The organism is Winslowiella sp. 2C04 (genome assembly GCF_050037805.1).
Classification (GTDB): domain Bacteria; phylum Pseudomonadota; class Gammaproteobacteria; order Enterobacterales; family Enterobacteriaceae; genus Erwinia; species Erwinia toletana_A.
The window spans coordinates 230,687-288,357 of the sequence record NZ_CP188300.1; the positions used below are offsets into that span (position 1 = coordinate 230,687).

The 57,671-nt window shown below is 53.0% G+C and carries 49 protein-coding genes (1 of these 49 cut by a window edge); 26 read left to right on the plus strand and 23 right to left on the minus strand.

The annotated features are described in order from the left end of the window. Together ACP3TC_RS01055 and ACP3TC_RS01060 are read left to right on the plus strand one after the other, a co-directional pair. Positions 1 to 14: the end of an AraC family ligand binding domain-containing protein gene (locus tag ACP3TC_RS01055; protein ID WP_426817345.1), read on the plus strand. Its footprint begins 811 nt before the window's first position; only the last 14 of its 825 coding nucleotides appear in the window; its start codon lies beyond the left edge, outside the window; it ends in the stop codon at positions 12 to 14. 75 nt (positions 15 to 89) lie between these two features. After that, the gene (locus tag ACP3TC_RS01060) at positions 90 to 1,055 is read left to right on the plus strand and encodes a DMT family transporter (RefSeq protein WP_426817346.1); all 966 of its coding nucleotides are present in this window, start codon (positions 90 to 92) and stop codon (positions 1,053 to 1,055) included. A gap of 5 nt (positions 1,056 to 1,060) precedes the next feature. Here ACP3TC_RS01060 and ACP3TC_RS01065 read toward each other — a convergent pair whose 3' ends face one another. Beyond that, positions 1,061 to 1,342, minus strand: a complete 282-nt coding sequence (locus tag ACP3TC_RS01065; protein WP_313854204.1) for a YjcB family protein — start codon at positions 1,340 to 1,342, stop codon at positions 1,061 to 1,063. 259 nt (positions 1,343 to 1,601) lie between these two features. Further along, positions 1,602 to 2,003: a superoxide response transcriptional regulator SoxS gene (gene soxS, locus ACP3TC_RS01070; RefSeq protein ID WP_313854203.1), complete on the minus strand. Its 402-nt coding sequence runs from the start codon at positions 2,001 to 2,003 to the stop codon at positions 1,602 to 1,604. A gap of 89 nt (positions 2,004 to 2,092) precedes the next feature. Between soxS and soxR the strand changes: the two genes are divergently transcribed. The 4 genes from soxR (at position 2,093) to ACP3TC_RS01090 (ending at position 6,868) form a co-directional block, all read left to right on the plus strand. Further along, positions 2,093 to 2,578 (plus strand): redox-sensitive transcriptional activator SoxR, encoded by a 486-nt coding sequence (soxR, locus tag ACP3TC_RS01075; RefSeq protein WP_313854201.1) that lies wholly within the window; start codon positions 2,093 to 2,095, stop codon positions 2,576 to 2,578. Positions 2,579 to 2,607: 29 nt separating this feature from the next. Beyond that, a complete protein-coding gene (locus tag ACP3TC_RS01080) occupies positions 2,608 to 3,270 on the plus strand; it encodes a glutathione S-transferase family protein (protein ID WP_426817347.1) in 663 nt (220 codons plus the stop codon). A gap of 376 nt (positions 3,271 to 3,646) precedes the next feature. Continuing rightward, positions 3,647 to 4,996, plus strand: a complete 1,350-nt coding sequence (locus tag ACP3TC_RS01085; RefSeq protein WP_313854198.1) for an NCS2 family permease — start codon at positions 3,647 to 3,649, stop codon at positions 4,994 to 4,996. A gap of 222 nt (positions 4,997 to 5,218) precedes the next feature. Further along, positions 5,219 to 6,868, plus strand: a complete 1,650-nt coding sequence (locus ACP3TC_RS01090; RefSeq protein ID WP_313854196.1) for a Na+/H+ antiporter — start codon at positions 5,219 to 5,221, stop codon at positions 6,866 to 6,868. A gap of 37 nt (positions 6,869 to 6,905) precedes the next feature. On the opposite strand, the gene ACP3TC_RS01095 is transcribed toward ACP3TC_RS01090, so the two are convergent. Then, positions 6,906 to 7,808 carry a LysR family transcriptional regulator gene (locus ACP3TC_RS01095; RefSeq protein WP_313854195.1) on the minus strand — a complete coding sequence of 301 codons (903 nt, stop codon included), beginning with the start codon at positions 7,806 to 7,808 and terminating at the stop codon, positions 6,906 to 6,908. A 104-nt stretch (positions 7,809 to 7,912) separates the two neighbouring features. Here ACP3TC_RS01095 and ACP3TC_RS01100 point away from each other — a divergent pair, with 104 nt between their 5' ends. The 3 genes from ACP3TC_RS01100 to ACP3TC_RS01110 all read left to right on the plus strand — a co-directional run bounded on the left by ACP3TC_RS01100 (position 7,913) and on the right by ACP3TC_RS01110 (position 9,695). After that, complete coding sequence (locus ACP3TC_RS01100) at positions 7,913 to 8,338, plus strand: CidA/LrgA family protein (protein WP_313854193.1); 426 nt, start codon at positions 7,913 to 7,915, stop codon at positions 8,336 to 8,338. Continuing rightward, positions 8,331 to 9,029 (plus strand): LrgB family protein, encoded by a 699-nt coding sequence (locus ACP3TC_RS01105; RefSeq protein WP_426817348.1) that lies wholly within the window; start codon positions 8,331 to 8,333, stop codon positions 9,027 to 9,029. The genes ACP3TC_RS01100 and ACP3TC_RS01105 overlap by 8 nt, the downstream gene beginning before the upstream one ends. Before the next feature lie 123 nt (positions 9,030 to 9,152). Further along, positions 9,153 to 9,695: a YfaZ family outer membrane protein gene (locus ACP3TC_RS01110; protein ID WP_426817349.1), complete on the plus strand. Its 543-nt coding sequence runs from the start codon at positions 9,153 to 9,155 to the stop codon at positions 9,693 to 9,695. 59 nt (positions 9,696 to 9,754) lie between these two features. On the opposite strand, the gene ACP3TC_RS01115 is transcribed toward ACP3TC_RS01110, so the two are convergent. The 3 genes from ACP3TC_RS01115 to acs all read right to left on the minus strand — a co-directional run bounded on the left by ACP3TC_RS01115 (position 9,755) and on the right by acs (position 13,852). Continuing rightward, the gene (locus tag ACP3TC_RS01115) at positions 9,755 to 11,416 is read right to left on the minus strand and encodes a cation acetate symporter (RefSeq protein WP_426817350.1); all 1,662 of its coding nucleotides are present in this window, start codon (positions 11,414 to 11,416) and stop codon (positions 9,755 to 9,757) included. After that, positions 11,413 to 11,724 carry a DUF485 domain-containing protein gene (locus ACP3TC_RS01120; RefSeq protein WP_313854188.1) on the minus strand — a complete coding sequence of 104 codons (312 nt, stop codon included), beginning with the start codon at positions 11,722 to 11,724 and terminating at the stop codon, positions 11,413 to 11,415. The genes ACP3TC_RS01115 and ACP3TC_RS01120 overlap by 4 nt, the downstream gene beginning before the upstream one ends. A 172-nt stretch (positions 11,725 to 11,896) precedes the next feature. Next, on the minus strand, positions 11,897 to 13,852 hold the full coding sequence (gene acs, locus ACP3TC_RS01125; RefSeq protein ID WP_313854187.1) for an acetate--CoA ligase: 1,956 nt from the start codon (positions 13,850 to 13,852) through the stop codon (positions 11,897 to 11,899). Between the two features lie 524 nt (positions 13,853 to 14,376). Between acs and gltP the strand changes: the two genes are divergently transcribed. The 6 genes from gltP to ACP3TC_RS01155 all read left to right on the plus strand — a co-directional run bounded on the left by gltP (position 14,377) and on the right by ACP3TC_RS01155 (position 21,718). Continuing rightward, positions 14,377 to 15,675: a glutamate/aspartate:proton symporter GltP gene (gene gltP / locus ACP3TC_RS01130; protein ID WP_313854186.1), complete on the plus strand. Its 1,299-nt coding sequence runs from the start codon at positions 14,377 to 14,379 to the stop codon at positions 15,673 to 15,675. Positions 15,676 to 15,844: 169 nt separating this feature from the next. Continuing rightward, positions 15,845 to 16,753: an N-acetylmuramic acid 6-phosphate etherase gene (gene murQ / locus ACP3TC_RS01135; RefSeq protein WP_313854185.1), complete on the plus strand. Its 909-nt coding sequence runs from the start codon at positions 15,845 to 15,847 to the stop codon at positions 16,751 to 16,753. Positions 16,754 to 16,755: 2 nt separating this feature from the next. Then, on the plus strand, positions 16,756 to 18,195 hold the full coding sequence (murP, locus tag ACP3TC_RS01140) for a PTS N-acetylmuramic acid transporter subunit IIBC (RefSeq protein WP_426817351.1): 1,440 nt from the start codon (positions 16,756 to 16,758) through the stop codon (positions 18,193 to 18,195). Positions 18,196 to 18,463: 268 nt separating this feature from the next. Continuing rightward, positions 18,464 to 20,008 (plus strand): methyl-accepting chemotaxis protein, encoded by a 1,545-nt coding sequence (locus tag ACP3TC_RS01145; RefSeq protein WP_426817352.1) that lies wholly within the window; start codon positions 18,464 to 18,466, stop codon positions 20,006 to 20,008. A gap of 174 nt (positions 20,009 to 20,182) precedes the next feature. Beyond that, positions 20,183 to 20,830 carry a Qnr family pentapeptide repeat protein gene (locus tag ACP3TC_RS01150; protein ID WP_313854182.1) on the plus strand — a complete coding sequence of 216 codons (648 nt, stop codon included), beginning with the start codon at positions 20,183 to 20,185 and terminating at the stop codon, positions 20,828 to 20,830. Between the two features lie 123 nt (positions 20,831 to 20,953). Beyond that, positions 20,954 to 21,718: an AraC family transcriptional regulator gene (locus ACP3TC_RS01155; RefSeq protein WP_426817353.1), complete on the plus strand. Its 765-nt coding sequence runs from the start codon at positions 20,954 to 20,956 to the stop codon at positions 21,716 to 21,718. Here ACP3TC_RS01155 and leuA read toward each other — a convergent pair. Beyond that, positions 21,710 to 23,392, minus strand: a complete 1,683-nt coding sequence (gene leuA / locus ACP3TC_RS01160) for a 2-isopropylmalate synthase (RefSeq protein ID WP_426817354.1) — start codon at positions 23,390 to 23,392, stop codon at positions 21,710 to 21,712. The genes ACP3TC_RS01155 and leuA overlap by 9 nt on opposite strands. Positions 23,393 to 23,543: 151 nt before the next feature. On the opposite strand from leuA, the gene ACP3TC_RS01165 reads away from it, so the two are divergent. After that, the gene (locus ACP3TC_RS01165) at positions 23,544 to 25,187 is read left to right on the plus strand and encodes a dihydroxyacetone kinase subunit DhaK (protein WP_426817355.1); all 1,644 of its coding nucleotides are present in this window, start codon (positions 23,544 to 23,546) and stop codon (positions 25,185 to 25,187) included. A 12-nt stretch (positions 25,188 to 25,199) separates the two neighbouring features. Here ACP3TC_RS01165 and sbmA read toward each other — a convergent pair whose 3' ends face one another. Then, entirely contained in the window at positions 25,200 to 26,435 is a 1,236-nt protein-coding gene (sbmA, locus tag ACP3TC_RS01170; RefSeq protein ID WP_313854178.1) for a peptide antibiotic transporter SbmA, read from the minus strand. A gap of 326 nt (positions 26,436 to 26,761) precedes the next feature. Here sbmA and ACP3TC_RS01175 point away from each other — a divergent pair, with 326 nt between their 5' ends. Genes ACP3TC_RS01175 through ACP3TC_RS01185 form a run of 3 tightly spaced genes read left to right on the plus strand, consistent with a single transcriptional unit; the run spans position 26,762 to position 30,614 of the window. Further along, positions 26,762 to 27,502, plus strand: a complete 741-nt coding sequence (locus ACP3TC_RS01175) for a gluconate 2-dehydrogenase subunit 3 family protein (RefSeq protein ID WP_313854177.1) — start codon at positions 26,762 to 26,764, stop codon at positions 27,500 to 27,502. A 2-nt stretch (positions 27,503 to 27,504) separates the two neighbouring features. Further along, the gene (locus tag ACP3TC_RS01180; protein WP_426817356.1) at positions 27,505 to 29,289 is read left to right on the plus strand and encodes a GMC family oxidoreductase; all 1,785 of its coding nucleotides are present in this window, start codon (positions 27,505 to 27,507) and stop codon (positions 29,287 to 29,289) included. An 11-nt stretch (positions 29,290 to 29,300) separates the two neighbouring features. Then, complete coding sequence (locus ACP3TC_RS01185) at positions 29,301 to 30,614, plus strand: c-type cytochrome (RefSeq protein WP_426817357.1); 1,314 nt, start codon at positions 29,301 to 29,303, stop codon at positions 30,612 to 30,614. A gap of 83 nt (positions 30,615 to 30,697) precedes the next feature. Here the strand turns inward: ACP3TC_RS01185 and ACP3TC_RS01190 are convergent, their stop codons facing one another. Together ACP3TC_RS01190 and ACP3TC_RS01195 are read right to left on the minus strand one after the other, a co-directional pair. Continuing rightward, positions 30,698 to 31,021 (minus strand): cupin domain-containing protein, encoded by a 324-nt coding sequence (locus tag ACP3TC_RS01190; RefSeq protein WP_313854173.1) that lies wholly within the window; start codon positions 31,019 to 31,021, stop codon positions 30,698 to 30,700. Positions 31,022 to 31,045: 24 nt separating this feature from the next. Beyond that, complete coding sequence (locus tag ACP3TC_RS01195) at positions 31,046 to 32,212, minus strand: oligogalacturonate lyase family protein (RefSeq protein WP_426817358.1); 1,167 nt, start codon at positions 32,210 to 32,212, stop codon at positions 31,046 to 31,048. Positions 32,213 to 32,583: 371 nt separating this feature from the next. On the opposite strand from ACP3TC_RS01195, the gene ACP3TC_RS01200 reads away from it, so the two are divergent. Continuing rightward, positions 32,584 to 33,222, plus strand: coding sequence for an RpiB/LacA/LacB family sugar-phosphate isomerase (locus ACP3TC_RS01200; protein WP_313854170.1), 639 nt, complete (start codon positions 32,584 to 32,586; stop codon positions 33,220 to 33,222). Between the two features lie 37 nt (positions 33,223 to 33,259). Here the strand turns inward: ACP3TC_RS01200 and ACP3TC_RS01205 are convergent, their stop codons facing one another. The 4 genes from ACP3TC_RS01205 to ACP3TC_RS01220 form a co-directional block, all read right to left on the minus strand. Further along, entirely contained in the window at positions 33,260 to 34,648 is a 1,389-nt protein-coding gene (locus tag ACP3TC_RS01205) for an MFS transporter (RefSeq protein WP_313854168.1), read from the minus strand. A 220-nt stretch (positions 34,649 to 34,868) separates the two neighbouring features. Next, positions 34,869 to 36,398 carry a p-aminobenzoyl-glutamate transporter gene (abgT, locus tag ACP3TC_RS01210; RefSeq protein WP_313854163.1) on the minus strand — a complete coding sequence of 510 codons (1,530 nt, stop codon included), beginning with the start codon at positions 36,396 to 36,398 and terminating at the stop codon, positions 34,869 to 34,871. Positions 36,399 to 36,482: 84 nt separating this feature from the next. Next, complete coding sequence (locus tag ACP3TC_RS01215; protein ID WP_426817359.1) at positions 36,483 to 37,931, minus strand: M20 family metallopeptidase; 1,449 nt, start codon at positions 37,929 to 37,931, stop codon at positions 36,483 to 36,485. Continuing rightward, on the minus strand, positions 37,928 to 39,241 hold the full coding sequence (locus ACP3TC_RS01220) for a M20 family metallo-hydrolase (protein WP_426817360.1): 1,314 nt from the start codon (positions 39,239 to 39,241) through the stop codon (positions 37,928 to 37,930). Before ACP3TC_RS01220 ends, ACP3TC_RS01215 begins: the two co-directional genes overlap by 4 nt. Before the next feature lie 504 nt (positions 39,242 to 39,745). On the opposite strand from ACP3TC_RS01220, the gene ACP3TC_RS01225 reads away from it, so the two are divergent. The 4 genes from ACP3TC_RS01225 to yjdN all read left to right on the plus strand — a co-directional run bounded on the left by ACP3TC_RS01225 (position 39,746) and on the right by yjdN (position 42,631). Further along, positions 39,746 to 40,645: a LysR family transcriptional regulator gene (locus ACP3TC_RS01225; RefSeq protein ID WP_313854160.1), complete on the plus strand. Its 900-nt coding sequence runs from the start codon at positions 39,746 to 39,748 to the stop codon at positions 40,643 to 40,645. Positions 40,646 to 40,742: 97 nt separating this feature from the next. Further along, a complete protein-coding gene (locus ACP3TC_RS01230; protein ID WP_426817361.1) occupies positions 40,743 to 41,435 on the plus strand; it encodes a GntR family transcriptional regulator in 693 nt (230 codons plus the stop codon). A gap of 202 nt (positions 41,436 to 41,637) precedes the next feature. Next, positions 41,638 to 42,039, plus strand: a complete 402-nt coding sequence (locus ACP3TC_RS01235) for a nuclear transport factor 2 family protein (RefSeq protein WP_426817362.1) — start codon at positions 41,638 to 41,640, stop codon at positions 42,037 to 42,039. Positions 42,040 to 42,193: 154 nt separating this feature from the next. Continuing rightward, on the plus strand, positions 42,194 to 42,631 hold the full coding sequence (gene yjdN / locus ACP3TC_RS01240) for a VOC family metalloprotein YjdN (RefSeq protein WP_313854155.1): 438 nt from the start codon (positions 42,194 to 42,196) through the stop codon (positions 42,629 to 42,631). A gap of 62 nt (positions 42,632 to 42,693) precedes the next feature. Here yjdN and ACP3TC_RS01245 read toward each other — a convergent pair whose 3' ends face one another. The 8 genes from ACP3TC_RS01245 to ACP3TC_RS01280 form a co-directional block, all read right to left on the minus strand. Continuing rightward, positions 42,694 to 43,560: a nucleoside-specific channel-forming protein Tsx gene (locus ACP3TC_RS01245; protein WP_313854153.1), complete on the minus strand. Its 867-nt coding sequence runs from the start codon at positions 43,558 to 43,560 to the stop codon at positions 42,694 to 42,696. 429 nt (positions 43,561 to 43,989) lie between these two features. After that, positions 43,990 to 44,760 (minus strand): ABC transporter ATP-binding protein, encoded by a 771-nt coding sequence (locus ACP3TC_RS01250; RefSeq protein WP_313857824.1) that lies wholly within the window; start codon positions 44,758 to 44,760, stop codon positions 43,990 to 43,992. A gap of 25 nt (positions 44,761 to 44,785) precedes the next feature. Continuing rightward, positions 44,786 to 45,652: an ABC transporter ATP-binding protein gene (locus ACP3TC_RS01255; protein ID WP_426817363.1), complete on the minus strand. Its 867-nt coding sequence runs from the start codon at positions 45,650 to 45,652 to the stop codon at positions 44,786 to 44,788. Continuing rightward, positions 45,624 to 46,529 (minus strand): ABC transporter permease, encoded by a 906-nt coding sequence (locus tag ACP3TC_RS01260; RefSeq protein ID WP_313854151.1) that lies wholly within the window; start codon positions 46,527 to 46,529, stop codon positions 45,624 to 45,626. The genes ACP3TC_RS01255 and ACP3TC_RS01260 overlap by 29 nt, the downstream gene beginning before the upstream one ends. Beyond that, entirely contained in the window at positions 46,526 to 47,563 is a 1,038-nt protein-coding gene (locus tag ACP3TC_RS01265; protein WP_313854150.1) for an ABC transporter permease, read from the minus strand. Before ACP3TC_RS01265 ends, ACP3TC_RS01260 begins: the two co-directional genes overlap by 4 nt. Next, on the minus strand, positions 47,560 to 49,191 hold the full coding sequence (locus ACP3TC_RS01270; RefSeq protein WP_426817364.1) for an ABC transporter substrate-binding protein: 1,632 nt from the start codon (positions 49,189 to 49,191) through the stop codon (positions 47,560 to 47,562). Before ACP3TC_RS01270 ends, ACP3TC_RS01265 begins: the two co-directional genes overlap by 4 nt. 126 nt (positions 49,192 to 49,317) lie before the next feature. Beyond that, positions 49,318 to 50,472 carry a mandelate racemase family protein gene (locus ACP3TC_RS01275; protein WP_313854148.1) on the minus strand — a complete coding sequence of 385 codons (1,155 nt, stop codon included), beginning with the start codon at positions 50,470 to 50,472 and terminating at the stop codon, positions 49,318 to 49,320. A gap of 321 nt (positions 50,473 to 50,793) precedes the next feature. Then, on the minus strand, positions 50,794 to 51,558 hold the full coding sequence (locus ACP3TC_RS01280) for a DUF1835 domain-containing protein (RefSeq protein WP_313854145.1): 765 nt from the start codon (positions 51,556 to 51,558) through the stop codon (positions 50,794 to 50,796). Positions 51,559 to 52,290: 732 nt separating this feature from the next. Here ACP3TC_RS01280 and ACP3TC_RS01285 point away from each other — a divergent pair. Further along, a complete protein-coding gene (locus ACP3TC_RS01285; RefSeq protein ID WP_426817365.1) occupies positions 52,291 to 55,881 on the plus strand; it encodes a response regulator in 3,591 nt (1,196 codons plus the stop codon). Positions 55,882 to 55,904: 23 nt separating this feature from the next. Here ACP3TC_RS01285 and ACP3TC_RS01290 read toward each other — a convergent pair whose 3' ends face one another. After that, complete coding sequence (locus tag ACP3TC_RS01290; RefSeq protein ID WP_313854140.1) at positions 55,905 to 56,720, minus strand: LuxR C-terminal-related transcriptional regulator; 816 nt, start codon at positions 56,718 to 56,720, stop codon at positions 55,905 to 55,907. Positions 56,721 to 56,989: 269 nt separating this feature from the next. Between ACP3TC_RS01290 and ACP3TC_RS01295 the strand changes: the two genes are divergently transcribed. Then, positions 56,990 to 57,622 carry a response regulator gene (locus ACP3TC_RS01295; protein WP_313854138.1) on the plus strand — a complete coding sequence of 211 codons (633 nt, stop codon included), beginning with the start codon at positions 56,990 to 56,992 and terminating at the stop codon, positions 57,620 to 57,622. The last annotated feature ends 49 nt before the right edge of the window (positions 57,623 to 57,671 follow it).

Genomic DNA, 57,671 nt, shown 5'->3' on the forward strand with positions numbered 1-57,671 from the left:
CGCCACGGCGTTAACCGCAATCTCATACAATATTTCTGCCGTAATTCACGCCAGACTGATGGCTGTTTTTACTGTTTAGCAGGCTAATCATGTTCTCTGGCGTATTATTTGCTCTCTCCGCAGGCTTAATGTGGGGATTAATTTTTGTTGGCCCGCTGTTGGTGCCGGAATATCCGGGAGCGTTGCAGTCGGTCGGGCGTTACGTGGCGTTTGGTCTGCTGGCGCTGCCGCTGGCGTGGCATGCGCGTCAACGTTTACGCCAGCTGTCGCGTGCCGACTGGATTGAGGCGCTAAAACTGACGGTGATTGGCAATATTCTCTATTACACCTGCCTCGCCAATGCTATCCAGCGCACCGGTGCGCCTGTCTCGACCATGATTATCGGCACGCTGCCGGTGGTGATCTCGGTAACCGCCAACCTGGTCTATGGGCATCATGACGGCCGATTATCGTGGCGCAAACTGACGCCTGCCTTGCTGCTTATTGCGCTGGGGCTGGTATGCGTTAATGCGGCGGAATTGCAAAGTGGAGCGGTGGATTTTGATCTCTGGCGCTATCTCAGTGGCATTGCGCTGGCGCTGATTGCCGTTGCCTGCTGGACCTGGTATCCGCTACGCAACTCTCGCTGGCTGCGGGAGAATCCGGATAAAAAACCGGGCACCTGGGCGACCGCGCAGGGGCTGGTGACATTGCCGGTCGCGTTGATTGCCGGTGTGGTGGTAACAGCGAACCTGGCGCTGACTCAGCCAGCCTTTGCGCTACCGTTTGGCCCGCGTCCGGAAGTGTTTATTCCACTGATGCTGGTCATTGGCCTGTTTTGCTCGTGGCTGGGCGCGTTATGCTGGAATGAAGCCAGCCAGCGTCTGCCGACGGTACTGGTTGGCCCATTGATTGTCTTCGAGATTCTGGCAGGATTGGGATATACCTTTCTGCTGCGCCAGCAGTGGCCGCCGTTAATGACGCTGTGCGGGATTATTTGCCTGATCGCCGGAGTGATCTACGCGATGCGGATTAAACCCGAACCGGTGATTAAACCGCTGTCGTCATCCCGCTAAGGCTTTTACGGCATCGGCCAGTTGGCCGGTGCCTGGCTCATCACGTCAACAAACACGTCTTTCGATACATCCCAGAAGTGGTTAACGTTCTCCATACTCAGGGTGATGCCGAACAGACCAGTAACAAACCAGCATGACATACCAATACCAATGCCACTAAAGATAAACGCCATGGCATTGCGGCTTTTCTGACGGCATTTAATTTTGAACGTGCTGGCGAAAAACATCATCACTGCGCTCAGCAGTTCCCAACGCATAAGTAGCACACTGGCGGTTAAAGTGCCCATCGAACAAACCTCTTGAGATGAAAGCCCTGACCTGAAAAAGCGGCATCATCAAAGGGGCGGAAGAAATGTCAGGAAGATTTCTCAGCGCGCTGATACCGGGATATATTTGTGACGTGGATCACATTATATCACCGGATTTTAAATATTGAACGATTTTTATACCTGGTATGGTAGTTTTTTGCGCAGTACTGAAGGAGAAATAACAGGGCAGCCCCTGATGCCTGTGACATCAGGGGAAGGGAGAGCGAGGTCAGTGAAATTAGTTACTCTGGCCGCAGCCCGCAAAGCGCGCGGCGCAGTCGAACGGATAAGGACGTTGACGCTGCAAACTCTGACGACGCATGGTGTGACGATAAGCGGTCGGCGTCTGGGAGAACTGACGGCGAAATACGCGAGAAAAGGTCTGCTGCGAGTCATAGCCATACTGCATAGCAATATCAAACACCGGGCGCTGGGTTTTTGACAGTGCTTCCGCAGCCAGTGTCAGGCGACGCTCACGAATGTATCCACCCAACGTCTGTTTCGTGACGGTACGGAACATACGTTGCAGGTGCCACTTCGAATAACCTGATTTCGCTGCCACTTCATCAATCGATAACGTTTTATCTAAATTCTGTTCAATCCAGCCAGTCAGTGTATGAATAATTTCGTTATGCATCATGACCTCATCCTTCATTTATAGATTTTGATTTCGCTGTTCTGTTGGTGGAGGAGTATAATTCCTCAAGTTAACTTGAGGTAAAGGGCTAAATGAAAAAAGATCGCAATCGCCAGAAAACCGTTCTGACGCCCGGCGAAGTGGCGAAGCGCTGTGGCGTCGCCGTCTCCGCACTGCATTTTTATGAATCCAAAGGATTAATTTCCAGCACTCGCAATGCCGGCAATCAGCGTCGTTATCAGCGTGATGTATTGCGCCGGGTGGCAATCATCAAAATTGCCCAGCGCATTGGCATTCCGCTGGCGACACTCAGTGACAACCTGATGAATGTGCCGGTCGATAAAAAGATTTCGGTAAAGGCCTGGTCTGAGTTGACGCAGCAGTGGCGTTCAGAGCTGGATAAGCGTATTGAAACCCTGACGCGCCTGCGCGATCAGCTGGATGGTTGTATTGGCTGTGGCTGTTTATCGATGAGTGACTGTCCGCTGCGTAACCCGGACGACCGTCTTTCCACCCAAGGAACCGGGGCGATATTGCTCAATCCGGAAATTGAAAGTGAGGATGAAGGTCTATACTGATTAATCGCCGTTAAACACAAGGTTACGCCATGATCACTGTTCATCATCTCGATAATTCGCGCTCGCAGCGTGTGCTGTGGCTGCTGGAAGAGCTGGAAGTGCCTTACCAGATCAAACGCTATCAGCGTGAAAACAGCATGCTGGCTCCTGCCGAGTTAAAAAAAGTTCATCCGCTGGGTAAATCACCGGTGATTACCGATGATAACCGCGTAATTGCCGAATCTGGCGCAATTCTCGAGTACCTCGCCGAACGCTATGACTCTGAATATCGGCTAAAACTGTCTGATGAAGAGGAGATGCTGCAGTCTCGTTACTGGCTGCACTACGCGGAAGGTTCGCTGATGCCGCTATTGGTGATGAAGCTGATCTTTAGCCGGATGGGTAAACCGCCGGTGCCGTGGCTGATGCGCCCGATTGGTGCCGCATTCGGTAAAGGAGTACAGAAGGCGTATCTCGATAAGCAAATTGTTACCCATCAACAATTTATTGAGCAGCATCTGGCTAAAAATCCGTGGTTTGCCGGGCAAAATTTCAGTATCGCCGATGTTCAGATGAGTTTTCCACTTCAGGCGTTGACCACGCGCGGCAGTCTTACCAATACGCCTCATACCAAAGCCTGGCTGGATAAAATTCAGACCCGCGCCGCCTGGCAGCGTGCGATTCAACAGGGTGGCGAGCTGAAGCTGGGGTAGTTTCTTCATTCCAAAGCTATCACCCTGATGTGGCTGCGGATTGTTGATAAGAAAACCCTATTACGCAGTGTCGCCGCCGCCAGGTACAGTCTGATCGGCGGTTAGCGAGCGCATTTTACTGCTGAAATATCGCTAAATGTCGTCATTTAACCGTAAACAGCAGTTGAAAATCCGTCATTAAAGGCAGGATAATCGTTTGCCTTTTAAATCGGCGCACTCAGTGCGCCTTTTATCTGGCCGGCGAAGTAAACGTTTGCTTATTCGCTTATAGGGTAATAACAGCTTTTATGTCGGGAAGTGTGTTTCCCGCCACCAGGGTGCGACTGATACGCGCCATGCATGAATACATCATAAGAAATCTCAGGGGATATTCTCTATGTCGACTCCTTCACGTCAGGCCAGCGGTTCTTTCGACGCCTGGTTTAAAATCTCTGCGCGCAACAGCAGCGTGCGTCAGGAGGTTTTAGCTGGCCTCACGACCTTCCTTGCCATGGTTTATTCGGTGATTGTGGTGCCGGGTATGCTGGGCAAGGCAGGCTTTCCGCCAACCGCAGTGTTTGTTTCAACCTGTCTGGTTGCCGCTTTTGGCTCCATTATTATGGGCTTATGGGCTAATTTGCCGATGGCGATTGGCTGTGCAATTTCACTGACCGCTTTTACTGCTTTCAGCCTGGTGCTGGGCCAGCAGATCAGTGTGCCAGTGGCGCTGGGCGCGGTATTCCTGATGGGGGTGCTGTTTACCATTATCTCGGCGACCGGTATCCGCTCCTGGATATTGCGTAATATGCCGATGGGCGTAGCGCATGGAACCGGAGTCGGTATCGGCCTGTTTCTGCTGCTGATTGCTGCCGACAGCGTGGGTCTGGTGGTGAAAAATCCCGCGCCGGGTCTGCCGGTGGCATTGGGTGACTTCGCCTCATTTCCGGTTTTGCTGTCACTGATCGGCCTCGCGGCAATCTTTGGTCTGGAAAAACTGCGTGTACCGGGCGGAATTCTGCTGACGATTATTGCGATATCAATCATCGGGTTGATCTTCGATCCAGCGGTGAAATATCAGGGGCTGTTTGCGATGCCAAGCCTGAGCGATGCCGAAGGCAACTCGCTGGTGTTCAGCCTTGATATTCTCGGCGCACTGAAACCGGCGGTATTACCTACGGTACTGGCACTGGTGATGACCGCGGTGTTTGACGCCACCGGCACCATCCGTGCGGTAGCGGGCCAGGCTAATCTGCTGGATAAAGACAACCAAATTATTAACGGTGGAAAAGCGCTGACGACTGACTCGGTCAGCAGCATCTTTGCCGGTCTGGTTGGTTCATCGCCTGCGGCGGTGTATATCGAGTCCGCAGCCGGCACCGCGGCGGGGGGTAAAACCGGCCTGACGGCGATTGTCGTTGGCCTGCTGTTTATGCTGATTCTGTTTATGTCGCCGCTGGCCTACCTGGTTCCGGCTTATGCCACCGCACCGGCGCTGATGTATGTTGGTCTGCTGATGCTGAGCAATGTCTCAAAGATCGATTTCGGCGACTATGTTGATGCCATGTCCGGCTTGCTGTGCGCGGTATTTATCGTACTGACCTGCAATATCGTTACCGGCATCATGCTGGGCTTTGGTGCGCTGGTGATTGGCCGTATCTTTGCCGGTGAGTGGCGCAAGCTGAATATCGGTACTGTGGTAATTGCCGTAGCGCTGATTGCTTTTTATGCAGGCGGCTGGGCGATTTAATCAGTGATGAGGTATGGGGAACGGATGCCCCAGCGAAATATTCTCTTTTCCGCTACATCACGCCATATTTCGGCGTTTTTACGCCAGAATCGTCTCTAATTTCCCTGACCGCACGTCCTGTTTTTAAACGGTTTGCCTTTTTGTTTTACAATTCCTTCAGGCATGTTGTTCCCCATGCCTGTATTTATCACGCCTGTTGGAAGAAGAGGCTTCAAGGAAAGCATGGAAATATTCTTTACAATACTGATTATGACGCTGGTGGTTTCACTATCCGGTGTCGCTGCACGCATAATTCCGTTTCAGATCCCCTTACCGCTGGTGCAAATCGCCGCCGGTGCACTGTTAGCCTGGCCAAATTTTGGCCTGCATGTGGACTTCGATCCTGAACTGTTTTTAGTCCTGTTTATTCCGCCGCTACTGTTTGCTGACGGCTGGAAAACGCCGACCAGTGAATTCCTGCATCATGGCCGCGAAATAATCGGCCTGGCGCTGGTGCTGGTGTTGATCACCGTGGTCGGAATCGGCTATCTGATTTACTGGATGGTGCCTGGCATTCCACTGATTCCGGCATTTGCGCTGGCGGCGGTGCTGTCGCCGACCGATGCGGTGGCGCTTTCCGGCATTGTCGGAGAAGGGCGAATACCGAAGAAGATCATGTCGATTCTGCAGGGCGAGGCGCTGATGAACGATGCCTCTGGCCTGGTCTCGCTTAAGTTTGCCGTCGCAGTGGCGATGGGCACCATGGTGTTTACCGTTTCAGGTGCCAGCGTCGAATTCCTGAAAGTAGCGATTGGCGGCCTGCTGGCGGGTATTGCCGTCTGCTGGTTGTTTGGTAAATCATTGCGCCTGTTCAGCCGTCTGAGCGGTGACGATCCGGCAACGCAAACCGTTTTGCTGCTGCTGCTGCCGTTTGCCTCTTATCTGATTGCAGAACACCTTGGGGTTTCCGGCATTTTGGCGGCAGTGGCTGCCGGTATGACCATCACCCGCTCTGGCATTATGCGTCAGGCACCGTTAGCGATGCGACTGCGTGCCAACAGCGTCTGGCAGATGCTGGAGTTTGTGTTTAACGGCATGGTGTTCCTGATGCTTGGTCTGCAGTTACCGGGCATTCTGGAAACCTCGGTGGCAGAGGCTCAGGCCGATCCGAACGTCCAGCTGTGGATGCTGTTTACCGATATCGTGTTGATCTACGCGGCGCTGATGATTGTGCGTTTCGGCTGGTTGTGGATTATGCAGCGTCTGAGCCGTCGGTTTATGACCAAACGCCCAATGGAGTTCGGCAACTACTCAACGCGTGAGTTATTGATCGCGTCGTTTGCCGGCGTGCGTGGTGCAATTACCCTCGCGGGTGTGCTGTCGATTCCACTGCTGCTGACCAACGGTGATGATTTTCCGGCGCGTTATGAGCTGATTTTCCTCGCTACCGGCGTGATTCTGTTCTCGCTGTTTGTCGGGGTGATTTTGCTGCCGATTCTGCTGCGTGGTGTCGAGGGCATTGATAAGTCAGCCCATCGCCATGAGATGCAGAATGCCCGTGCCGCGATGGCGGGGGTGGCGATCGAAAGCCTGCGTAAAATGGAAGAGCGACTGGCCGTTGATACCGAAGAGAATATTGATACCGAGCTGCTGAAAGAGACCAGTGCGCGGGTTGTCGGCAATTTGCGTCGGCGTATCGACGGTAAAGAGGATGCAGAACGCGCACTGTTTGCGGAAAACCTTGAGCGTCGCTTCCGCTTAACCGCGCTGCGTGCCGAGCGTGGCGAGGTTTACCACCTGCGTGCGACGCAGCAAATCACTAATGAAACCATGATGAAGTTGCTGCACGATCTCGATTTGCTGGAAGCATTGCTGATTGAGAAAGAGGAGTAACCGGCATCCTTCCACAGGGGAGGCGAGAACGCCTCCCCTATACCGATAATCTCGGTGCTTCACCCGGCCAAAACTCACGGCAACAGTGAATCCACGCCTGCGCACTGCGCGACAGATAGCTGCCTTCTCGCCAGATTAACCCCAGTTTCCACTCCATATCCGACTCCAGCGGCAACCACAGTAGCGATTGCTTATCCAGCCGCTGACAAATTGGCTCCGGTAACACCGCCACGCCCATGCCCGCCTGCACCATTGCTGCCAGAAAATCCCACTGACCACTGCGCACCGCAATTTTCGGTGTGAATCCGCTGCGCTGAAAAGCCTGCATCAGCTGACGGTTAAGTGAAAACTCCTCGTTAAAAATCAGAATCTGATGTTCGGCCAGTTCAGCCAGCGCAATGCTGCTGCGGTTCAGCCACGGTGCGCTGCGCGGCACCAGCACGCAGAGTGGATGACTCATTAGCGGCAGAGTGTTTAACGGCAGATCCTCTGCCAGCGGCAGCGCGGTCAGCGCTAAGTCGAGACTGCCGGACAGCACCGCTTGCTGCACGGTAAGCCCACCGAACTCTGAAATTTTCAGTTCAATGCCCGGATAACGCTGACGAAAGGCGGAAATCGACCCCACGATCTGCATACCAACCATTGGCGGAATGCCGAGACGCAGCTCGCCGGTTTTCAATTCATTAATATCGCCAATCTCGGTTTCCAGCTGTTTAAATTCCTGCAGGATGGTCAGACCGCGCTGATACACCGCTTGTCCGGTATTGGTCAGATGCAGTTTGCGGCCTTCGCGTACCAGCAGGGTGCAGTCCAGCTCCTCTTCCAGTTGACGCAGCATTTTACTGATGGTCGGCTGGGTCACATACAGCTGCTCTGCTGCACGGGTAAAGCTTTGCTGACGCACCACTTCGACGAAATAGCGTAGGGCTCTGACATCCATGATGTATTCCTTTTGTGCATAGTTTCGATAATTTTAATTCATTTCTTTCACCCTTTGTCAGAGATTTATACTGACTGCATTAACTACCTGAAGGGGAAAGAATCATGGCGTTGGCACTACACCCGCACACGGCGGGGCGGCTGCAACGTTTACAGGTGCCGCTGCAGGTGGCGCTGTATGCCGGGATGTTTATCGCCTCAGAACGGCTGGTAGAGTGGCTGCATCTGCCGTTACCGGCCAATATCGTCGGCATGCTGCTGCTGTTGGCGCTGATTATGCTGCGGGTGCTGCCGCTGAACTGGGTAAAAGCCGGTGCAACCTGGCTGCTGGCGGAAATGTTGTTGTTCTTTGTGCCTGCGGTCGTGGCGGTGGTTAATTACTCACAGTTGCTGCGCGTCGAAGGCTGGCGCATCTTTCTGGTGATTGCCATCAGCACCACGCTGGTGCTGGCTGCCACCGCGCTGGTGGTCGACCGCGTTTACCGCTTCGAAATCTGGTTGGCACAGCGTAGGCAGGCACGTCATGAATGATTTTATTCTCAGTATGATTTGCCTGATCGCGACGCTGTTGATCTATTTCCTCAACAAACGCCTGTACCGGCGCTGGCACAAACTGCTGCTGATGCCGCTGGTGATGACGCCGATGCTGCTGGTGACACTGCTGATTATTACGCATATTTCGTGGCAGAATTATATCGGCGAGAGCCGCTGGTTGCTGTGGCTGTTGGGCCCGGCAACGCTGGCATTTGCCGTGCCGGTTTACGAAAATATGGCGATTATCCGCCGTCACTGGATGTCGCTGACTGCCGGCGTGATTACCGCTACTACTGTTGCGGTGTTTAGTTCGGTATGGCTGGCGCGTTTGCTGACGCTGCCAGAAGAGATCCAGCGCAGTCTGGCGGTGCGCTCCATTACCACGCCTTTTGCACTGGCAGCAGCGAAACAGCTGGGTGGCCAGCCTGACCTGGTGGCGCTGTTTGTGGTGATCACCGGCGTATTTGGGATGGCGATTGGAGACATCCTGTTTTTACGTCTGTCCGTGAAGCAGGGGCTGGCGAAAGGCGCAGGTTTAGGGGCTGCATCACACGGTGCCGGAACAGCAAAAGCCTATGAACTGGGTCAGCAGGAAGGCGTGGTTTCCAGCCTGGTGATGATGCTTTCAGGGGTGGTGACGGTGATTATCGCACCGGCAATTGGTCATTTGATGTGGGCAACGTTGTAACGTTAGTAAGTAGTCGCTTACCTTTAATACTTTAAAAGTAGTGTATATCTGCTTGTTAAAGCGTTTTTTTTTCGTTTACCATCCATAATCTGAAAGTAAGCCAGTTGAAAATGGAGTCTGGTAGTGAAAAAAATTATTTTAGGCAGTGGCGTTGCAATGTTGATGTTAGCCGGTTCAGCACAGGCTATTGAGGGCTCTGTTCAGGTTGGTGAGCGCTTCACTAACATGAGTGTTGGACTGGGAACCACCACGCCAGGCCTGAGCCTGTCCGGTAACTGGTTGCGCAGTGATCATGACGGTAATGTATCCGGACTTGGCCTTGGTTATAACATCGGAATTGGCTCGGTATTTCTGTCACCTGGCGTGAAAGCGATGTATATCAGCCCGAAAGATACGAAAGACGGTTATTCAGTGGCGGTCGGTGGTGGCGTGCAGGTGCCGGTAACCAATATGCTGGGCGTATATGGCGAATACTATTACTCACCAGAGTCCTTCTCCAGCCGTATCGATCGCTATCAGGAAGCTTCCGCTGGCGTCAGCTTTAGCCCAATCACTCTGCTGGATGTGCGCGTAGGTTATAAATACCTGGCGATGGACGGCAAAAATGGTCGTAAAGACAATGTGTTGGCAAATGGCCCGTATATGGGTGCCTCCCTGCGTTTCTAATCACTCGGATGTGATTAACAGATTTAAGGCCGGGCAAATTGCCCGGCCTTTTTTATCACTTAATGTGACTTGCTGCTCTGCTCAATGCCAACACCGGTCTGTGAACGAACAAACTGATCGCGGAAACGCAGGCGCTCCTGCGCCCCCCCTGCTGACTTATCGGTTACCGAGAACAACCAGCATCCGATAAATGCCGCCAGCATGGAGAACAGCGCCGGGTATTCATAGGGATAAATCGGTTTTGCGTTGCCCAGCACCTGGACCCAAATGGTTGGGCCGAGAATCATCAGAATGACCGCCGTCAGCAATCCTGCCCAGCCACCAATCATCGCGCCGCGCGTGGTCAGCTTAGACCAGTACATCGACAGCAAAATAATCGGGAAATTACAGCTGGCTGCAATGGAGAACGCCAGACCGACCATAAAGGCGATGTTCTGCTTTTCGAACATAATGCCCAGCAGAATGGCGACAATCCCCAGAACCAGGACGGTAATTTTAGAAACTCTCAGCTCCTGACGTTCCGAAGCCTGTCCTTTACGGAACACGCTGGCATACAGGTCATGAGAGACCGCAGAAGCACCAGCCAGCGTCAGGCCAGCAACCACCGCCAGAATGGTGGCGAAGGCAACCGCTGAGATAAAGCCAAGGAACAGACTGCCGCCGACCGCATCGGCCAGATGCACCGCGGCCATATTATTACCGCCAATCAGCACACCAGAAGCATCTTTAAAGTCCGGATTAGCGCCGACCAACAGAATCGCGCCAAAGCCGATAATAAAGGTCAGGAAGTAGAAATAGCCCATAAAGCCAGTGGCGTACAGCACGCTTTTACGCGCTTCACGTGCATCGCTGACGGTAAAGAAGCGCATCAGGATATGCGGTAAACCGGCGGTACCGAACATCAGACCAAGGCCAAGTGACAACGCCGAGATCGGATCGTGCACCAGCCCGCCCGGCCGCATAATTTCCTGGCCTTTAGGGTGCACCGCCATTGCTTCGGTAAACAGTGTGTTAAAGCTAAAGCCGACGGTCTTCATCACCATAATGGCCATAAAGCTGGCACCGAACAGCAGCAGTACCGCTTTAATGATTTGCACCCAGGTCGTTGCCAGCATGCCGCCAAACAGTACATACAGCACCATCAGAATACCAACCAGCACGACAGCGATGTGATAGTCGAGGCCAAACAGCAGCTGAATGAGTTTACCGGCACCGACCATCTGAGCGATCAGATAAAGTGCAACCACCACCAGTGAACCACAGGCCGACAGGATGCGAATCGGTGTCTGTCTCAGACGATAGGAGGCAACATCGGCAAACGTATAGCGGCCGAGATTGCGCAGCCTTTCAGCAATTAAAAACAGAATAATTGGCCAGCCAACAAGGAAACCCAGTGAATAGATCAGCCCATCGTAGCCGGAGGTATAAACCAGCGCAGAAATGCCGAGAAAAGAAGCGGCAGACATAAAGTCACCGGCCATCGCCAGACCATTCTGAAAGCCGGTAATATTGCCGCCGGCGGTGTAATAGTCGCTGCGTGAACGGGTGCGTTTCGAGGCCCAGTAAGTAATCCCTAAGGTTGCGGCGACAAACACCAGAAACATGATAATCGCTTCATAGTTGGTCGACTGTTGTTGAACTTCTCCGGTCAGGGCGTCGGCGGCGAGTGCCGCGAGTGGCAGCAGCGTCAGTGCTGCTAAAGCTGCATAACGCGCTTTCATCCTTTTACCTCACTGAGAATCTGTTGAGTCAGGCGATCAAATTCGCCATTGGCGCGCCAGACATAAATGGCGGTGAGCACAAATGAAATAACGATCAGGCCGACGCCCAGAGGAATTCCCCGCGTAACATTGGTTCCTGCATACAGCGGTGTACCAAGCCAGCCGGGAGCAAAGGCAATTAACAGAATAAAACCGACGTAAAGCACCAGCATAATCAGGGAAAGTGTCAGGGCGAAGGCCTGGCGTTTGTGCACCAGCTCTTTGAAACGCGCACTGTTTTCTATCCGTTGATAAATGACGTCATTCATCACAGCATCTCCAGAGTAAGAGGCGCGGGCTGCCACATTGAGTGCGGGCGGTGCGCACCCTCTGCTGGCGGCGCGCTATCCGGACTCAGACTGCCTGTGACAATAACGCCCGTGGTATTGAGGTGTTTTTATCATTATTTTTCAGGCCGGGGCGTCCTGCCCCGACTACAGCTTACGGCATCTTAATGGTTTGTTTTTCTTCAACTAACTTCTCAACCACTCCAGGATCGGCGAGGGTTGAGGTATCACCAAAGTTACTGGTGTCACCGGCAGCAATTTTGCGCAGGATGCGACGCATAATTTTGCCAGAGCGGGTTTTTGGCAGCGAATCGGTCCAGTGCAGCACATCGGGAGTGGCGATGGGGCCAATCTCTTTACGCACCCAGCTGCGCACTTCGCTGTACAGCTCTGGCGTTGGGTCTTCACCGTGGTTCAGCGTGATATAGGCATAAATTGCCTGGCCTTTGATGCTGTGCGGAATACCGACCACTGCCGCTTCGGCAATCTTGGGATGAGAAACCAGCGCCGATTCGATTTCGGCAGTGCCCAGACGGTGACCGGAAACATTCAGCACGTCATCGACGCGCCCGGTGATCCAGTAGTAACCCTCTTCGTCACGACGCGCACCGTCGCCGCTGAAATACATATTTTTAAACGTGGAGAAGTAGGTTTGCTCAAAGCGTTCATGATCGCCGAACAACGTGCGTGCCTGGCCGGGCCAGGAGTCGACAATCACCAGGTTACCTTCGCTGGCACCTTCCTGAGGATTACCTTCGTTATCGACTAATGCAGGCTGCACGCCAAAGAACGGCTTAGTGGCCGAGCCGGCTTTCAGCTCGATAGCGCCCGGCAGCGGGGTAATCATGAAACCACCGGTTTCGGTTTGCCACCAGGTGTCGACGATCGGACAGCGGCTGTCGCCAATTTTTTGGTAGTACCACTCCCAGGCTTCCGGATTAATCGGTTCGCCGACCGAGCCCATAATGCGCAGCGAGGAACGGTGAGTACCTGCAATCGCCCGATCCCCTTCGGCCATCAGCGCACGGATGGCGGTAGGTGCGGTATACAGTATGGTAACGTTATGTTTATCAACGACTTCTGCCATGCGGCTCGGCTGCGGCCAGTTTGGCACCCCTTCAAACATCAGCGTGGTGGCACCGCAGGCCAGCGGGCCATACAGCAGATAGCTGTGGCCGGTGATCCAGCCGACATCGGCGGTACACCAGTAGATATCTTCCGGGTGATAATCAAACACATACTTGAAGGTGGTCGCGGCATACACCAGATAACCGGCGGTGGAGTGCAGTACCCCTTTCGGTTTGCCGGTCGAACCCGAGGTATAGAGAATAAACAGCGGGTCTTCCGCGTTCACTTCTTCAGGCTGATGATGCGAGCAGGCGCTGTTCATCAGCTCATGCCACCAAAGATCGCGCCCATTGTGCCACTCGATATCTTTGCCGGTGCGTCTGAACACCACCACATTACTGACGGTTTTAACGCCAGGATTTTTCAGCGCGTCATCGACATTTTTTTTCAGTGGAATCGTACGTCCGGCACGAATACCTTCATCGGCAGTCACCACCAGTCGCGCGCTGGAGTCGATAATACGTCCGGCAACGGCCTCCGGCGAAAAGCCACCGAAGATAACGGAGTGGACGGCACCGATGCGCGCACACGCCAGCATCGCCACCGCCGCTTCCGGCACCATCGGCATATAGATAGCTACCACGTCGCCTTTGTTAATGCCCAGTTCTTTTAATGAATTGGCAAAGCGGCACACTTCGCGATGCAACTCGCGATAGGTCAGAGTTTTACTCTCGCTGGCATCATCGCCTTCCCAGATAATTGCCGGGTGGTCACCACGTTCGTGCAGATGGCGGTCCAGGCAGTTCGCTGCGAGGTTAAGCGTGCCATCTTCAAACCAGCGAATACTCACGTTGCCCGGTGCGAAAGAGGTGTTCTTCACGCGGGTGTAAGGTTTAATCCAGTCAAGTATTTTGCCTTGTTCTCCCCAAAAAGCCTCGGGATCTTGTACCGACTGCTGATACATCGACTGGTACTGTTCTGCATTGATCAGGGTATTTTCCGCAATGTTCGCGGGAACGGGATGTTTGTGTATTTGGCTCATGGCTGGTCTCCTTGAAGTTGTTAATACTATGTCAACCAAAAGTTAATTAAAGATGGGGAGGCCGCTTTGTTTCTTTTTTGCGCGACAGATCACGTGAATAGTAAAAATTATGAAAATTCCATGATTATTACGTGCTTGCTACGTGCGAAAGGTGAGGATCTTCTGAGGTTAAGTGCAAGAAAGCTCCAATTGAACCGCTCAAAAAAACAGCAAACGGCACTGATTACTCTTTAAACAAATTTGCATATATATGCCGAAAAGGCATTAAATATTACTTTTTATTACAGAGAGTTAGGTTTTCGATAACTTATCAGCATTTAATCCTGTCAGGCAGGGTGAGTTTTGCACAAAGTCGCTAAGGGTTGCTTTTATGCCAATGAAAATGGTACTGATTACGCGCCTGTTATTCAGGCGTCAACCATCAATAACCCTCGATTCTATCGGACTATTGTCCGCCTCCCAAGAGTGTAAAACTTCCGCACGCTGCACGTGGAAGTGGGGTTTTGTTAAGGAAATTAAGCGTTATGAAAGGTGTAAAAATCAGCCTTGCCTGGCAAATTTTGATTGCACTGGTATTGGGGATCATCGTCGGAGCGATACTGCATAACCAGACGGAACAGCGTGAATGGTTAGTCACTAACTTTCTCAGCCCGGCTGGCGATATCTTTATCCATCTGATCAAAATGATCGTCGTGCCGATAGTGATTTCCACGCTGATCGTCGGTATTGCCGGCGTGGGCGATGCGAAAAAACTGGGTCGTATTGGCGTTAAAACTATTATTTACTTCGAAGTGATTACCACCATTGCCATCGTGGTAGGCATTACCCTGGCCAATGTGTTCCAACCTGGTAGCGGCATTGATATGTCGACGCTGGCAACGGTGGACATCTCTAAATACGAAGCGACCACCGAGCAGGTGCAGAGTGGTGCGCACAGCCTGGTGATTACCATCATGTCGCTGATTCCGACGAATATCTTCGCCGCAATCGCAAAAGGTGACATGCTGCCGATCATCTTCTTCTCGGTACTGTTTGGTCTGGGGCTGTCGTCTCTGCCAGCAGAACATCGCGATCCGCTGTTGAAAGTATTCCGTTCAACCTCAGAAGCGATGTTTAAAGTTACACATATGATTATGCGTTACGCACCTATCGGTGTTTTTGCGCTGATCTCGGTGACCATCGCTAACTTTGGTTTCGCCTCACTATGGCCGCTGGCTAAGCTGGTGATCCTGGTATACGCCGCGATTCTGTTCTTTGCCTTTGTGGTGTTGGGCACGGTGGCGCGCATCTGTAAGCTGCGTATCACTATGCTGATGCGTATCCTGAAGGATGAGCTGATTCTCTCTTATTCTACCTCCAGCTCGGAAACGGTGCTGCCGCGGATTATGGAGAAGATGGAGGCCTATGGCGCACCCAAGGCGATTACCAGCTTTGTGGTGCCAACCGGTTACTCGTTTAACCTCGATGGCTCCACGCTGTATCAGAGTATCGCGGCGATCTTTATCGCTCAGCTGTATGGTATTGAGCTGTCAATCGGCCAGGAAATTATCCTGGTGCTGACGCTGATGGTGACCTCAAAAGGTATCGCTGGCGTGCCGGGCGTCTCTTTTGTGGTACTGCTGGCAACGCTGGGCAGTGTGGGTATTCCACTGGAAGGGTTGGCGTTTATTGCCGGTGTTGACCGCATCATGGATATGGCGCGTACCGCGCTGAACGTGGTGGGTAATGCGCTGGCGGTGCTGGTTATTGCCAAATGGGAAGATCAGTTTGACACTAAGCAGGCGGAACAGTACGAGCTTTCGCTCCGAACCCAGAACGCTTAGTTAGCGAAAACCCGTCCTCCGGACGGGTTTTTTTTATCTTAATTTCCGCCAATTCCCTGCGTTATCTCTCAAAATCCCATCAAACTCTGCCGCTGAAATTTGTAATTCTTGTAATAGCCAAAATGCAGGAATAAATTATTCCTTTAAAGCCAGTCATCCGGGAATATTTATGAAAATTGATCTGAATGCAATGATTACTGAAGGTCGCAATCCGGCCAGCGAAAACATTGACGAATTGTCTACCGAAGCGATGCTGCGGGTGATCAATCAGGAGGATCAGAAAGTCGCGCTGGCAGTAGAGGCTATCGTGCCGGAAATTGCCCGTGCGGTTGATGCGATAGCAGCGGCATTTCAGCAGGGTGGCCGGCTGATTTATTCCGGTGCCGGTACTTCCGGACGTTTGGGTATTCTGGATGCAAGTGAGTGCCCGCCAACCTACGGAACTCCGCGTGAACAAGTGGTGGCGCTGATTGCCGGTGGCCATAAAGCGATTTTGCAGGCGGTAGAAAACGCGGAAGATAATCGTGAAATGGGAGTGGACGATCTGAAGGCGATCAATTTTAGCGCCAAAGATGTGTTGGTGGGTATCGCCGCCAGCGGCCGCACGCCCTATGTCGTGGCGGCCCTCGAGTATGCTCGCCAACTTGGCGCAACCACTGCTGCACTGACCTGCAATCCCGACAGTGAAATCGCCCGTATTGCCGATATCGCGCTGACGCCCGTGGTCGGCCCGGAAGTGATTACCGGCTCCTCGCGGATGAAGGCCGGCACCGCGCAAAAGCTGGTACTGAATATGCTGACCACCGGCGCGATGATCCGCAGCGGCAAGGTATATGGCAACCTGATGGTCGATGTGGAAGCCACCAATAAGAAGCTGATTCAGCGTCAGGTGAATATCGTGTTACAGGCCACCGGCTGTAGTGAGGCCGAAGCACAGAGCGCGCTCAGCGCCTGCGGTGGCCAGTGTAAAACAGCGATTCTGATGGTGCTGGCGCAGCTTTCCGCCGAAGAGGCGCAGGCATTGCTACGGCAGAATCATGGCTTTATTCGTCAGGCTCTGCGTCAGCAAGGAGCCTGACCATGGCGAAAATCACCCGTACGTTGATTGAGGCCATTTTACAGGCGGTCGGTGGCGCACAGAATGTGGCGGTGTGCGGCAACTGTATGACGCGGCTGCGCCTGACGCTGCATGATCAGACGTTAGTGCAGCAGGCAGAGCTGAAATCCCTGCCTGGGGTACTGGGTGTGGTGAACAGTGACGATCAGCTACAGGTGATTCTCGGGCCGGGAAAAGCGCAAACCGCAGCGGAGATGATGAACCTGCTACTGGCAAGCGACGATCAACCCGCCGCGCCGGATTTACAGGCGTTGGCTGCTGAGAATAAGCAGCAGCAGAAAGCCAGACAAAACAGCGGCATCCATCAGTTTCTGGCAAAATTCGCCACCATCTTTACCCCGTTAATTCCCGGATTTATCGCCGCAGGTATGCTGCTCGGCATCGCCACCTTACTGGAGCAGATTTTCCAGCTTAACAGCGCGGGTGAGCATAATGCGCTGCTGGTGCAGGCGGTGGGCTATATGAAAATATTCAGCAAGGGGCTGTTTACCTTTCTGAGTATTCTGATCGGTTATAACGCGCAGAAAGCCTTTGGCGGGTCAGGCGTCAATGGCGCGATTATCGCCTCGCTGTTTTTACTCGGTTATCAGCCGGATGCCACGGTAGGGTACTACTCAGGTATCGACAACTTTTTCGGCATGGTGATTGATCCGCGTGGCAGCATTATTGGCGTATTAATGGCGGCGATAGCCGGTGCGTGGATTGAGCGGCAAATCCGCAAGTGGATGCCGGACAACCTCGATATGATCCTGACCTCAATGCTGACGCTGATGATCACTGGCGCACTGACCTTTGTGGTGATTATGCCCATCGGCGGCGAGCTGTTTAAAGCCATGTCGTGGCTGTTTATCCACCTGAATGGCAATCCGTTTGGCTGCGCGTTATTAGCCGGATTATTCCTGCTGGCGGTGATGTTCGGTATTCATCAGGGCTTTATTCCGGTCTATTTTGCGCTGATGGATGCGCAGGGTTTCAATTCACTCTTTCCGATTCTGGCCATGGCCGGCGCCGGGCAGGTAGGCGCGGCGCTGGCGCTGTACTTCCGTTCGCAGCAGGGTTCGTTACTGCGCGCGCAGGTTAAAGGGGCAATTATTCCGGGGTTTCTTGGCGTCGGGGAGCCGCTGATCTATGGGGTGACCTTGCCGCGTGTTAAACCGTTTATTACTGCCTGTATCGGCGGAGCCGTCGGAGGATTCTTTATCGGCCTGGTCGCCTGGCTGGGATTACCGGTCGGATTAAACACTGTTTTTGGCCCTTCAGGGCTGGTTTCTCTGCCGTTAATGACCTCCGCACAGGGTATCTTCGCGGGCATGGCGGTGTATGCCGCAGGGATGGCGATTGCCTGGATTGCCGGTTTTGCCGCAACCTGGCTGTTTGGCTGTAAAAATGTCGATCTCAGTTAATCCATTTCTGGCGTAGCCCGTCTCCGGACGGGTTAACCCGGCGAAAACATCCATTTGATTTACTCTAAATCACACCTTAACTAACTCTGCTTACCACGTGGTTATCTCTGTTACTGCACTTTGCCTTTACTCCTTCATTAATAATGCTTCCGCTGATTACAAATATTTCTCTTATGGCTAAAGTTATCCTCCCGCGCAGCCGAAAATATAAAAAAAAGTAAACCATCCTGCCCTGTAAGCGATGTTCATTCCCTTAAGGACCCGATCGATGCGCAATAACCAGCCTGTAACGCAGCAAGAGTATGTGTTTGATAACGATGCGACTCTGATGTCGACCACCGATCTCAACAGCTATATCACTTACGCCAATGATGCGTTTATTGAGGTCAGTGGTTTTACCCCGGAAGAGATTAACGGTCAGCCGCACAATATGGTGCGCCATCCTGATATGCCGCCGGAAGCATTTGCCGATATGTGGTCGACGCTGAAACAGGGAGAGCCATGGACCGCTCTGGTCAAAAACCGCCGTAAAAATGGCGACCATTACTGGGTGCGCGCCAATGCCATTCCGGTGGTGCGCAATGGTCGCGTGCAGGGCTATATGTCAGTGCGCACCAAGCCGTCGGCGGAAGAGGTGCGGGAAACCGAACAACTTTATCGTCAGTTTCGTGAGGGAGGCAGCAAAGGTCGTCGTTTCCACAAGGGGCTGATTGTGCGCACCGGTATCATGCGCTGGCGCTCATTATTCAAAACGTTACCGCTGCGCTGGCGCATCCGGTCCACTCTGTTGGCGCTATTGCCGTGCAGCGTACTGGGCGTCTGGCTACTGGGGATGGCAGCCGGAGGGTTACTGGCATACACCGCGTTAATGGCGCTGATGCTGCTGCTGGCGGGTAGCTGGCTGGAGCATCAGGTATCGCGGCCAATTGAGCGGGTTTGTCAGCAGGCGCTAAGCGTGGCGACCGGCACCAGCCATAAAGTTGAGCAGATCGATCGGGTCGATGAAGTGGGTATCACGCTGCGCGCCATTGGTCAGCTGGGACTGATGTTCCGCTGGTTAGTGGATGACGTCAGTGGTCAGGCAATAAATGTGCTGAGCGCCAGCGACGCGGTTGCTCAGGGTAATAATGAACTGAGCCGGCGCACCGAGCAGGCGGCGGCCAATGTGCAACAAACTGCGGCCACCATGAACCAGATGACTGCCACGGTAAAAAGCAATACTGAGAGTGCCGCAGAGGTGAATAGTTTGTCGATTTCGACCAGTAAAGCGGCGGTGAAGGGCGGCGATGCGATGGGCAATATGGTCACGATGATGGCGGAAATTGCCGACAGTTCGCGAAAAATCGCCAATATTACCAGCGTGATTGACGGCATTGCCTTTCAAACCAATATCCTGGCGCTGAATGCCGCGGTTGAGGCCGCGCGTGCTGGCGAGCAGGGTAAAGGTTTTGCGGTGGTTGCTGGCGAAGTGCGTAGTCTGGCGCAGCGCAGCGCTACCGCCGCCAGCGAGATTAAAAACCTGGTGGAAACCAGCGCCTCGCGGGTGAAAACCGGCACTGAGCATGTCAACGATGCCGGTAAGACGATGGAAGATATTGTTTCTCAGGTGCAAAACGTGACCTCACTGATTGCGCAAATCAGCTCGGCGACGGCAGAGCAGGCCACCGCGCTGTCTGAGGTCAGCCTGGCGGTAGAGGATCTGGATAATATTACGCATCAGAATGCGGCACGCGTGCAGGAAGGTGCCGAAGCTTCCGACCGTATGGCACGGCAGGCGACCCGGCTGGTGGAAGCGATTAGCGTGTTTCGCTAATTTCGCAATTGGGCGGCACGCTTGTCGCCCTGATAGATTTAGGCCAATGTATCGACGATAAGGTACTATCCGCTCATGTTGGCTGCATCTTTGGTCAGTTGCTGGAAAGAACTGAACCGTTGATGCGCTCATCCACCTTAACGCGACAAGTTTATTAAAACGACAGGTATCACGATGGCAAAGTTAATCCTGCGCGATCAGAAGATCGCCGCCGATCGCTTCACCGGCGAGAAGATCGAACACGCGAGCTTTATTAACTGCGATTTTTCAGCGGCCGATTTAACCGATACGCAGTTTATTGACGTACAGTTTTATCATCGTGACAGCCAGTTGGGCTGTAATTTCAGTCGTGCAACGTTAAAAGATGCTGGCTTCCACAGTTGCGATCTGTCGATGAGCAACTTCAGCCACGCCAATCTGCTCGGAATCGAGATCAGAGATTCAATGCTGCAAGGTGCCGATTTCCGCGGTGCCAGCTTTATGAATTTCATTACGCCAAAGGTGTGGTTTTGCAGCGCATATATCACTAAAAGCAATCTCAGCTATGCCAATTTCGCCAATGTGGTGCTGGAAAAATGCGAGCTGTGGGAAAACCGTTGGCTGGGCACTCAGGTGATGGGGGCAAAATTCAGCGGTTCCGACCTCTCCGGCGGTGAGTTTTCCGCTTTTGACTGGCGCACGCTCGATATCACGCATTGCGATTTGACCCGCTCCTCGCTGGGCGAGCTTGATGTGCGTTACGTCGATCTCGAGGGCGTTAAACTCGACAGCAATCAGGCAGCAGCCCTGATGGAACGGCTGGGCATTCTGGTGGTGTCGTAACACAGCAATACACAGTGTGACACTATTTCATTGCTGGGTGCTCTGGCAGCTGACATACAGCAAAAGCGGCCGTCAGTTGCATTTATGCTATTGTTAATCAACATTGTTTCTGGAATCGCAGCCATGAGTGCCACGGCAAATTTTACCTTTACCACCCGCCCCCTGGTGCCTTATGCACATGATTACCTGCATGGTGCGGTTGAGCCTAAACATCAGCACAACTGCGCGCAGCTGATTCACACCCTGAGCGGCGTGGTACGGGTCGAAACGGCACAGGGCTACTGGATAGTGCCGCCAAGCCGGGGTGTATGGGTGCCGGCTGGCATAGAGCATGCGTTGCACATTACGAGTCAGGTCGCGGCGCGCGCGCTGTTTATCGATCCGCTGGCGCGTGCCGATTTACCTGCCAGTTGTCAGGTGGTTCAGATTTCACCGCTGCTGCGCGAGCTGATTATCAGTGCGCTGACGCTGTCGGAGGATTATCAGCCCGGCAGCCGCGATGAACGCATCTATGAGCTGATTCTGGATGAGATTCGGGTAATGCCAGAGTTACCTTTTCATTTACCGGAACCGACCAGCACCAACTTAACGCAGCTTTGTCACCAGGTACGGATGCGACCCGGTGAGAACTGGGCGCTGGAGCTGGCGGCTGAAAGGTTAAGCATCAGCAGCCGCACCCTGTCGCGCCATTTCAAACGCGAGACCGGCTTACAGTTCAGCGACTGGGTACGGCGCGCCAGGCTGATGGCGGCCCTGACGCGTCTGGCGCAGGGTGAATCAGTGCTGCGCGTTTCCCTCGATCTCGGCTACGAGAGCCACAGTGCATTCAGCGCGATGTTTCGCCGTATTCTTGGCGTCGCGCCGAGCGACTACTTTCCCCTAAAGTAAACCGTTTGCCTGCAAATGGTTCGACAGCGCATTTAGCAGGGCCTGCAGCGAGGCGCGGGAAACATCGCTGTCAATTCCGACACCCCAAGCGGACTGATTGTCACCAAAGGTACAGCGAATATAGGCTACCGAGCGGCTGTCGCTGCGCTGGCCGAGAGTATGCTCGTGATAATCCTGAATCGACAGATCCAAATCAAACGCCTGGCGTAGTGCATCCACCGCCCCTGACAACAGGCCATTACCACGACCACGCAGCGTTTTGCGTTTGCCATTCATCCGCAGATCGGCGCGGAAATCGAGCTGGCCGTTAGCCTGGCTCTGGCTGCTGTAATCACCCAGCGCCACCGGCATTGGATCGCGCAGACCATAAGCCTGACGGAACAGCTGCCAGATACTGGCCTGCGTCATCTCTTTACCGTGTCCGTCGGTTTGCTGCTGCACCCGGCTACTGAAGTCTTGCTGTAATGCGCGCGGTAACGTCAATCCATGATTCTGCTCAATCATCCATGCGGCACCACTTTTACCGGACTGGCTGTTGACGCGAATCACCGCCTCATAGCTGCAACCGATATCGGCCGGGTCGAGCGGCAGATAAGGCACTTCCCAGCGCGTCTCTGACTGTTGCTGGCGCGCCGCAAAGCCTTTCTTGATGGCATCCTGGTGCGAGCCGGAAAAGGCGGTAAACACCAGCTCTCCGGCATACGGATGGCGCGGATGAACGGGCAGCTGGTTACACTGTTCAACCACATCCACCACCTGTTTCATCTGGCTGAAATCAAGGCCTGGCGGTACACCCTGGGTATACAGATTCAGCGCCAGCGTCACCAGATCGACGTTACCGGTGCGCTCGCCGTTACCAAACAGGCAGCCTTCTACCCGGTCGGCTCCGGCCAGCATCGCCAGTTCGGCACAGGCAATGCCGGTACCGCGGTCATTATGTGGATGAACGCTGATGCAAACATCAGCGCGCCGCGTGAAGTGGCGGCAAAAATATTCAATCTGATCGGCATAGACGTTCGGCGTACTGACTTCGACAGTCGCTGGCAGGTTGATAATCATCGGACGCCCGGCGCACGGTTGCCAGATTTCGGCCACCGCTTCACAGATTTCGAGGGCGAAATCCAGCTCGGTAAAACAGAAGGTTTCCGGTGAGTATTCAAAGGTCCAGTGCGTATCCGGTTGATCTTCGCACTGTTGGCGAATCTGCTTCGCCGCGCTGACCGCCAGCTGGATAATCTCTGCTTTACTCTGACGGAACACCAGACGGCGGAAAACCGGTGCGGTAGCGTTATACAGGTGCAGAGTGGCGTTTTTTGCCCCTTGCAGCGCAGCAAAAGTGCGTTCAATTAAATCGCTTCGTGCCTGAGTCAGTACCTGAATCGACACATCCTCAGGTATGCGCTGCTCTTCAATTAACTGCCGGACAAAATTGAAATCGGTTTGCGAAGCGGAAGGGAAAGCCACTTCAATCTCTTTAAATCCGCACTGCAACAGCAGATCCCAGAACAGCAGTTTACGACTGCTGTCCATCGGTTCAGCCAGCGCCTGGTTGCCGTCGCGTAAATCGGTTGATAGCCAGCGCGGTGCGCGGGTCAGAGTATTTGAGGGCCACTGGCGCGCGTCCAGTTTTACCGGGGGGAACGGCAGATATTTTCCAGCGGGTTGCATCAACATGAATTTTTCCTGTTCGTGGCGTTTTCCTTATTGTTAATGAAAACCGACCCGACAATCTCACCGATAACTGACAATCACTAGCGCATAACTGACAGGACGATTTCAACTACAGTTAAGGATTGCGCTGATACAACATCATGGGAGGATTTCGATGAATCAGTTTTTTATGAATGACAAAAACCATTTGGTTAATGAAGCGATTGACGGGGCACTGTACAGCACGCCGTATCACAATCTGAGTAAGCTGGAAGTGGATGCCGATATTCGCGTTGTGGTGCGTAATGACTGGGATAAAAGCAAAGTTGCGCTGATCTCCGGCGGTGGTTCAGGGCACGAACCGGCGCACGTCGGATTTGTCGGTAAAGGGATGCTGACCGCAGCGGTATGTGGCGATATCTTCGCTTCACCGAGCGTCGATGCGGTGCTGACGGCGATTATTAATGTTACCGGCGAGGCGGGTTGCCTGCTTATCGTCAAAAACTATACCGGCGACCGGCTGAATTTTGGCCTGGCAGCGGAGAAAGCGAAAAAGCTTGGTTATCAGGTCGAACTGGTGATGGTGAAAGATGATATTTCACTGCCCGACAATCCGCAGCCGCGCGGTATCGCCGGAACTGCGCTGGTGCATAAAGTGGCTGGTTATGCCGCCGAGCAGGGGCAGTCACTGCAGGAAGTGACGCGTCTGGCAACTCAGGCTATTGAGGCCACGCACAGTATTGGGCTGGCGTTTTCCAGCTGTCATATTCCGGGTGAAGCGCGCGATGAGCGGGTGGGGGCCGGGAATAGCGAATTGGGTATGGGGATACATGGCGAACCGGGCGTATCGACGCTAAAAACGCAGAACAGTCGCGAAATAGTCGCGATCGTCACGAAAAAGCTGGCGGAAAAGCTGCCCGCTGATAAAAAAGTGGCGCTGCTGCTGAATAATCTTGGCGGCTTCTCCGCGCTGGAAATGGCGGTGCTGGCGCGTGAAACGCTGACATCACCGTTCGGCAAGCAGGTTACTCATCTGGTGGGACCGGCCACGTTGGTCAGCGCACTGGATATGAAAGGTTTTTCACTGTCGACAATACTGCTGGATCAACAGACACAAGCCGCATTACAGGCTCCGGTTGAGGCGTTTGGCTGGCAGCCGCTGGTGGCCGTACAGCCCCTTACGCCGCAGCCGGGTGAAAAAGCGACCACCCGACTCGACTATTCACCGTCGGAAAACCCCCAGGTTGGGCAGGTGGTGCGGATCATCTGCGAAACGCTGGTTGGGCTGGAAGGCGAACTGAACAAACTCGACGCCAAAGTAGGCGATGGTGATACCGGCTCCACCTTCGCGGCGGGTGCGGGTAAAATTCTCAAGCAATATCAGGCAAAAAAATTGCCGCTTAACCATCCGGAGCAGTTACTGACGCTGGTGGGTGAAGAGCTGGCGGTAGTCATGGGCGGTTCCAGCGGGGTGCTGATGTCGATTCTGTTTACCTCTGCCGGGCAGAAACTGGAGCAGGGCGAATCGCTGGCACAGGCGCTGCAATATGGCCTGGAGCGCATGAAGCATTATGGCGGCGCGCAGCCAGGCGATCGCACGATGGTTGATGCGCTGGAACCGGCATTTAACGCGCTGGCGGCAGGCAAAGATCTGGCAGCGGCCGCCAGTGCAGCACGCGCCGGAGCGGACGCCACCGCCGAAATGAAGGTGGCAAAAGCCGGGCGATCTTCGTACCTTAATCAGGACAGCCTGAATGGGGTGAAAGATCCCGGCGCCTATGCGGTTGAGCAGGTGTTTGCCGCGCTGCAGCAGCAGTAAGCGACGCGGCTATTAACCACTCTCCTCCAGCGTGTGGAGGAGAGTTTCATCCGCATTCAGCACCTGCTCGAAACTGCGCAGACGTTTGTAAATCGACATCAGTTCCACCAGCGTGGACCATGAAGTGATCAGATACTGAAACGAGGCGCGGACCTGATCAAATACATTGGTAATCTGTTGCAGCAGGCCCAGCGTAATGGTGCCGGCGATAATCGATGGAAACAAAACAAACAGCCCGAATACGTTGTCTACCTGCAGATACAGAATGCGGGTGATATTGAAATAGAGATAGTGAAAATAGAGGCGAAAATAGTTGAAGCGTACACGCTGGAACAGCTGTCCTGCCGTCAGCGGATCTGCACGCTGCGCGTTATCCTCGCCATAGACCAACTCTTTACGATAGGCCGCTTCCACCCGCTGATTACGAAACTCCAGCCCCGGCAATTTAATCCCTACCGCTGCCAGCAACCCGGTGCCGAATAGCGACCATAACAGCGCGGCAATCACCAGCGCATACGGAATATTGCCGAGGATCGGCACGCTTTCCACATGCTTTGACAGCGCCACCAGCACCGGTAAAAAAGCTATCAGCGTCATCACCGCCCGGATCAGATTAATGCCCCAGCTTTCCAGCGTGCTGGAAAAACGCATGGTGTCTTCCTGTACCCGCTGCGCTGCGCCTTCTATGTTGCGCAGCTGCTGCCAGTGCGCCATATAGTAATTATTCATCGCGCTGCGCCAGCGGAAAATCCAGTGGCTGATAAAAAACGCGTTAAGTACGCCAATCACTACCGCTATCAGTGCGATGCCGAGGAATGCAGCCAGCTGCTGGTAGAAAATGATGATTTTTATGGTATTGGGATGTGCCAGCGCGTTTTGAATCATGTCGTAAAATGGGCCATACCAGGCGTTGATGGCCACGCCCACCTGCACATCAAACCAGGTAACGAAAATAATCAGTGCGCTGCCGAGCACTGACCAGCGTTGCCAGCGATGTGGCCGATAAATAAACCACACCATTGCGAATAATCCGACGATTACCGCGTAGTAAAGATAGAACCACAGCTGAGAAGGCTGCACAAAGCGCCAGGCGTTGTCCGGTAAGGGTTTATCAGCGTATGAAGCAAACTGATGTAGCTGAAAAACCAGATGGTCGCCGCCATCGAACCAGCACAGGATCGCCATCAGGCTCCATATCGCTGCGCTGCTGAAAAACAGCGCTGGCCGGGGAAAGAAAGAGCTAAACATAGGCACTCCATGGTTATTGTCAGCCAGTTATAGCGCTTTGATTGTTGTCAGTCTGTCGTCGGTTGTGTCCGTCCGTTTCAAATTCCCCGCCTGGTGGGATTTTTCTGGCTAAGGCCGGTTAATTGTCGGCTAATTGTTAAGGAATTTGTGTGGTTTTGTTTCTTAAGCCTAAAGTTTAAAGGGGAATGCTGTTACAATATTGATTATTGTTACCGGTAACAAAGAATGTTACCGCCTGTATCCCCGGACTATCCTGATAAAAACAACAACACCGATACTCACTCATTGATGCGCACCGCAGCGCGGTAGCGTGATAAGGCAATGTAATGTCAAAAGAAAAAACAGGCAGCTCAAGGAGAGACTTTCTCCTGAAGACCATAACGCTGGCTCCGGCAGTGGCGATTGGCAGCACCGGACTTGGCTCTCTGGCTGTCGCCAGCCAGGCGCAGGCTAAAGATAATCAAGCACCCGCTGGCCCGCAGCAGGCAAAAGATTATCAACCGAGCTGGTTCACCCGTGAAGAGTTTGCCTTTCTGCAGGCCGCCGTCGCGCGCCTGATCCCGGCAGATGAACGTGGCCCTGGGGCGCTGGAAGCCGGCGTGCCGGAGTTTATCGATCGCCAGATGAATACCCCTTATGCCACCGGTGCCAACTGGTATATGCAGGGGCCGTTTCATCCCGATGCTGACCGCGAGCTGGGCTATCAGCTGCCGCTGGTGCCGCAGCAGATTTATCGTCTGGGGCTGGAAGAGGCTGACGCTTATGCAAAAGCACAGCACGGTAAAGTGTTTGCTGAACTGACCGCGCAGCAGCAGGACACGATTTTGCAGGCGTTTGAAAGCGGCAGCGCCGGGTTCAGACAGCTACCGAGTAAAGTCTTTTTCTCTTTCCTGTTACAGAACACCCGTGAAGGTTTCTTCAGCGATCCGATCCACGGTGGTAATCAGCAGATGGTGGGCTGGACGCTGATTGGCTTCCCTGGCGCACGTGCTGATTTTATGGATTGGGTTGAACGCGGCGAACGCTATCCGTTCCCGCCGGTGTCTATTCGCGGGGAAAGAGCTTAAGCATGGCAAACGAAATGAAGAAAGTGGATGCAGTGATTGTCGGCTTTGGCTGGGCCGGTTCGATTATGGCTAAAGAGCTGACGGAGGCCGGGCTGAATGTGGTGGCGCTGGAGCGCGGCCCGCATCGCGATACTTATCCTGACGGCGCGTATCCGCAGGTGATCGACGAACTGACCTACAACGTGCGCAAAAAGCTGTTCCAGGACTTATCCAAAAGCACCGTCACCATTCGTCATAACTCGGCGCAAACCGCTCAGCCGTATCGTCAACTGGCGGCGTTTTTACCGGGTACCGGCACCGGTGGAGCCGGTCTGCACTGGTCAGGAGTGCATTTCCGCGTCGATCCAATAGAACTGCGTATGCGTAGCCACTATGAAGAGCGCTACGGCAAGAAATTTATTCCGGAAGGCATGACCATCCAGGACTTTGGCGTCACTTACGATGAGCTGGAACCTTACTTCGGCCAGGCTGAGAAAGTGTTCGGCACTTCCGGCTCGGCCTGGAGCATCAAAGGTAAAGTGGTCGGTAAAGAGCAAGGCGGCAACCCCTTTGCGCCGGATCGCTCCAGTGACTTCCCGCTGCCGGCGCAGAAACGCACTTTTTCCGCACAGCTGTTTGCCAAAGCGGCTGAATCCGTCGGTTATCACCCATATGATCTGCCATCGGCCAACACGTCTGGCCCGTATACCAATACCTATGGCGCACAAATGGGGCCGTGCAACTTCTGCGGTTTCTGCAGCGGCTACGCCTGCTATATGTATTCGAAAGCTTCGCCGAACGTCAATATTCTGCCAGCGCTGCGTCAGGAGTCGAAGTTTGAACTGCGCGTTAATTCACACGTGCTGCGCGTGAATCTGACCGATGACAAAAAGCGCGCCACCGGCGTGACCTATGTCGATGCGCAGGGGCGCGAAGTAGTGCAACCGGCGGATCTGGTGATCCTCTCGGCATTCCAGTTCCACAACGTGCATCTGATGCTGCTTTCCGGCATCGGCAAGCCGTATAACCCGGTGACCAATGAAGGCACTGTCGGGCGTAATTTTGCCTATCAGAATCTCTCCACCATCAAAGCCTTCTTTGATAAAGACGTGCACACCAATAACTTTATTGGTGCCGGTGGCGCTGGCGTAGGCGTTGATGACTTTAATGCCGATAACTTCGATCACAGCAAATATGGTTTTGTTGGCGGCTCACCGTTTTGGGTCAACCAGGCAGGCGTGAAGCCGATCTCCGGTCTGCCAGTGCCGCCGGGCACGCCAAACTGGGGCAGCCAGTGGAAGGCTGCGGTTGCCGATCACTATACCCATCACGTTTCGATGGATGCTCACGGCGCGCACCAGTCTTATCGTAATAACTATCTTGATCTCGATCCGAACTACAAAGATGCTTACGGCCAGCCGCTGCTGCGTATGACCTTTGACTGGCAGGAAAACGATATCAAGATGTCGCAGTTTATGCATGACCGCATGCATAACATCGCCGAAGCGATGAATCCGAAGCTGATCACCGGTGCGGCGAAAAAGCCGGGTACCCACTTCGATACCACCGTCTATCAGACCACCCATATGAACGGTGGCGCGATTATGGGCGAAGATCCGAAAACCAGCGCCATTAACCGTTATCTGCAAAGCTGGGATGTTTCTAACGTGTTTGTTCCGGGCGCATCTGCCTTCCCGCAGGGGCTGGGCTACAACCCGACCGGCATGGTGGCGGCACTGACTTACTGGTCAGCGAAAGCGATTCGTGAACAGTATCTGAAAAACCCTGGTCCACTGGTGCAGGCATAAGGATGATGACAATGAAAATCGGATTATCAGCCCTGCTACTGGGCGTGCTGGCGTGTGGCGTGCAGGCGGAAGAGAGCCAGTCGGGCGATCTGATCAAGCGCGGTGAATATCTGGCGCGCGCCGGTGACTGCGTGGCTTGCCATACCAGCAAGGACGGGAAACCGTTTGCAGGTGGCTTACCGATGGTGACGCCCATCGGCACCATTTACTCCACCAATATCACTCCGGACCCGGAAAATGGCATTGGCAGCTACAGCTATGACGATTTCCAGAAAGCGGTGCGTCATGGCGTAGCGAAAAATGGCGATACGCTCTATCCGGCGATGCCTTACCCTTCTTATGCCGTGGTCAGCGATGACGATATGCAGGCGATGTATGCTTACTTTATGCATGGCGTACAGCCGGTCGCGCAGCAGAATAAAGACAGCGACATTCCGTGGCCGCTGTCGATGCGTTGGCCGCTGTCTGTCTGGCGCGGCATCTTTGCACCGGATGTGAAAGCCTTCCAGCCAAAAGCCGGTGAAGATCCAGTGCTGGCACGCGGCCGTTATCTGGTGGAAGGGCTCGGTCACTGTGGTGCCTGCCATACGCCGCGCAGCATTACCATGCAGGAAAAAGCGCTGAATGATGATAAAGGTGGCGACTATCTTTCCGGCAGCAATGCGCCGATTGATGGCTGGACTGCCAGCAATCTGCGTGGCGACAACCGCGACGGCTTAGGCCGCTGGAGCGAAGACGATCTGGTGCAGTTCCTGCGTACCGGTCGCAACGATCATACCGCGGTATTTGGTGGCATGACCGATGTTGTTGAACACAGTCTGCAATATCTCAGTGCAGAAGATGCGACGGCAATTGCTCGTTATCTGAAGTCGCTGGGTGCCAAAGATCCAAATCAGGTGGGCTTCAAGCCGGACGACAGCGTGGCAAAAGCGCTGTGGCGCGGGGACGACGGTAAAACCGGTGCGGCGCTGTATGTCGACAGCTGTGCGGCCTGTCATAAAACCGACGGCAGCGGTTACCAGCGCTTCTTCCCGGAGCTGGCGGGTAATGCGGTAGTGCAGGCGGACGATCCGACTTCACTGATCCATATCGTGCTGACCGGTAATACGCTGCCTGGCGTGCAAGGCGCACCGTCGGCGATTACCATGCCTGCTTTTGGCTGGCGGATGAACGACCGTCAGGTGGCGGATGTGGTTAACTTTATCCGCACCAGCTGGGGAAATACCACCAGCACGGTCGTTACCGAGAAAGACGTGGCGAAGGTGCGTAAGGATGAAGCGGTAATTGGTAATCAGGGTGATGCCGATATCGAGAAATTAAAGTAATTCTCAATAGACTCAGGGGAGCCGAAAACGGCTCCCCTGCAATATTCCAGATATTCCAGATATTCCAGATATTCCGATATTTTTCAGGAAAGAAAATCTTCGCGCTGCGGGGTAAAGGTATCCAGCAGGGTGCCTGGCTCAAGGCAGACACAGCCGTGAACCACATGCGGTTTTTTATACAAGGTATCGCCCGCCGCGACCTCTTTCGTTACGCCATCAATGGTGAATGCAAAACGACCTGACAGCACATAGGTCAGCTGCTCATGCGGGTGATGATGCAACGGCCCTACCGCATCCTTCTCGAAATTGACTTCAACCGCCATCATACCGCCGCCATGCGCCAGCACCCGGCGCGTCACGCCGTTGCCCAAATCTTCCAGCGTGGTCTCTTGCTTGTAGATAAACATGGTTATTCCTGTAATTTTTATTGATTAACGGGTCAGGCTGTCGGGTAACGTGGCCAGATAGAGTGCCGGCTGACCTTCATAATCTGAGGTAAACAGCACCTGACGGTCGTCCGGAGTAAAAGACGGATGCGGATGCGTCACCTGACGATCGCCATCCAGCACGCGCCATGAGCTGTGATGCCCGGCCAGCCGGAAATGACGGCGCTGTTGCACATCAAAGACATACAGCCATGGATCATTATCGATGGTGTAGCCAGCGGTATCCTGTACGTCGACCGGCGTGCCGGAACCGTCGCCGACCAGCAGCGAGCCGTTTTCGTTACTCATCAGATGGGAGCAGGCTGGCATGGTCATCAGCACTTCATTACGATCGCTGTCCGGATGGTAGCGGCAGATTTGGCGATCCGGGCGATCTTTATGGTAAGAAACGTAGATCAGCGCCGATCCGTCCGGCACCCAAAACTCATGGGTACAGCTTTCGCCCTCCGCGTGATCTTTTACCTTACGCATATTGCTGCCGTCTTCATTAATCAGCCACATACGCGCATCGACCAGATCGTGCGGGCCTTCATGACAAAACGCCACGGTCTGATTATGCCACGGCCGGTAAATCGGATGGCCCAGCCATAGCTGTTGCTGATGAATGGTCTGCGCTTCGCCACTGTTCAGATCGACGCGCAGCAGGCGGCAGTGCGGATTTTTTTCGAAGAAGCGTTGAAATATCTGCCAGTCGGAGAGCGGTTCCCAGTCTTCACGGGCAATCTCAATCCCAACCAGCTGTGTACAGTCGCTGTTTGCCACCCAGGTACCATAACCTACCCAGCTGTCCGGAACCTGATAAACGCTGATTTCCTCGAGGCTGTTGATATCGACGCGCTGCAAATTACGTTCGTTTTTCACATAGTAAAGATAGCGATCATCGGGGGATAAAAAGCCGCCAAAGGTATTATCACCATGGCCTTCGGTCAGCTGTCTCGCTTCCTGTGTTTCCAGATCGAGCAGATAGTAGTTTCGGTTACCATCAAATTCGCCAGCAAACAGCAGCCGTTTACCATCCTGGGTAAAACACTTCTGATAGAAGTAGTTACGATGACACAACACCTCTGGTGGCGTCAGGCGAACCACTGTTGCGCCGGTCTCTGGATCCTGAAAATGGTGGAAAGGAAGTTTGATGCGTGAACCCTTCGCCATACTGTTCCCCTTATCTGCCCAAGATTAATTCATTTATTGAAACGCTGTTTCATATTTATCATTTAGCATATCCTTTTCCACCCTGATGCCGAGCAGCAGCCGAAAGAATTGAGAACGGGATCACAATAAACCGCCGATACAAAATAATGGGGTAACTTGCAGCCGCGATCGCAAAACCCAGTTAGCGTGCAGTGACCGGATGTAGTTGTGTGAAGTTTGTCACATTAATTTGCAGAATTTACCTCTATAAAAAACACCTTGCATTAAAAAATGAAACGTTGTTTCATAAAATTAATTACTACCTGTGAAGTACACGCATGCTTCACAGGCTTAATTCACTGAAATAAGCCACTGAAGCAGAGGGGAGAACCATGAAGATTGCACTGATGATGGAGAACAGTCAGGCAGGCAAAAATGCCGTCGTGTTGAAAGAGCTTAAGCAGGTTGCGGACAGCAAAGACTACCCGGTATTTAACGTCGGCATGAGTGATGAGCAGGATCATCATCTGACTTATATCCATCTCGGCATTATGTCCAGCATTCTGCTGAATGCTAAGGCGGTGGATTTCGTGATTACCGGCTGCGGCACCGGCCAGGGCGCATTGATGTCGCTGAATATTCATCCGGGCGTGGTGTGCGGCTACTGTATCGATCCGGCCGATGCATTCCTGTTTGCGCAAATCAACAACGGCAACGCGCTGGCTCTGCCGTTTGCCAAGGGCTTTGGCTGGGGCGCAGAACTGAATCTGCGTTTTATCTTTGAAAAAGCGTTTACCGGCGAGAAAGGCCAGGGCTACCCGCTGGATCGCAAAGAGCCGCAGGTGCGTAATGCTGGTATTCTGAATCAGGTTAAGGCAGCGGTCGTAAAAGAGAACTATCTCGATACCCTGCGTGCTATCGATCCTGAACTGGTGAAAACCGCGGTCAGCGGCCAGCGTTTCCAGCAGTGCTTCTTTGAAAACTGTCAGGATAAAGAGATCGAAGCCTTTGTCCGTAAGTTAGTCGCGTAGCAAAAAGCTGCGGCATCCGCTGATGCCGCAGCATCCGTCAGATATTTTCCAGATTAATACCGCGGGTTTTCGGCCCGAATATGCCCACCGATAGCATCACCATCAGCATACTTACCACGATAAAGGCAATCACGCCCTGAGTACCGGCGTACTGCAAAATCAGGCCAATCATAATGCTGCTGAATACCGTAGACAGGCGGCTAAAGGAGTAGCAAAAACCGACCGCGCGCGCCCGAATATGGGTGGGAAAGATTTCGGTCTGATAGGCGTGATAGCTGTAAGTCAGCCAGGCGTTCGACCAGGTAATCAGGAAGCCACAGGCGATCAGCAGCAGCGCATTAGTCTGGAACGCAAACAGCGTGCCGAACACCACCGTCATCAGGCAAGAGAGGACAATCTGCCATTTATTTTCCATTCTGTCGGCGTAGCGGCTGCAAATCAGCGAACCCAGCGGGTAGGCGAGAGTGATAAAGAAGGCATACAGCAGGCTGTGGGTGACGGTGGTCCCTTTGCCCGACAGCAGCGCCGGTAGCCAGTTTCCAAAGCCAAAAAATCCAATTGCCTGAAAGAAATTCATTACCACCAGCATCAGGGTACGTTTACGGTACTGCGCTGACCAAATTTCTTTAAATGTGCCTCGTTGCGGCAGCTGGGCGGCGGCATCATTCTGTGGAAAATCTTGCCCGACCGGCGCGCCACAGCGCTGTTCCATCCTGCTGAGCACCTGATGTGCTTCCTGATGACGACCTTGCTGCGCCAGCCAGCGCGCCGATTCGGGCAGGTTTTTACGGATAAACCAGATGATCAGTGAGCAGAGCGCGCCAGCAATAACCACATAACGCCAGCCGGTCAGGCCGAAAATGGTTTGTGGCACCAGCCACCAGGACATTAAGGCCACGGTGGGTACCGACAGGAACTGGATAAAAAAGGCGAAAGCGAACGCTTTACTGCGCAGATGAGTGGGTACCCACTCGGTCAGATAAGTGTCGATAGTGACCAGCTCGATGCCCAGCCCAACGCCAACCAGGAAGCGGCAAAAGATAATCCACTCGGCCTGATTCTGGAACGCCATCAGCAGGGAAAAAGCGCCATACCAGGCGAGGGCAAACATAAAGGTCATCCGGCGGCCAAAACGGTCGGCATAGGGAGCCAGTAAGCTGGCACCAATAAACAAGCCCAAAAATGTCGCCGAAGCAAAGGCCGCCTGGTCGGATATTCCAAAGACACCTTCACTACCAATATGAAATATGTTTTCAGCGATTAATCCTGAACTAATATATCCCGTTTGAAACAAATCGTAGAGTTCAAAAAAACCGCCGAGAGCCAGTAAAGTAATAAATCGCCACAGACCGGCGGAAGCGGGAAGGGCATCAATACGATTAGCTAAACTATTGATTTTATTGGGTCGTGCAGAAGAGGATTCCATCCCCTGGGAAGATGCTGAACACATTTTAATTATTTTTCCTCAGTAACATAGTGATTACAATTCAATGCTAAAGGCTGATGGCTGGATTTAAATTTTTAAATTGCTATCAGACGCAGAAAAATAAGGATAAAAACCTAAGGAAGAGTATTTGAAGGGAGATGATGCTGAGTGTTAAGAGCAAATAAATTGGAAGGGCAATGTCACCATTGCCCCGTGGTTTTTATTGCGGCATCTGTGGATAGACTCCCGGCCCAATGGGTAAGCCAAGCATGTACCATGCCAGCAGCAGCAGGATCCAGACGCTAAAGAACACCAGCGGGTAGGGGAATATCAGCACGTAATAGGTGCCGAGCTGAGCATCTTTGCGATAGCGCTGCAAGAAACCGAGAAACAGGGGTAAGAACGGTGACATTGGGGCCAGCGGCAGTACCGCAGAATCAGCGATGCGGAAAATCATTTGGGCAAACGCCGGATGAAAACCGAGCAGCATAAACATCGGCACAAATACCGGCGCGAGAATCGACCAGATGGCAGAACCGCTGGCGATAAACATGCATAAAAACGCCGAGAGAAACATCAAACCGAGAAAGGCAGGTGCGCCGCTGACGCCGGCAGTTTCCAGCACATCGGTCAGGCCGATAGCCATAAACTTACCCATATTACTCCAGTTAAAGAACGCCACGAACTGCGCCAGCGGGAACACCATCACAATAAAGCCCGCCATGCTCTTCATGGGTTCGACCAGCAGATTGGGCACATCGTCCGGGCGACGGATCTGTCTGGTGACGACGCCATAGGCAATTGCCACGGTAAAGAAAAACAGAATGATAATCGGCACGATGCCTTTAATAAACGGCGAAGGCACAATTGAACCGGTATGCGGATCGCGCAGCGGCGCACCTTCTGGCACCACCAGCAGCGCCATCAGGCCGATAAACAGCAGTGCGGCGATGCCGGCAGCTTTCAGACCTTTATTTTCTAATGGCGTCAGGGCTGCCAGACGTTCACCGGTGCCGCCCTCCCAGGCGGGTAAGCGCGGTTCTACATACTTATCGGTCAGTATTGCTCCGGCAATGGTCAGCACAATCACCGAGGTGGCCATAAAGTACCAGTTGTCGATCACGCTGACGTGCACCGTATCGCTGACGGCTTTTGCTGCTTCGCTACTGATACCGGACAACAGCACATCGGTAGTCACAATCAGCAGATTAGCCGTAAAGCCAGAAGCAACGCCAGCGATGGCTGCCAGCAGGCCGGCCACCGGATGACGACCCACGGCAATAAAAATCAGCGCGCCGAGCGGTGGCATTACCACCAGCGCCGCATCCGAAGAGATGTGGCTGAAAAACGCAATAAACAGCACCATATAGCTGGCGTAACGCCGGCTGACGCGTGACGCCATTTTCACCATCAGAGATTGCAGTAAGCCGACTTTTTCCGCCAGCCCGGCACCAATCACCAGCGCCAGAATCGAACCGAGTGGCGTAAAGCCGCTGAAGTTTTTGATAATATTCGGGAAGATCCACTGTAATCCCGCGACGCTCAGTAGATTATTTACCCGGACTATTTCGCCGTTAGCGGGGTTCTTAACCGCCAGGCCCAGCGTACTGATGACCGCCGTAGCGACCATTAGTATGACGATCAGATAGACGAACAGCAGAAACGGATTGGGAACTTTATTGCCGATGCGCTCAATACAGTTAAATAGTTTCCCCGGGCTTTTACCCGCTGGCGTTGCAGCTTCACTCATGGTCTTCCCCTCGTCGTATTTGCATTAAACAGTTTTATTGTTATTACGTCGGCTGAGTCAGTGCTGAGCCGATCGGGTCGTGCTTTACAGTGGAGTAGGCGTCACGTCAGCCGGTATCGGGCAGTGGTAGGGCTGTTGCGCTCGCGCAGCTGCAAACTCAGCCCGGCAGCGCGCCAGCGCCTCCGCATCGCCAAGTAAAGTGGCAGCAGTGGCGGCCATTATTTTTCCTGCAAGACACATGCCTTTATGGGCGATTGAGGTGCGTCCCTGTGCCACCAGCTGCCAGGTATGCAATGGCGTGCCGAGGGCGAAGCACGGGCTAAAACATTGCGCGGTCGGCGTCACCCAACTGACATCGCCAACATCTGTCGAGCCGTACATCAGTTCCTGAGTGATGGCGTAAGGGGCAACTTCATCGGTCAGCACTTTTTCGCCAAGCGTTTGCACCCAGGCCTGACCCGCTTCGCCGCCGGTACGGGCGATGTTCAGTTTGGCATTACGGATATCATCAGGGGTCAGGGTGGCGCGGATCTGGCCGGCAAACGCCACTTCCTCGTCGCTGTATTGCGGTACGCCAAAAGCACGCACATAGCTGGCCATCACCTGCTCAAGCGCCCGGTTAGGGATGTAGTTGGAACAGGCTTTATCGAAGCGCAGAGTCATTTTGGTGTCGGTCATCAGCGCGGCACCTTTGGCGATGTTAATTACCCGCTGATAGATATCCTGTGCCTGATCGAGCTGAGGGGCGCGGATCAGATACAGCACTTCTGCATCTGCCTGCACCACATTAGGTGAGCTGCCGCCGCTGTTGGTCACGGCATAGTGCAGGCGTGCTTCCTGCACGATATGTTCACGCAGGAAATTCGCACCGGTATTCATCAGCGTGACGGCGTCCAGCGCACTGCGCCCCAGATGGGGAGAGTTGGCGGCGTGGGCGGCGACGCCTTTAAACTGGAAGGCGGCCTGGATATTGGCGAGGGTGGTGTTATTAAACATGCCGCTGAATGATTCAGGATGCCAGGTTACGGCGGCGTCGACATCGTCGAATAATCCTTCGCGAACCATAAAAGTTTTGCCGGAGCCGCCCTCTTCGCCAGGACAGCCGTAGAAGCGCACCGTACCGCTCAGGCCATTCTGTTCCATCAGTTTTTTTAGCGCAAAGGCCGCAGCCATCGCGGCGGTGCCCAGCAGATTGTGACCGCAGCCGTGTCCATTTCCGTTCTCCACCAGCGGTTCTGGTGAGGCAGTGGCGGCTTTCTGGCTGAGTCCGGCCAGCGCATCGTATTCTCCCAGCAGGGCGATAATCGGTTTACCGCTGCCGTAGCTGGCGATAAATGCGGTATCGATATTGCCAACGCCGCGTTTAACCTGAAAACCCTCCTGCTCCAGTGCGCTGGCAAGGCGTTCTGCTGACTCAGTTTCGCGAAAGCGCGTTTCCGGGCAATCCCAGATGGCATCACTGATGGCGCTAAATCGTGACTGCTGGCTGTCGATATAGTGGTTAATAAAGTCGGTCAGTTCCGGCTGATTCATGGTGCCTCCTGATAGTCGGGCAGGTTCAGTGCCAGCGTAGCGAGGGTTTTAATCGCTGCGGGCATCACGCTTTCATCGAAATCAAATTTTTCGTTATGGTGACCAGCGCTAAGCTCGGTGCCAAAAATTACATAGGAAGCCTGACCGCCACGCTGTTTTACGCGCTCCATCATATAGGTGGCGTCTTCAGAGCCGGCGGCCTGCGGGCGGCGGTCGACCACCGAGGTGAATTCATTAAGCGCTTCTGCCTGGCGATGAATAAAATTAACCCAGCCAGGCGTGGGCTGGCTGCTGCGCGCCGCGCCCATCAGTTTCACCTGATGTTCAACGCCATACATCGCTGCGGCACCGCTCAGTACCTGGTGGGCTTGCTGACAGATAAAGTCATTGATTTCGTTGTTGGCACCGCGTGTTTCAATTTTCATAAAGGCGTAATCAGGCACCACATTACGTCCGGTTCCTGCCTGTAGCACGCCGACATTTACCCGGGCGCTGCCGCCGCTGTGCTGCGGCAGATTATGCAGTGCCAGCGTGGCCTGCGCTGCGGCGAGCAGCGCATTGCGTCCCTCTTCCGGGCGTGCACCAGCATGAGAAGCGACGCCGCGGAAGGTCACGTCCAGTTTGGTGGTTGCCATAAAGCTGTCGCTGCCGCATACCACTTCGCCGCTGGGTACGCCGGTACCAATATGGATGGCGGTAAAGAAATCCACATCATCTACCACTCCAGCCTCGACCATCGATTTGGCACCGCGGGTTCCTTCTTCAGCAGGCTGGAAAATCAGCTTAATCGTGCCGCTCAGTGCCGATTTCATCTGCATCAGCACCGTTGCCAGGCCCAGCCCGATGGTGGTGTGGCCGTCATGGGCGCAGGCATGCATCATGCCCGGGTTACAGGACGCGAAGCCGTCGCGAAACGGACGGTGATCGTCAGCCATTTTTTCATTCAGATCGAGAGCATCCATATCGACGCGAAACGCGATGGTCGGCCCCGGACGACCGGTTTCCAGCGTAGCGACGATACCGCAGAAGCCGCCGGAAAAGTGCGGTAGCCATTCAGCCAACGCGCCCTGAGCCAGCGCTCGTGCTTCTTGCTGCTCCAGCACCGCGTCAGCAGGTAAGCCCATACGCGCATCGGCGTTAATCACCTGTTTACCCAGCTGTAATTGATAACCTAAACGATTCAACTCATCGGCCACCAGAGTGGCAGTGCGAAATTCCAGCCAGCCTGATTCAGCGTATAAATGGAAATCGCGTCGCCAGCTTTGCAGGCGTGGAAATAGATCGTCTACCAGTTCAGAAAGGGTACTCATTAATTTGATCCTCTAACACGGTGTCGTAAAAAATTATCGACAGATTTAATTTTCTGAACATTGAGTTCAGGTGGAAATTTTATTTTTCTGCGGTCAACAGTATTCTGATGGTTTAAGTGTGATCGCTATCTTATTTATGCTAATAAGCCCCTGCTAACGCGTCTGGCCGCTGCTCAGGCATCGATAAGCATTGCTTATTTCAAATGGCTCTCGTGATAATATTTATTTATGCTTAACGGAGACTAATTAACAAAATATGAAGATTGCTCGATATTATTTTGCTTTTTTAAATTAATTTTTAATGCCGGTCGCTGTTGTGCTATTTCTTCCGGAACAGAAGAAATAGTGGAATCTATTGCGAATAGTTAACGTTTTTTAAGCGCTTTTTTCGAATGTACACAATGGTATTATCCTGCATAAGATGCCAGTATCTTGCTATTGATAATTAATGGTTATCACCTGACGCATTGGTATTAACCGTTCCCGCCACAGGAATCTATCGTTATGCCTGCTTCAATAAAACTGCATCAGCTACGCGCTTTCGTTGACGTGACGCGCCAGGGCAGTATCCGTGCCGCCAGCCGCGCTTCTGGTCTGTCGCAACCTGCTCTGACTAAGGCGATCCAGGAACTGGAGGAGGTGCTTGGCGCGCGGCTGTTTATTCGGCGTCAGCAGGGCATTGTGTTAACCGATATCGGTGATAATTTTTTCAAACATGCGAGCCTGGTACTGGAAGAGTTGCGTGTGGCGCAGGAAGATATTCAGCAGCGGCTTGGGCTGGCGAGTGGGCGGGTGAATATTGGCGTCGGTGGCAGCGTGGCGAGAACGATTATGCCAAAGGTGATTACCCAGTTTCATCGCGAGTATCCGAATGTGAAAGTGCGGATTGTTGAAGGGCAGCTGGTGTCGATGATCCCGGAACTGCGGCAGGGCCAGCTGGATTTCACCATCAATACCTATGATGAAAGTCACCTTGATAATGAGCTGACCTTTGAGCGGCTGATGGAAAGAGAGTATCAGGTGGTGGTGCGAAAAGGGCACCCCTGCGAGGATGCGCGCTCGCTGGCTGAGTTGCAGCATTGCGACTGGACCATGCCGACGCCAAAAGGCAGCTACTATCGGCTGCTGCACGACCTGTTTGGCAGTATGGGAATGGCGCCATCGATTGTAGTTACCTGTGAAACTTTTATGGCTTGTACCAGCCTGGTCGCGCAGAGCGACTTTGTCAGTATTTTATCGAATGATGTGATTTCCGACCCCATACTTGGTCGCCAGCTGGTGGCGCTGGAGCTGGATGAACCGTTGCCGAAGGCGACCTTTTTTCTGATTCAGCGGCGTGATACGGCGCTGACGCCAATGGGTGCCTATTTAGCCCAGCTGTTTCGCCGCCACTGTCGTAGCTGAAGAGCCGTATTGTACGATTTAGTGCTCCGGTAAGTTGTACGCCGGGTGAGTTACGGATGTTATGATAAAAAACAGTCAGGTTCAGTTGAGGTGCAAGATGATTAAAGTCGCAACAGCCAAGCAACAGGAAGTGCAGCGCATTGTGGAGGCATTATCCCTGGCGATTGCTCAGCACCGTCTGAAACCGGGTATGCGGCTGGTTGAAGCGCAAATCGTTGAGGTGTTGCAGGCTAATCGTAATCATGTGCAGGCTGCATTACAGCGTATGGCGTTGCAGCATATCGTCAGCATTGAACCGAATCGCGGGGCGATGGTGGCAAAGCCAGAGGCGCGCGAAGCACGTGAGATCTTTATTGCCCGCCGGGCAATTGAAAGCGCGATTGTCGCCAGCATTACGCCGGATCGGATGGCGCGTGCCGTGGATGAGATTGATGCCCAGCAGCATGCAGAAAAAGACGCCAGCGAACGCGGAGATCGCCGCGATATCGTGCGCGAACTCTGCAACTTTCACTTGTTACTGGCTAAGTTAAGCGGCAATAAAGTGCTGGGTGAAATTTTGGCAAACCTGATGGTGCGCAGCTCGCTGATCGTGGCGTTGTACCAGCGTAACGATACGCCTTCCTGCCAGTGTGCCGAGCATGGGGCGATAATCAGCGCGTTGAGAGCGGATGATACGGATCTGGCGCAGGCGATTATGATTGAGCATCTTAACCAGCTGGAACAGCAGCTCGATCTGGCTGATGCTGTGCCCGAGCAGCTGAACCTTCGTCAGGCACTACTGGTTAATTAAGTCAGCGTCGGGCAAAGGTAAATCTCCCGTTTTGCCGTTCAGTTTACCGACACTCTCCTTATTCAAAATCACAAAAATTATGCTGAAAATTAGTCAGTTATCTTTGATTATAAACTGACCGATTGCATTTATTCATTATTGCTAGCAATCTAGTAGTTAATTACTAGCAAATACGATCGGTAATAATTTGAAGAGGTATACAATGAGCGCTGAACATCCAGCAGTACAAATCGTCCGTGATTTTCTTGCCGCGTCGATGGCACCCGATCCGGTACTGGCGGCAACGTTTATGGCGGAAGGGGTGAAAATCACCTTTACCGGCAAGCGAGAAATGGCCGATCCGCAGGCGATAACCGCCTTTAATGGTGGGCGTTATAAGTGGGTGAAAAAGAAATTAGGCCAGTTTGACTGGATGGATCGCGGTGACTCCGTCGTGGTGTATGCCAACGGTACGCTGTATGGCGAGTGGCCAGATGGCCGTAGCTTTGCCGGGAATCGTTATCTCGATCGCTATGAAGTTCGCGCGGGTAAGATCACTCATATGGATGTGTGGAATGACAGCGCCGAGTGGATTTTAACTCCGGCGATCGCGCAATCTGCCTGAGCTAAATTTTTATCGTCTGAACTATCAGCTTATTGTGCGTGCTGACGCTCACTTTGCTGTGTCAGGGCTGACTACACTTATCCGCTGAGTGACAGTTACGCTGCGAAAGGAGCATCTTCTATTGCGGCGTCCCGGAAACATTGAGGAGTGCGCCATGCAAGCCAAACCCTATCTGTTTTTTGACGGCAGCTGTGAACAGGCAATCGACTTTTACCATCGGGCATTTGGTGCTGAACTGCTGTTTAAGATGACCTTTGGCGAAATGCCGGATCCGCAAAGCGTGCAGGAAGGCTGTGGCTCTGGCTATAGTTTTCCACCGGATAAGATTATGCACGCCCAGCTAAAAGTTGGCAGCAGTGAAATCATGATGAGTGACGGTAATATTGCCAGCAACGACCAACAGCATCAGGGGTATGCCATCAGCCTGGTGACCAGTGACCTGGAAGAGGGAAAAAGCTGGTTTGATAATCTGTCAGCCGGCGGTCATGTCACCATGCCGTGGCAGGAAACGTTCTGGGCCAATGGGTTTGGCATGCTGACCGATAAATTTGGTATTCCGTGGATGGTTAATGTCGAGAAGCCAATGGCTTAACGCGCCTTCCCACGCGAGGCGTGGGAAGCAATCAATGGCGGCATCATCGCCGCCATCATTAATCAGAAGTTATAACCGACCACCAGGTAGTAACCCCAGCCGGTAGATTTCACTTCAAACGGACCTTTACCGAAGTCCAGTTCGGTGCCGTCAGCCCACTGACCACCGTTATGGAAGTAACGTGCCACGAACGAGTAATGCCAGTGATCGTAACCCAGCGACAGAATATGGCTGGAGGCGATGGAGTTATTGGTGCGCGCTTCGCCCGCCTTGTCTCGCAGATCGGAGCCGAAGTCGAAATTAGTGAAGCCAATATAGCTCAGGTTACCGCCCCACAGGTCGGTGAGTGGCAGGAAGTATTTGATTTTGAAACGATAGCCATCCCAGCTGTTTTCGTTGGCTGCGTCGTAGTTTTCCCACTGGTATTTTGCATAAATATTCGCTGAAAGAGCCAGTTTGGTGTGGGTGTCGATATCGGTACCCAGACCCATGTACCAGGTGTTCTGACGACTGGCGCTGTTGCGGCCCATATCGTAGATATAGTTGTTCGCGAAATACCACTCTTTAAACGGACCAAAGCTCAGGTCGGTGCCGGTCAGTTTATCAATTGAGAAGCGCGGTTCGATTTCCATAAACAGCGGCGAGCCTTTATCCCAGATACCGGTCTGATAGCTGTTGCCACCGAAGAATTTAGGCACGTCGATATAGCCGTAAAAATCGAACCAGTCCTTGTGAGCAAAGGCTTCGTACTCAAGGTAGACGTTGTTATTAAGCTGTGGTCCAAAACGTGTTTTCGTGCTGCCCACCACGTTAACGCTTTGATGCCACCAGTCTGATACGTACTGTGCGTCGTTACCTGCAGCCAGTGAAGATACGCTGTATGACATCGCCATCAGCGTTCCCGCCGCCATCAACATTTTAGTTTTCATTTTATTACCACATGCTTAATGACCATTCTGTTTCGCGAGAATGATGGTCTTGTTAGAAAGCCCCTGAAGGACAGGAGAGTGATTTTCTGTCGTCATCAGACAGAGCAAACGCCTGTTGAATAAATGCCCGCGCATGGTGCCTGCAACAGCGGAATAGAAAATAGATATTGCTCACATTTGTCAAAGTTTGTTTCATTATAATTCAGGTGTTTTGTGATGAATGTCACAAAAATATCGCATTTTCGCGCAAACGATTGTCTGAAGAGCAAATGGCCACCGTGATTGGCGCGGTGGTGCCCTATTGGTGCCAGACATCAGTGAAAGAGTATGCAGTTAAAGTGATTGATTAACCGACAGGTGTTGACTGTCCTGTGCACCCGAAGTTAATCCGGGGCACAGGCTTCGTTAAACGGCTTGTGAAAAGGGGAGCTATCCGGCGGCGCGCGCCGCCATTTCGCGGCTATAGTGGCGGCTGGCTTCCAGTAACATTTGGGTATATTCGACTTTCGCCTCGCCGCGCAGCAGCGTATCGGTATCAAGCGTTTCCAGAATCTGGCCAAACTGCATCACCGCCACGCGATGACACAGATGAGCGATCACGCCAAGATCGTGGGTAACCATCAGATAGGTCAATCCCTCTTCCTTTTGCAGATCGCTGAGCAGATTAAGGATCTCTGCCTGGACCGACACATCCAGCGCCGATGTCGGTTCATCCAGCAGCAGCACCTGCGGCTGTAAGATTAATGCGCGCGCTATGGCAACACGCTGGCGCTGACCGCCGGAAAGCTGATGCGGATAGCGGGTGCGAAAAGCACGGTTCAGCCCGACCTTTTCGAGAATAGCGTTAACCCGCCGATCGCGTTGGTCAATATGATGAATTTGCAACGGTTCTTCCAGAATATCAGCGATGGTATGGCGTGGATGCAGCGAGCCATACGGATCCTGAAACACCATCTGAACCAGACGACAGCGCGCATGGCCAATGCTGTGCTCCAGCGGCTGGCCGTTAATCGCCAGCTCACCCTGCCAGTGGGTAAACAGCCCGGCCAGGCACTTCAGCACCGTGGTTTTACCGGATCCGGATTCGCCAACCAGGCCAAAAATCTCGCCTCGCTGTACGGCAAAATTGACGTCGAACAGTACCTGACTGGCTTTAGCGCCGGAGTTAAAGCTGAGATTAAGCTGCCGGACGTCGATCATGGTGGATGATTGCATGGGCGCTTCCTTAATCGGTTAGCCAGCTGGACTGACGCTGGAGGACGGGCAGGCGTGGGCGGCGATGCTGCATATCCGGCAGCGAGTTGAGTAATCCCTGAGTGTAAGGATGCTGAGCATTGTCGAGATCGGCAGCGGCAATTGATTCCACTACGCGCCCGGCATACATCACCAGCACCCGATCGCAGAAGCTACGCACCAGGTTAATATCGTGACTGATAAAAATCAGCCCAAGGCCGCGTGACTGCACCAGGTCATCCAGCAGCGCCAGCACCTGCAGGCGCACGGATACATCGAGTGCGGATGTGGGTTCATCCGCAATCACCAGTTCCGGATCGGTTATCAGCATCATCGCAATCATTATGCGCTGCCCCTGACCGCCGGATATTTCGTGTGGGTAGAGATGGTAGACTCTTTCCGGCTGGCGAATACGGACGACGTCGAGCATCTCAATCACTTTGCTTTTGGCTTCAGACCGCGAGCAGGCGTGGTGAGAACGCCAGGCTTCGGCAATTTGATCGCCAACGCAGATCACCGGGTTAAGCGAGTATTTGGGATCCTGCATGATCATCGATATGCGCTTGCCGCGGATCTTGCGCATCTCTGCCGCCGAGGCGTTCAGCAGATCGATATCGCCAAACTGCATGCGATCGGCGCGGATCTGCGCTTTTGCCGGATGAAGCTGCAACAGCGCGCGACCAACAGTGGATTTACCGGAGCCAGATTCACCGACGATCGCCAGTTTCTCGCGGCCGAGCTGAAAGGAGACGCCGCGTACCGCCGGCGTTTCCACCCGGCCATTGATAAAGCTGACGTGCAGGTCGCGCACGTCCAGTAACGCCGGGGCGTTATTCGCTGCGGGGATCGAGAATGTCACGTAGGCCATCTCCTAAGAAGTTGAACGCCAGACTGTTGATCAGAATCGCCAGTCCCGGAATGGTGACTACCCACCAGCATTCCATCATGTAAGTACGGCCGCTGGAGATCATCGCACCCCATTCCGGATCGGGCGGCTGCGCGCCCAGTCCGAGGAAGCCGAGACCGGCTGCGGTCAGAATGATGCCGGCCATATTCATGGTGATACGGATAATTACCGAAGGCATGCACAGCGGCACGATATGTCGCCATAACACCCGCAGCGAAGAAGCCCCCTGCAAACGTACCGCAGAGATAAAATCGGCCTGACGCAGCGACAGGGTTTCCGCACGTGCCAGGCGGGCTATCGGTGGCCAGGCGGTCAGAGTGATGGCGATCACCACATGCTCAAGGCCGGGGCCAAGTGCCGCGACAAACGCCAGCGCCAGCACCAGGCTGGGAAAAGAGATAAAGATGTCGGTAATACGCATCAGCAGCATATCCACCTTGCCGCCAAAGTAACCGGCAGTCACGCCGAGCAACAGCCCAAGAGGCCCAACGGTGACCGACACCAGCAGCACGATATACAGCGTGATACGTGCGCCATACACCAGGCGACTGAAGATATCGCGGCCAAACTCGTCGGTGCCAAACCAGTGAATGGCGTTGGGCGGGGTCAGCGCGTTATTCAGATCCTGTACCAGCGGATGAAATGGCGCGATCCACGGCGCAAACAGCGCGACAATCATCAGCAGCAGCACGATGCCGCCGCCAATCGCCGTCAGTGGATTACGCGCCATGCGCAGCAGAAAATGGCCGATACGAGCGCCGGTTCGGCGCAGGCCTGCCAGCCGTTCACGGCGAGTGCGGATGGTCGGAGAGTCGAGGGAAAGGGTCATGCTTTAGTCCTCGGGTCGAATACCTGATACAGCAGGTCAGAGAGCAGGTTCAGCATCACAAAAATAATGCCGACCACCAGTACGCAGCCCATTACGGCATTCATATCGCCAAGCAGCAGGCTGCCGGTAAGATAGGAACCAAATCCAGGCCAGGAAAAGACGGTTTCGATTAACACTGCGCCTTCCAGCAAAGAGCCGTAGGCCAGCGCCACTACCGTCAGCAGTTGCACCAGAATATTGCGGAAGGCGTGCTGCCAGAGGACCTGCCACTCATTCAGCCCTTTGACGCGCGCGGTGATAATGAACTCCTGTGACAGCTGAGCCAGCATAAAACTGCGCGTCATTCGGCTGATATACGCCATCGAGTGAAAGCCCAGCAGCGAGGCTGGCAAAATCAGGTGATTCAGCGCGTTACGAAATACCGTCCAGTTACCCTCCAGCAGCGAGTCCAGCAGTAGCAGACCACTGCGGCTGGTCACCTGGCCATCAAGGCTCAGTTCAACTCGTCCCGCGCCGCCAACCCAGCCCAGCCAGGCGTAGAACACCAGTAGCCCCATCATTCCGACCCAGAAAATCGGCGTCGAGTAGCCTGCCAGACTGATAATCCGCACCACATAGTCGGCCAGACTGTTACGTTTCGCCGCCGCCAGCACGCCTAACGGGATCCCCAAACCGGTGCCAATAATAATCGCCAGCGTTGCCAGTTCGAGAGTGGCCGGGAATACCCGCAGAATGTCATCAACCACCGGCTTACCGGTCAGCAGTGCGTTGCCTAAGTCGCCGTGCAGCAGCGTGTTGAGATACAGGCCGAACTGCGCCCACAGTGGCTTATCAAACCCCAATTGCTGATAAACCTGCTGATAGGTGCTGTGATCGGCATCCGGGCCAACAATCGCCAGCACCGGATCGACAGGCATCACCCGACCGATAAAAAAGGTCAGCAGTAGCAGACCAAACAGCGTAATCGCCACCTGAATAACGCGGCGGCTAATACGACGGGCAATACCATCGGCTGAAAACCATTGTGCGGTCATGGCGTATTACCTCCGTCGGCAGGTGCGGACTTATAAACATCGCGCAAGAAGGTGGTAGCGGAAGGATGCGGCTGATAGTCGTGAACTTCATTGCGCACCACCACTGAGTCGACCATTTGCGACAGCGGAATCAGTGCCGGAATCAGCGTGTCGTAGCGCTGCTGAATCGCGTAATAATCCTGTTGTTGCTTCGTCGCATCGCGCTCCACCAGTGCACTGTCGATCAGCCTGTTCAGCTGCGGATCATAGAAGCTGGTGCGCCAGCCCTGAAAATTGGTCAGGCGTGCGGCATCGCTGTTATTCGGGTTGTAGACCAGAGCGCGCAGGCTGGAGTGCGGATGAGGCTCGACGCCGCTGCCACCGCGCCCAACCAGCATATCGAAGCGGCGTTCACGCATGGCACCATAAATCTGATTACCGGTGCCGGTGACGATTTTGGCGCGAATGCCGGCCTGCATCAGCGTCGATTGCACGGCAATCGCGATATTCAGAAACGGCTGATCGGCCAGCACCCGCAGCGTGGTGTCAAAACCGTCGGGATAACCGGCTTCGCTCAGCAGAGCTTTGGCGCGTGTGATATCCAGCTTATAGTCCGGATTGGGTAAGGTTGCGGGCATACCGGACTGGATCGGGCGCTGATGCAGAATGCCATATCCCGGCATCAGGGCTTTGTTAATGCCTTGATAATCAATCAGATAACGTACCGCTTCCCGCACTTTAGCATTGGCGAAATGCGGTTCTTTCATGCTCATCGCCACGTAATAAATGGTGCCTTTTTTTACCGCGTCGACGCTGACGTCAGGAACGTTACGCAGAGCATTAATATCCGAGACCGCCATATTGCTGGCGATATCAAGGTCGCCTTTTTCAATCATCAGTCGCAGGGTTTGCGACTCCTGAAAATGACGGAACACTACGCGACTTAATTTCGGCTCGCCGCGCCAGTAATCCGAATTACGGCTGATGCGCAGCACATCTTTTGCCTGCCAGGTATCCCGCCGGAATGGCCCGGAACCGGCTTCGTTGGTTGTCAGCCACTTATTACCCCAGTCGCCATTTATCTCGTGCGACTGCACGGTTTTGCGGTCCAGTACCGAACCGCTACCCAGCGCCGCCAGCGAATAGAGCACCAGTTTCGGATCATTGGCCTTCGGCAGTTCAATCTCAACCGTGTAAGGCCCCGGCGCGCGCACCATCTGATCGATATTCTCTTTGGTAAAGCCGTAAGATTTCCATACCGAGGCCTGCGCCAGATTGAGATGCAGAATGCGGCGCATTGACCACACCACATCCTCAGCGGTTAAGGGGTTACCGGAATGAAAGGTGACGCCCTGGCGCAGCTGAAACGTCAGCAGAGTATCATTACTGCTCACCTGCCAGCGGGTGGCCAGCGCCGGGCGCACGTCGGTGAGCTGGTTCGGATCCAGCTCGATCAGCGAGTCATACAGATTGACCACAATGCCGACCACTTCGTTGCCGGTCATCGCGGCCGGATCGAGAGTCAGCAGGTTATTCATGTTCATGCCGATGATCAGTTGGTCGGACGGCGTTTTTGCCTGTGCCGTGCCGCCGCTGAACATCAACAGCAGCGCGAACAGCCACGCTCCTGCCAGATTGCCAGTGTTCATGTTTTACCTTCCGGGTAGAGTCAGAGGTTATACCCTTACCTGAAGTTGCAGCTGTGCCAGCGGCCTTGGCCATCAGCTGAATGACTGCAACTCCGGATTGGTTTTATTATTTCTTCTGCCCGTTGCTCAGTCGCGGCTGATGGTGTGGGTCTCTATATAGTCAAAATTGATATCCTCGCCGAGTCCCGGACGCATCGACAGATGGACAAATCCTTGCTGGTCCATGGGATCAACCAGACTGTTCAGATAGGCCGGTGGCTGGTCGTAATCAAGGAACGGATGCAGCAGCCCGCGCTCGTACCAGCGGCAGTTGCGAATGGCCCCAACCACCGCCAGGCTGGCGGCACCGTTACCGTGCACTTCACAATCCATGCCAAAAGCTTCAGCGAGGCTGGCGACTTTCATACAGGGGGAAATACCGCCGACGCCATTGGCGCCGGCGCGCAGAATGTCGCAGGCTCCGGCTTTGACCCAGTCGGCGCGGCTGTGATGCTTGCCGCCAAGGCTTTCCGGGCCAATCACATCGATTGACAGGTTCTCTGCCAGCCAGGCGTAAGAGGCCATGCTCTCTTCTTCCATCGGCTCTTCGAACCAGGCAAAATTCAGTTTTTCCAGTGCCTTACCGATAGTCAGTGCCTGGCTGCGGCTGTACCAGTGATAGCCATCCAGCATCAGTTCAATATCTGGCCCGACGGCTTCACGCACTGCGGCACAGGCTTTAATATCCATTTTTGGATCAGGAGCAAAGGAGATCGGCGGCATCCAGGTGTGCAGCTTGATGGCCTGATAACCGCGAGCCACCAGTTTTTCGGCAAACTGAGCAAATTCGTCCGGCGTCGATAGTCCGCCTTTCAGCTCATCGCCACACATGGTGCTGCCATAGGCCGGAACTTTTTCCCGGAAGCCACCCAGCAGCTTGTGCACCGGCATTTTCAGCTTGCGGCCAATCAGGTCCCACAGCGCCTGTTCAACGAAGGAAAGTGCTCGTTCAGTCAGTTGATGCGCGCTGCCGCGCTGCCAGTGCACCAGGTCCTGCCATAACCGTTCACGATCAAACGGATTCTGACCTATCAGCACTTTGCGGAAGAAGGCATTGACCACGTGCGGGCGCACCACTTCCGGCGGAGCGAATGAGTAACCGCAGTCACCCTCATCGGTGGTGAGAGTGAGCATTGCCATTTTGGCCTGATTCTCTTCTCCAGGGTGTGAATGACCCGCACTGTCCGAAACGCGATGCGTGGGGTAAGTAAAAACGGTGACATCAACCGAGCTTATTTTCACAATGACTCCTGCCGTAAGAGGTGTGGTAAGAAATGTAACGGAAGGCGGATTGAATGAAGTTCAGGCTGCGGCCCCCCGACAGTGTTAAAACCAAAACAACGAATTTATATAATAAAACGCCGTTTCATTTAACACTGTAACCATATCGCGCAGTTGCCGCCCTGGCGAAAGCGGAGTAAATACACACCAATTTTTAGGCGTATGCCCAGGTCAGCGTGAGCATATTCACGATAATGTTGTGAAATGTGATCTGCATCGAGTGCGGTGGCAGGCCGGCGTAAGCCGGGTAGCCATAATTCGGGGCGGTTCAGGCAGGAGAGGTTAAATTGCTTTTCTGATTTTCATCTGTCGCAGATGGCTGATGGGGCCTTCAACTAACACGTCCTGGCGGAAAATAAGCGTCCTTAACCGGTAATCGATAAACAGATAGCTGAGAGTATCGCATTCAGCCATGCAGAGAACTTCGCCTGCAATGTGTGAAGCCTGTGTCGGAGTGGTTGTCAGCGCAGTCAAAATCAGATGGTCATAGTAGCTGACAGGTTGTGCCAGCAGCTGCCCCTGACGAAAGATGCGTAGCTCAGAAGGGGAAGCCAGTAACTGATGCCAGACAGACTGGGAATGTTCGATTTCTGTCGCTGACAGCCGCGTCCGCTCCTGCCACCACAAGGCCAGCTTTTCGGGTGGAACATTTGCGACTGAACTGACTCCACCGATGGTAGTGACATTAATAATAAAGACTTCGCTCTGTTGCAGTTGCTCCAGCAATGCACTCAGCATCAGCTGCTCGCGGCTGTTATTGCCGACCCAGATGGTGACGCTTTTGCAGCGGTGAAGGCGGCTCAGCAGCAGGGTAGTCAGCTGACGGCGCAGTATGATGTCAGAGCATTCAGGTGCGCAGACGATCTGCCATAAATTTTCCAGCCATGACAATCGTGCAGAAAAAGCCGTGGCATCTGCGATAGGATATAGCGGGCCAAAGGATAAATCATCGGCAAAAACCAGTACGTCATCATCAGGAAACGCAATTCTGATATTTCCTGCCGCAGAGCCTAATGCTGCGATATGGCAATGTTGACTGGCAGACAAAATTTATTTCCTTATACAGAAGATCATGTTGAGGATGATTAAACAAAATCAATGTTTTGGTCAACAAGTTTTCTCGTGGCGATAATAATACTTCTCAACCTACTATTCATTGCCGGTATCAAATTTAACGGCTGATATTAATTAAAAGTACAACTAAAAATATTTTTTTAATATCAGATATGGCTAAATATTTTAGTTTTTATAAATGCAGATGATACGTTTTTGTACAAGGAAATCCAGTAAGATGAGGTTAAATTACGCGATCTGACACGAAAAGTTAGGTGGCAAGCCGATGACTCTGCTCAGTGACTATGGGGAGAAGCGGTAAGATACCGGGCGAAACAGGTTGATTATCGACACTTATATAGATGTTACTAGAATTTTATAGTTAACAGTTTCACTTGAAATGATTATAACGCACAGTTTTCTGCTGCTAAAAAGCACTAACCGTGAGAACACTTTTTTTTCTGACCCCTACGCGCAGGTTAAAGCAGCGTGCTGGATGATGAGTAGTAACCGTCTTTTACCGTCAATTTAACTGAGTTAACATGCAATAATAAACAGATAACCGATTTCAGTATCAGTAACTATTACAATGAGTTTTCAACAGAATTCTTAATAATTTAGAGAAATGTACCGTTTTAAGCTTCAGGACTTTACTGTTATTAATATTGAAGATGAGATGTTGAAATTTACAACATAAGCCAGCGGAAAAAACAGATTGGTATCCTTATGCGCTACGTTATTTTAAGCGGATTATTGTTGTTGCTGCCCTTCAGTCTGGCTGCGGCTGCACCGCAGTCGATGCAATTATTGCATCGCGAGACGCTGCCGCCGCCAAAACTGGCGCTCAGTGATGCGCAGTGGCGATGGCTGGGAATTAAGCGGGAAATGCGAATTGCCACCTTTACGCCAGATAATCCGCCGTTTGACAGGGTTGCCGATCCGGACCTTTTCGAAGGGATATCTGCCGACTACAGCCTGCTTATCTCGCGCTATCTGGGATTGTCGCTTAAGGTGTTGCGTTATCGCGATCGCGATGCTGCGCTGACGGCACTTCATCAGCAAGATGTTGACCTGGTGCTGGACGACAGCGGCGAGCCGCTGGCGCATAATCAGTCAATAATCAGCACGCAATCATTTATGCCCGATCGCCCAACGCTGATTTCAGCCACTACGCGGTTTAAACCCGACGCACCGCAAACTGCACCCATCCGCCTGGCACTGGTCGGTGAGTATCATGATAATGCGTGGATTAATCGCCACTATCCGCTGGCAAAAGTTAATCGTTACGCTTCCCTGGAAAGTGCGCTGGCTTCCGTCGCGTTTGGTGAAAACGACTATGCGATTGGCAATCTGACCAGCGTCAGTTTTTTGATTGAGCGCCACTATAATAATGTGCTGGCCATCATTAAATTATTACCACCGCAGGATACCGGTCCGCGTATGTTGCTGCGTAGCGACAATGCTACGTTGAAAAACGCGGTTAATGCCGCGCTGAATGCCATTCCGCCACTTCAACATAAAGCGATTTTCAACCAATGGAGCCATGGGCTGGATCTCTGGCAGCTGAATTCGCCACTAAATCTGACGCCACGTGAAACGCGCTGGATCAGTGAGCAGCGTCAGCTGCGAATTGTCGTCGATGCGGTTAATCCACCCTTTACCATGTTCGATGAGAAAGGACAATTTCACGGTATCTCTGCTGACGTTTTACGCTTTATCAGCCTGCGTACCGGCCTGAATTTTGTGCCGGTAAAGGCCGGATCTGAAGCCACCATGCTGAATGAGGTGCTGGAAGCGAAGGGCGATTTAATGACGGTAATGAGCACCAGCCCGCTACAGGAGAAGCCGCTGCTGTTCACCCGGCCTTATCTGTTCCAGCCTTTTGTGCTGGTGGTACGCGAGCGGTTTAATTCTGATGTTCATTTTTCCAATATCAAGCGGCTGGCGGTTACCGCCGATCACAGCCAGATGGCGTGGCTGGCAGAGCGCTACCCGGAGATTACGCTGATTGAGGCGGCGAATGCCAATGTGGCTTTGCAGATGGTTAATGAGGGGAAAGCCGATGGCGCAGTGCATGATCTGATGGGCGCCCGCTACATGATTGATCACTATTTCCGCGACCAGTTAAAGATTGCGGCCCAGCTGGGCGAGACACCTTCGCGTATTACCTTTGGCGTCAGGCGGGATTTGCCAGAATTGCACAGTATTATCAATAAAGTACTGGCAGATATTCCTCCCCGTGATATTTCGTTGCTGGTAAACAAATGGCAGGCAACGCCTAATGTAAAACTGCAAACCTGGACTCTGTATCGAATGCAGTTCTACTGGCTGGCTGGAATATTTGCCATGGTAGTGATCACTTCGCTGGTGTGGATTTATTATCTGCGGCGCGAAATTCGTGGCCGACTGAAAATGCAGCTTAAGTTGCAGGAACAGGCCACCTTTCATGAAACGCTGTTTAACGGTACGCCAGTACCCGTGTATGTGGTCAATCGTCACAGAGAAATTATTGACCACAACCAGGCGTGGTGCGATTTCTTCCGGCAGGCAGATGTTCGTCTGATTCAGTCATCACTGAAATGGCCGTTACATCCGCTAGCGGCGGTTTATCCACAGCTCTGCCAGGCTCTGGCCCAGAATGCCGGTAGCGGCGATGCGCGACGCTACACAGTATATAACGGGGTTGAAAAAAGGATCATCATTCATCAGGCGGTGCCTTTTTATGATCATGCTCATCAGATCGCCGGGCTGATTTGCAGCTGGCAGGATATTACCGATCATGATGATCTGCTGGCTGCGCTTTCCGTGGCGCGCGAACGTGCCGAGCAGGCTAATCGGGCAAAAAGTATTTTTCTTGCGACTATCAGCCATGAGATCCGTACGCCTGTCAGCGCGATTATTGGCCTGCTGGAGCTGGAGGTGCTGAATCGCGCGCTTAGTGACGATAATCAGCCGGTGCATGTTGCTTATGAATCAGCACAGTCATTACTGGGTTTAATTGGCGATATTCTGGATATGGCCAAAATTGAGTCCGGCAAACTGGAACTGGCACCGGAGTGGGTACGTTTTGATCAGATTCTTGCCCCGGTGGCTCGGGTATTTGCTGGCCTGGCGCGCCAGAAAAACCTGATGCTGAGCTGTGAATCCGAAGAGTCATCTGCCGATGATATTTACCTTGATCCGATGCGCTTTCGCCAGGTGCTCTCTAATCTGATCGGCAATGCGATAAAATTTACCGACAGTGGAACGGTTAAGGTGAGACTGAGCTGTGTGCGCGGTGAAAAACAGGATGCAATGCTGGAACTGATGGTAACCGACTCGGGGATGGGGATCACTCTGGAGGAGCAGAAGCGGCTGTTTACCCCATTTGAACAAAGCGAAAGCGGCAAAAAACAGCGTGGTAGCGGGTTGGGGCTGGCAATTTGCCATCAGTTAATCACCATGATGGGGGGGACGATTGCTTTGCACAGTCGGTCTGGATGGGGCACCAGTGTTAAGGTTAGCCTGCCGGTTAGCTGTCGGAATGCGCAGATTAGTCGCGTTACTGAAACGCAAGAAATCGGCGATACGCTGCGGATGCTGAAAATTCTTATCGTGGATGATCATCCGGCTAATCGGTTGTTACTCAAACATCAGCTGGCCCGACTCGGGCATCAGGTGACGGAAGCTAAAGAGGGTGAGCAGGCGTTGCAGGCATGGCGTCGCGACTGTTTTGATTTAATCATTACTGATTGCAGTATGCCGGTGATGGATGGCCTGACGCTGACAAAAAACATTCGGAGTGAACAACAGCATCCGGTAATTATTCTTGGTCTGACGGCGAATGCCCAGCCGGAAGAGCGGGAACGCTGCCTGGCCGCAGGTATGGATTACTGCTTGTTTAAACCCCTGCGGCTCACACAGCTGGACAGGCTGTTACGCTCGATATTCCACAATATCACCATCCGACAGCAGGCCTGTTCACTTGAACAACTGGTGGATATTGCTGCACTGCGCAGCCTGACGCAGCATGATAGCCAATTAATGATGACCTTGCTGCAAACCACTAAAGATGAAAATGAGGATGATGTCCGACAGGCAGATAATTTCTTTAAGCAGCAGGACTGGGAGGGGTTGGCCCACTGCCTGCATCGTCTGGCGGGTGTTGCACAGATAATTGGTGCCAGTCAGGCTGAAAGCGATTGCCGCAGCCTGGAGAGCCGTTGTGAGCAGCGCGATGTACTCGCCATTACCGCAGAGATTAACGGCACACTGAACCGGGTTATTCAGCTCAATCAGGCGATTGAGCAGTATATTAAGCAACAGCAGAACCTGTGATTTCGGCGTTCAGGCTGCTGCTGTCAGTAAAACGTCTGGTACAATCCTGCGCGCATCATTATTAACTGACTGGTTTTGGTGATGCCCAGCTTGCGCATCACGCTACGTTTTTGGCTGCTGATGGTTTTCACGCTGCGCTGAGTCAGACGACCAATTTGGGCCGGGGTTTTACCATCCAGTAAGAAACGCAGGGTGCGGCTTTCTGCCGGGGTCAGACTGGCGGCATTCAGATTAATTTTTTCAGCCTGCTGAAAAAAGCCCGGACTTAACGCATTTTTTCCCATAAAGAAGATACTGTGCAGCAGTTCCGTCACGCTGTCGGTGGGGTCCCGGCGCGATAAAAAACCGTGAATGATAAAGGTCTGGTACATTCTTAATATCGAGCGAGAGAAGTTACGCGTGTAGACGATAAGTTTTATTTCTGGCGCTTTTAAGCGCGTTTCACGCAGAAAAACTTTGGTGCTGGACAGAGAAACGTCGTTATCACAGTCGATAATGATGGCGTTAATTTTTCCTGATGTCATTAAGCATCGGGCATTATCCAGCGAGGCGGCATGATGAAAACGGAGATGATGATAGCCTGACTCTTTTAATAATAACGTTAAGCCGAGGCGTGAGAGGTAACACTCATCAATCAGCAGGATATTGTAGTCGCTTTCCATAAACTTATTTCCTAATGCTGGCGTAACACAGTGGCGGCTTTCCTGGATATTAATAAGCTTTGCGGCATTAATAAAACTCAGTATGGCAATGATGGCGAAGCTAATATACTTAAGAAGATATTGTTTGCCTGCGGTCGTTGTCAGAGTGACATAGGCAATAATGCATTCTGATTTCATGATTTAATAGCAGGTCAGTCGTAAAGTTATGCCATCCTGGTCTGACACTCATGTAGTCCACTTCCTACATGATGATGTTTAAATAATTAAACGCGATGCGGATATTTATATTTCAGAAAAGCAGATGTGTCAGTAACAGACTACTGATAAACTATTAATTAACAGCTTCGCGATATAAAGATACAGCCCTGATAGTTATCTGTATCCTGTCGAAAAGCTGTGAGGGGGCAGGATAGCGCCCGGTAACAGCAGATTTTAAGGGAAAAATAATGAGCACAGTGCTGTTGGTTGATGATCATCCCGTTGCGCGCCTGGCCGTGCGTATGTTACTGGAAAACGAAGGCCATGAAGTGATTGCTGAAACGGACAATGGGCTGGATGCGGTTCGCCTGGCGGCCAGTCATCCTCCGGATTTAATTGTGCTGGATATCGATATTCCGGCACTGAACGGGCTGGATGTTATTGAGCGACTGCGTTTAGCGGGATGCGAAGTCAGCATTCTGGTGCTGACCAGTAAAAGTGAGCCACACTATGTCACCCGCTGTATGAACGCCGGTGCCGATGGTTTTGTCAGCAAGAAAAATAACCTCAGCGAATTTACCGATGCTGCACGAGCAGTGCTACGCGGCTATGGCTACTATCCCCGGCGCTCTGGCGCTGCTGCCACTTCCCCGGAGATATTCGACACCCGGTATGAGGTTAAACTGATCGAAAGTCTCTCTAATCAGGAGATGAAAGTGCTGGGCTATTTATCTCGCGGCATGAGTAATATTCAGATTGGTCAAGAAATGAGTATCAGCAATAAGACGGTCAGTACCTACAAACGACGGCTGGCCGATAAAATTGGCGTAAAAAATCAGTTTGAAATGATGGTGTTTGCCCGGCGACATAATCTGGATTAAAAAATAACCAATATAATTAGCCTGATAATTAAATAGTTCTTAAAATAAC

Bases quoted from the DNA above. Each gene is read 5' to 3' on its own strand.
- ACP3TC_RS01060 (WP_426817346.1), top strand. From the start codon at position 90: ATGTTCTCTGGCGTATTATTTGCTCTCTCCGCAGGCTTAATGTGGGGA.
- ACP3TC_RS01065 (WP_313854204.1), bottom strand. From the start codon at position 1,342: ATGGGCACTTTAACCGCCAGTGTGCTACTTATGCGTTGGGAACTGCTG.
- soxS (WP_313854203.1), bottom strand. From the start codon at position 2,003: ATGATGCATAACGAAATTATTCATACACTGACTGGCTGGATTGAACAG.
- soxR (WP_313854201.1), top strand. From the start codon at position 2,093: ATGAAAAAAGATCGCAATCGCCAGAAAACCGTTCTGACGCCCGGCGAA.
- ACP3TC_RS01080 (WP_426817347.1), top strand. From the start codon at position 2,608: ATGATCACTGTTCATCATCTCGATAATTCGCGCTCGCAGCGTGTGCTG.
- ACP3TC_RS01085 (WP_313854198.1), top strand. From the start codon at position 3,647: ATGTCGACTCCTTCACGTCAGGCCAGCGGTTCTTTCGACGCCTGGTTT.
- ACP3TC_RS01090 (WP_313854196.1), top strand. From the start codon at position 5,219: ATGGAAATATTCTTTACAATACTGATTATGACGCTGGTGGTTTCACTA.
- ACP3TC_RS01095 (WP_313854195.1), bottom strand. From the start codon at position 7,808: ATGGATGTCAGAGCCCTACGCTATTTCGTCGAAGTGGTGCGTCAGCAA.
- ACP3TC_RS01100 (WP_313854193.1), top strand. From the start codon at position 7,913: ATGGCGTTGGCACTACACCCGCACACGGCGGGGCGGCTGCAACGTTTA.
- ACP3TC_RS01105 (WP_426817348.1), top strand. From the start codon at position 8,331: ATGAATGATTTTATTCTCAGTATGATTTGCCTGATCGCGACGCTGTTG.
- ACP3TC_RS01115 (WP_426817350.1), bottom strand. From the start codon at position 11,416: ATGAAAGCGCGTTATGCAGCTTTAGCAGCACTGACGCTGCTGCCACTC.
- ACP3TC_RS01120 (WP_313854188.1), bottom strand. From the start codon at position 11,724: ATGAATGACGTCATTTATCAACGGATAGAAAACAGTGCGCGTTTCAAA.
- acs (WP_313854187.1), bottom strand. From the start codon at position 13,852: ATGAGCCAAATACACAAACATCCCGTTCCCGCGAACATTGCGGAAAAT.
- gltP (WP_313854186.1), top strand. From the start codon at position 14,377: ATGAAAGGTGTAAAAATCAGCCTTGCCTGGCAAATTTTGATTGCACTG.
- murQ (WP_313854185.1), top strand. From the start codon at position 15,845: ATGAAAATTGATCTGAATGCAATGATTACTGAAGGTCGCAATCCGGCC.
- murP (WP_426817351.1), top strand. From the start codon at position 16,756: ATGGCGAAAATCACCCGTACGTTGATTGAGGCCATTTTACAGGCGGTC.
- ACP3TC_RS01145 (WP_426817352.1), top strand. From the start codon at position 18,464: ATGCGCAATAACCAGCCTGTAACGCAGCAAGAGTATGTGTTTGATAAC.
- ACP3TC_RS01150 (WP_313854182.1), top strand. From the start codon at position 20,183: ATGGCAAAGTTAATCCTGCGCGATCAGAAGATCGCCGCCGATCGCTTC.
- ACP3TC_RS01155 (WP_426817353.1), top strand. From the start codon at position 20,954: ATGAGTGCCACGGCAAATTTTACCTTTACCACCCGCCCCCTGGTGCCT.
- leuA (WP_426817354.1), bottom strand. From the start codon at position 23,392: ATGTTGATGCAACCCGCTGGAAAATATCTGCCGTTCCCCCCGGTAAAA.
- ACP3TC_RS01165 (WP_426817355.1), top strand. From the start codon at position 23,544: ATGAATCAGTTTTTTATGAATGACAAAAACCATTTGGTTAATGAAGCG.
- sbmA (WP_313854178.1), bottom strand. From the start codon at position 26,435: ATGTTTAGCTCTTTCTTTCCCCGGCCAGCGCTGTTTTTCAGCAGCGCA.
- ACP3TC_RS01175 (WP_313854177.1), top strand. From the start codon at position 26,762: ATGTCAAAAGAAAAAACAGGCAGCTCAAGGAGAGACTTTCTCCTGAAG.
- ACP3TC_RS01180 (WP_426817356.1), top strand. From the start codon at position 27,505: ATGGCAAACGAAATGAAGAAAGTGGATGCAGTGATTGTCGGCTTTGGC.
- ACP3TC_RS01185 (WP_426817357.1), top strand. From the start codon at position 29,301: ATGAAAATCGGATTATCAGCCCTGCTACTGGGCGTGCTGGCGTGTGGC.
- ACP3TC_RS01190 (WP_313854173.1), bottom strand. From the start codon at position 31,021: ATGTTTATCTACAAGCAAGAGACCACGCTGGAAGATTTGGGCAACGGC.
- ACP3TC_RS01195 (WP_426817358.1), bottom strand. From the start codon at position 32,212: ATGGCGAAGGGTTCACGCATCAAACTTCCTTTCCACCATTTTCAGGAT.
- ACP3TC_RS01200 (WP_313854170.1), top strand. From the start codon at position 32,584: ATGAAGATTGCACTGATGATGGAGAACAGTCAGGCAGGCAAAAATGCC.
- ACP3TC_RS01205 (WP_313854168.1), bottom strand. From the start codon at position 34,648: ATGGAATCCTCTTCTGCACGACCCAATAAAATCAATAGTTTAGCTAAT.
- abgT (WP_313854163.1), bottom strand. From the start codon at position 36,398: ATGAGTGAAGCTGCAACGCCAGCGGGTAAAAGCCCGGGGAAACTATTT.
- ACP3TC_RS01215 (WP_426817359.1), bottom strand. From the start codon at position 37,931: ATGAATCAGCCGGAACTGACCGACTTTATTAACCACTATATCGACAGC.
- ACP3TC_RS01220 (WP_426817360.1), bottom strand. From the start codon at position 39,241: ATGAGTACCCTTTCTGAACTGGTAGACGATCTATTTCCACGCCTGCAA.
- ACP3TC_RS01225 (WP_313854160.1), top strand. From the start codon at position 39,746: ATGCCTGCTTCAATAAAACTGCATCAGCTACGCGCTTTCGTTGACGTG.
- ACP3TC_RS01230 (WP_426817361.1), top strand. From the start codon at position 40,743: ATGATTAAAGTCGCAACAGCCAAGCAACAGGAAGTGCAGCGCATTGTG.
- ACP3TC_RS01235 (WP_426817362.1), top strand. From the start codon at position 41,638: ATGAGCGCTGAACATCCAGCAGTACAAATCGTCCGTGATTTTCTTGCC.
- yjdN (WP_313854155.1), top strand. From the start codon at position 42,194: ATGCAAGCCAAACCCTATCTGTTTTTTGACGGCAGCTGTGAACAGGCA.
- ACP3TC_RS01245 (WP_313854153.1), bottom strand. From the start codon at position 43,560: ATGAAAACTAAAATGTTGATGGCGGCGGGAACGCTGATGGCGATGTCA.
- ACP3TC_RS01250 (WP_313857824.1), bottom strand. From the start codon at position 44,760: ATGATCGACGTCCGGCAGCTTAATCTCAGCTTTAACTCCGGCGCTAAA.
- ACP3TC_RS01260 (WP_313854151.1), bottom strand. From the start codon at position 46,529: ATGACCCTTTCCCTCGACTCTCCGACCATCCGCACTCGCCGTGAACGG.
- ACP3TC_RS01265 (WP_313854150.1), bottom strand. From the start codon at position 47,563: ATGACCGCACAATGGTTTTCAGCCGATGGTATTGCCCGTCGTATTAGC.
- ACP3TC_RS01270 (WP_426817364.1), bottom strand. From the start codon at position 49,191: ATGAACACTGGCAATCTGGCAGGAGCGTGGCTGTTCGCGCTGCTGTTG.
- ACP3TC_RS01285 (WP_426817365.1), top strand. From the start codon at position 52,291: ATGCGCTACGTTATTTTAAGCGGATTATTGTTGTTGCTGCCCTTCAGT.
- ACP3TC_RS01290 (WP_313854140.1), bottom strand. From the start codon at position 56,720: ATGAAATCAGAATGCATTATTGCCTATGTCACTCTGACAACGACCGCA.
- ACP3TC_RS01295 (WP_313854138.1), top strand. From the start codon at position 56,990: ATGAGCACAGTGCTGTTGGTTGATGATCATCCCGTTGCGCGCCTGGCC.